Annotated in this window: 55 protein-coding genes, 1 tRNA gene and 1 pseudogene (2 of these 57 cut by a window edge); 11 read left to right on the top strand and 46 right to left on the bottom strand. The window is 71.5% G+C overall.

Annotated elements, in window-relative coordinates; genetic code table 11:
• The 22 genes and pseudogenes from ICW72_RS13715 to ICW72_RS13615 form a co-directional block, all read right to left on the bottom strand.
• A protein-coding gene (locus ICW72_RS13715; RefSeq protein WP_191083219.1) for an HAD family hydrolase crosses the window boundary here: on the bottom strand, positions 1-179 show its 5' end (the start). Its footprint begins 439 nt before the window's first position; only the first 179 of its 618 coding nucleotides appear in the window; it begins with the start codon at positions 177-179; the stop codon falls past the left edge of the window.
• Positions 176-1,513, bottom strand: a complete 1,338-nt coding sequence (locus ICW72_RS13710) for a hydrolase (RefSeq protein WP_191083218.1) — start codon at positions 1,511-1,513, stop codon at positions 176-178. The genes ICW72_RS13715 and ICW72_RS13710 overlap by 4 nt, the downstream gene beginning before the upstream one ends.
• 7 nt (positions 1,514-1,520) lie before the next feature.
• A complete protein-coding gene (locus ICW72_RS13705) occupies positions 1,521-2,060 on the bottom strand; it encodes a Bug family tripartite tricarboxylate transporter substrate binding protein (RefSeq protein WP_269749854.1) in 540 nt (179 codons plus the stop codon).
• Between the two features lie 89 nt (positions 2,061-2,149).
• A pseudogene (locus tag ICW72_RS21095) lies at positions 2,150-2,326 on the bottom strand (tripartite tricarboxylate transporter substrate-binding protein); the annotation flags it as partial.
• A 352-nt stretch (positions 2,327-2,678) separates the two neighbouring features.
• Positions 2,679-3,347, bottom strand: coding sequence for a potassium channel family protein (locus ICW72_RS13700; protein WP_191083217.1), 669 nt, complete (start codon positions 3,345-3,347; stop codon positions 2,679-2,681).
• Positions 3,340-4,671: a TrkH family potassium uptake protein gene (locus tag ICW72_RS13695; RefSeq protein WP_223880589.1), complete on the bottom strand. Its 1,332-nt coding sequence runs from the start codon at positions 4,669-4,671 to the stop codon at positions 3,340-3,342. Before ICW72_RS13695 ends, ICW72_RS13700 begins: the two co-directional genes overlap by 8 nt.
• Before the next feature lie 20 nt (positions 4,672-4,691).
• Positions 4,692-5,675, bottom strand: a complete 984-nt coding sequence (locus ICW72_RS13690; RefSeq protein WP_191083216.1) for a calcium/sodium antiporter — start codon at positions 5,673-5,675, stop codon at positions 4,692-4,694.
• A 9-nt stretch (positions 5,676-5,684) separates the two neighbouring features.
• Positions 5,685-6,995, bottom strand: coding sequence for a sigma-54-dependent transcriptional regulator (locus tag ICW72_RS13685; RefSeq protein ID WP_191083215.1), 1,311 nt, complete (start codon positions 6,993-6,995; stop codon positions 5,685-5,687).
• Positions 6,992-7,930: a sensor histidine kinase gene (locus ICW72_RS13680; RefSeq protein WP_191083214.1), complete on the bottom strand. Its 939-nt coding sequence runs from the start codon at positions 7,928-7,930 to the stop codon at positions 6,992-6,994. Before ICW72_RS13680 ends, ICW72_RS13685 begins: the two co-directional genes overlap by 4 nt.
• Positions 7,843-8,415 carry a hypothetical protein gene (locus ICW72_RS13675; RefSeq protein WP_191083213.1) on the bottom strand — a complete coding sequence of 191 codons (573 nt, stop codon included), beginning with the start codon at positions 8,413-8,415 and terminating at the stop codon, positions 7,843-7,845. Before ICW72_RS13675 ends, ICW72_RS13680 begins: the two co-directional genes overlap by 88 nt.
• Positions 8,416-8,469: 54 nt before the next feature.
• Positions 8,470-9,693: a monovalent cation/H(+) antiporter subunit G gene (mnhG, locus tag ICW72_RS13670; RefSeq protein WP_191083212.1), complete on the bottom strand. Its 1,224-nt coding sequence runs from the start codon at positions 9,691-9,693 to the stop codon at positions 8,470-8,472.
• Positions 9,686-9,976: a monovalent cation/H+ antiporter complex subunit F gene (locus tag ICW72_RS13665; protein ID WP_184382149.1), complete on the bottom strand. Its 291-nt coding sequence runs from the start codon at positions 9,974-9,976 to the stop codon at positions 9,686-9,688. The genes mnhG and ICW72_RS13665 overlap by 8 nt, the downstream gene beginning before the upstream one ends.
• On the bottom strand, positions 9,973-10,326 hold the full coding sequence (locus ICW72_RS13660; RefSeq protein WP_191083211.1) for a Na+/H+ antiporter subunit E: 354 nt from the start codon (positions 10,324-10,326) through the stop codon (positions 9,973-9,975). Before ICW72_RS13660 ends, ICW72_RS13665 begins: the two co-directional genes overlap by 4 nt.
• The gene (locus ICW72_RS13655; RefSeq protein ID WP_191083210.1) at positions 10,323-11,837 is read right to left on the bottom strand and encodes a Na+/H+ antiporter subunit D; all 1,515 of its coding nucleotides are present in this window, start codon (positions 11,835-11,837) and stop codon (positions 10,323-10,325) included. The genes ICW72_RS13660 and ICW72_RS13655 overlap by 4 nt, the downstream gene beginning before the upstream one ends.
• Positions 11,837-12,271 carry an NADH-quinone oxidoreductase subunit K gene (locus ICW72_RS13650; protein ID WP_191083209.1) on the bottom strand — a complete coding sequence of 145 codons (435 nt, stop codon included), beginning with the start codon at positions 12,269-12,271 and terminating at the stop codon, positions 11,837-11,839. The genes ICW72_RS13655 and ICW72_RS13650 overlap by 1 nt, the downstream gene beginning before the upstream one ends.
• Before the next feature lie 4 nt (positions 12,272-12,275).
• Positions 12,276-12,674 carry an MnhB domain-containing protein gene (locus ICW72_RS13645; RefSeq protein ID WP_223880588.1) on the bottom strand — a complete coding sequence of 133 codons (399 nt, stop codon included), beginning with the start codon at positions 12,672-12,674 and terminating at the stop codon, positions 12,276-12,278.
• Between the two features lie 3 nt (positions 12,675-12,677).
• A complete protein-coding gene (gene mbhE / locus ICW72_RS13640) occupies positions 12,678-14,954 on the bottom strand; it encodes a hydrogen gas-evolving membrane-bound hydrogenase subunit E (RefSeq protein WP_191083208.1) in 2,277 nt (758 codons plus the stop codon).
• Between the two features lie 139 nt (positions 14,955-15,093).
• On the bottom strand, positions 15,094-16,068 hold the full coding sequence (locus ICW72_RS13635) for a magnesium transporter CorA family protein (protein ID WP_191083207.1): 975 nt from the start codon (positions 16,066-16,068) through the stop codon (positions 15,094-15,096).
• Positions 16,069-16,122: 54 nt separating this feature from the next.
• Positions 16,123-16,812: an acireductone synthase gene (gene mtnC, locus ICW72_RS13630; protein WP_191083206.1), complete on the bottom strand. Its 690-nt coding sequence runs from the start codon at positions 16,810-16,812 to the stop codon at positions 16,123-16,125.
• Positions 16,812-17,351, bottom strand: a complete 540-nt coding sequence (locus tag ICW72_RS13625) for a 1,2-dihydroxy-3-keto-5-methylthiopentene dioxygenase (RefSeq protein WP_191083205.1) — start codon at positions 17,349-17,351, stop codon at positions 16,812-16,814. The genes mtnC and ICW72_RS13625 overlap by 1 nt, the downstream gene beginning before the upstream one ends.
• Positions 17,352-17,376: 25 nt before the next feature.
• A complete protein-coding gene (locus ICW72_RS13620; protein ID WP_191083204.1) occupies positions 17,377-17,991 on the bottom strand; it encodes a methylthioribulose 1-phosphate dehydratase in 615 nt (204 codons plus the stop codon).
• Positions 17,992-18,031: 40 nt separating this feature from the next.
• Entirely contained in the window at positions 18,032-18,307 is a 276-nt protein-coding gene (locus tag ICW72_RS13615) for a twin-arginine translocase TatA/TatE family subunit (protein WP_191083203.1), read from the bottom strand.
• A 327-nt stretch (positions 18,308-18,634) separates the two neighbouring features.
• On the opposite strand from ICW72_RS13615, the gene ICW72_RS13610 reads away from it, so the two are divergent.
• Positions 18,635-19,648 (top strand): TerC family protein, encoded by a 1,014-nt coding sequence (locus tag ICW72_RS13610; RefSeq protein ID WP_191083202.1) that lies wholly within the window; start codon positions 18,635-18,637, stop codon positions 19,646-19,648.
• Positions 19,649-19,652: 4 nt separating this feature from the next.
• On the opposite strand, the gene hrpB is transcribed toward ICW72_RS13610, so the two are convergent.
• Positions 19,653-22,070 (bottom strand): ATP-dependent helicase HrpB, encoded by a 2,418-nt coding sequence (hrpB, locus tag ICW72_RS13605; RefSeq protein WP_408639207.1) that lies wholly within the window; start codon positions 22,068-22,070, stop codon positions 19,653-19,655.
• Positions 22,067-23,080, bottom strand: coding sequence for a zinc-binding alcohol dehydrogenase family protein (locus ICW72_RS13600; protein WP_191083201.1), 1,014 nt, complete (start codon positions 23,078-23,080; stop codon positions 22,067-22,069). Before ICW72_RS13600 ends, hrpB begins: the two co-directional genes overlap by 4 nt.
• A 101-nt stretch (positions 23,081-23,181) precedes the next feature.
• Between ICW72_RS13600 and ICW72_RS13595 the strand changes: the two genes are divergently transcribed.
• The 3 genes from ICW72_RS13595 (at position 23,182) to ICW72_RS13585 (ending at position 26,265) form a co-directional block, all read left to right on the top strand.
• Positions 23,182-24,189, top strand: coding sequence for an MBL fold metallo-hydrolase (locus ICW72_RS13595; protein ID WP_191083200.1), 1,008 nt, complete (start codon positions 23,182-23,184; stop codon positions 24,187-24,189).
• Positions 24,190-24,264: 75 nt separating this feature from the next.
• A complete protein-coding gene (locus ICW72_RS13590) occupies positions 24,265-25,215 on the top strand; it encodes an acetamidase/formamidase family protein (protein WP_191083199.1) in 951 nt (316 codons plus the stop codon).
• A 90-nt stretch (positions 25,216-25,305) separates the two neighbouring features.
• On the top strand, positions 25,306-26,265 hold the full coding sequence (locus ICW72_RS13585) for a Bug family tripartite tricarboxylate transporter substrate binding protein (RefSeq protein ID WP_191083198.1): 960 nt from the start codon (positions 25,306-25,308) through the stop codon (positions 26,263-26,265).
• Positions 26,266-26,307: 42 nt separating this feature from the next.
• On the opposite strand, the gene ICW72_RS13580 is transcribed toward ICW72_RS13585, so the two are convergent.
• Positions 26,308-28,329: a PhoX family protein gene (locus ICW72_RS13580; protein ID WP_191083197.1), complete on the bottom strand. Its 2,022-nt coding sequence runs from the start codon at positions 28,327-28,329 to the stop codon at positions 26,308-26,310.
• Positions 28,330-28,495: 166 nt separating this feature from the next.
• Here ICW72_RS13580 and ICW72_RS13575 point away from each other — a divergent pair, with 166 nt between their 5' ends.
• Positions 28,496-29,434, top strand: a complete 939-nt coding sequence (locus ICW72_RS13575) for a glucokinase (protein ID WP_191083196.1) — start codon at positions 28,496-28,498, stop codon at positions 29,432-29,434.
• Here ICW72_RS13575 and ICW72_RS13570 read toward each other — a convergent pair.
• Genes ICW72_RS13570 through ICW72_RS13530 form a run of 9 tightly spaced genes read right to left on the bottom strand, consistent with a single transcriptional unit; the run spans position 29,425 to position 38,146 of the window.
• Entirely contained in the window at positions 29,425-30,198 is a 774-nt protein-coding gene (locus tag ICW72_RS13570) for an ABC transporter ATP-binding protein (protein ID WP_191083195.1), read from the bottom strand. The two genes, ICW72_RS13575 and ICW72_RS13570, sit on opposite strands and share 10 nt — an antisense overlap.
• 4 nt (positions 30,199-30,202) lie before the next feature.
• Positions 30,203-31,030, bottom strand: a complete 828-nt coding sequence (locus ICW72_RS13565) for an ABC transporter ATP-binding protein (RefSeq protein ID WP_191083194.1) — start codon at positions 31,028-31,030, stop codon at positions 30,203-30,205.
• Positions 31,027-31,926 carry an ABC transporter permease gene (locus ICW72_RS13560; protein WP_191083193.1) on the bottom strand — a complete coding sequence of 300 codons (900 nt, stop codon included), beginning with the start codon at positions 31,924-31,926 and terminating at the stop codon, positions 31,027-31,029. Before ICW72_RS13560 ends, ICW72_RS13565 begins: the two co-directional genes overlap by 4 nt.
• Positions 31,923-32,963: an ABC transporter permease gene (locus ICW72_RS13555; RefSeq protein ID WP_191083192.1), complete on the bottom strand. Its 1,041-nt coding sequence runs from the start codon at positions 32,961-32,963 to the stop codon at positions 31,923-31,925. The genes ICW72_RS13560 and ICW72_RS13555 overlap by 4 nt, the downstream gene beginning before the upstream one ends.
• Before the next feature lie 4 nt (positions 32,964-32,967).
• Positions 32,968-34,575: an ABC transporter substrate-binding protein gene (locus ICW72_RS13550; RefSeq protein WP_191083191.1), complete on the bottom strand. Its 1,608-nt coding sequence runs from the start codon at positions 34,573-34,575 to the stop codon at positions 32,968-32,970.
• Between the two features lie 59 nt (positions 34,576-34,634).
• Positions 34,635-35,093, bottom strand: a complete 459-nt coding sequence (locus ICW72_RS13545) for a PaaI family thioesterase (RefSeq protein WP_191083190.1) — start codon at positions 35,091-35,093, stop codon at positions 34,635-34,637.
• 32 nt (positions 35,094-35,125) lie between these two features.
• Positions 35,126-35,992, bottom strand: coding sequence for a flagellar motor stator protein MotA (gene motA / locus ICW72_RS13540; RefSeq protein WP_191083189.1), 867 nt, complete (start codon positions 35,990-35,992; stop codon positions 35,126-35,128).
• Positions 35,989-37,050 carry a flagellar motor protein MotB gene (locus tag ICW72_RS13535; RefSeq protein WP_223880587.1) on the bottom strand — a complete coding sequence of 354 codons (1,062 nt, stop codon included), beginning with the start codon at positions 37,048-37,050 and terminating at the stop codon, positions 35,989-35,991. Before ICW72_RS13535 ends, motA begins: the two co-directional genes overlap by 4 nt.
• A gap of 52 nt (positions 37,051-37,102) precedes the next feature.
• Complete coding sequence (locus tag ICW72_RS13530; protein ID WP_408639206.1) at positions 37,103-38,146, bottom strand: A/G-specific adenine glycosylase; 1,044 nt, start codon at positions 38,144-38,146, stop codon at positions 37,103-37,105.
• On the opposite strand from ICW72_RS13530, the gene ICW72_RS13525 reads away from it, so the two are divergent.
• Positions 38,145-38,627 (top strand): DUF721 domain-containing protein, encoded by a 483-nt coding sequence (locus tag ICW72_RS13525; protein WP_223880586.1) that lies wholly within the window; start codon positions 38,145-38,147, stop codon positions 38,625-38,627. The genes ICW72_RS13530 and ICW72_RS13525 overlap by 2 nt on opposite strands.
• 24 nt (positions 38,628-38,651) lie before the next feature.
• On the opposite strand, the gene ICW72_RS13520 is transcribed toward ICW72_RS13525, so the two are convergent.
• Positions 38,652-39,596, bottom strand: a complete 945-nt coding sequence (locus ICW72_RS13520; RefSeq protein ID WP_223880585.1) for a DMT family transporter — start codon at positions 39,594-39,596, stop codon at positions 38,652-38,654.
• A 23-nt stretch (positions 39,597-39,619) separates the two neighbouring features.
• Here ICW72_RS13520 and ICW72_RS13515 point away from each other — a divergent pair, with 23 nt between their 5' ends.
• From ICW72_RS13515 to ICW72_RS13505, 3 genes are all read left to right on the top strand, one after another.
• Positions 39,620-40,234 (top strand): Ada metal-binding domain-containing protein, encoded by a 615-nt coding sequence (locus ICW72_RS13515; protein WP_191083188.1) that lies wholly within the window; start codon positions 39,620-39,622, stop codon positions 40,232-40,234.
• Between the two features lie 90 nt (positions 40,235-40,324).
• Positions 40,325-40,936, top strand: a complete 612-nt coding sequence (locus ICW72_RS13510; RefSeq protein WP_191083187.1) for a DsbA family protein — start codon at positions 40,325-40,327, stop codon at positions 40,934-40,936.
• Complete coding sequence (locus ICW72_RS13505) at positions 40,933-45,003, top strand: chromosome segregation SMC family protein (protein ID WP_223880584.1); 4,071 nt, start codon at positions 40,933-40,935, stop codon at positions 45,001-45,003. The genes ICW72_RS13510 and ICW72_RS13505 overlap by 4 nt, the downstream gene beginning before the upstream one ends.
• Before the next feature lie 15 nt (positions 45,004-45,018).
• On the opposite strand, the gene ICW72_RS13500 is transcribed toward ICW72_RS13505, so the two are convergent.
• The 4 genes from ICW72_RS13500 to ICW72_RS13485 all read right to left on the bottom strand — a co-directional run bounded on the left by ICW72_RS13500 (position 45,019) and on the right by ICW72_RS13485 (position 47,640).
• Positions 45,019-45,093: transfer RNA gene (locus ICW72_RS13500), tRNA-Gly, on the bottom strand.
• A gap of 37 nt (positions 45,094-45,130) precedes the next feature.
• Positions 45,131-45,613: an RES family NAD+ phosphorylase gene (locus ICW72_RS13495; RefSeq protein ID WP_191083186.1), complete on the bottom strand. Its 483-nt coding sequence runs from the start codon at positions 45,611-45,613 to the stop codon at positions 45,131-45,133.
• Complete coding sequence (gene parS, locus ICW72_RS13490; protein WP_191083185.1) at positions 45,610-46,044, bottom strand: type II RES/Xre toxin-antitoxin system antitoxin; 435 nt, start codon at positions 46,042-46,044, stop codon at positions 45,610-45,612. Before parS ends, ICW72_RS13495 begins: the two co-directional genes overlap by 4 nt.
• A 63-nt stretch (positions 46,045-46,107) precedes the next feature.
• Positions 46,108-47,640: a cryptochrome/deoxyribodipyrimidine photo-lyase family protein gene (locus tag ICW72_RS13485; RefSeq protein WP_191083184.1), complete on the bottom strand. Its 1,533-nt coding sequence runs from the start codon at positions 47,638-47,640 to the stop codon at positions 46,108-46,110.
• A 66-nt stretch (positions 47,641-47,706) separates the two neighbouring features.
• Between ICW72_RS13485 and ICW72_RS13480 the strand changes: the two genes are divergently transcribed.
• Positions 47,707-48,492, top strand: a complete 786-nt coding sequence (locus ICW72_RS13480) for a creatininase family protein (RefSeq protein ID WP_191083183.1) — start codon at positions 47,707-47,709, stop codon at positions 48,490-48,492.
• 95 nt (positions 48,493-48,587) lie between these two features.
• Positions 48,588-49,250 (top strand): class I SAM-dependent methyltransferase, encoded by a 663-nt coding sequence (locus ICW72_RS13475; RefSeq protein WP_223880583.1) that lies wholly within the window; start codon positions 48,588-48,590, stop codon positions 49,248-49,250.
• Positions 49,251-49,264: 14 nt separating this feature from the next.
• Here the strand turns inward: ICW72_RS13475 and ICW72_RS13470 are convergent, their stop codons facing one another.
• From ICW72_RS13470 to ctaD, 7 genes are all read right to left on the bottom strand, one after another.
• Positions 49,265-50,743, bottom strand: a complete 1,479-nt coding sequence (locus ICW72_RS13470) for a carboxypeptidase M32 (protein ID WP_191083181.1) — start codon at positions 50,741-50,743, stop codon at positions 49,265-49,267.
• On the bottom strand, positions 50,740-51,465 hold the full coding sequence (locus tag ICW72_RS13465; protein ID WP_191083180.1) for an SURF1 family protein: 726 nt from the start codon (positions 51,463-51,465) through the stop codon (positions 50,740-50,742). The genes ICW72_RS13470 and ICW72_RS13465 overlap by 4 nt, the downstream gene beginning before the upstream one ends.
• Before the next feature lie 58 nt (positions 51,466-51,523).
• Positions 51,524-52,360, bottom strand: a complete 837-nt coding sequence (locus ICW72_RS13460) for a cytochrome c oxidase subunit 3 (protein WP_191083179.1) — start codon at positions 52,358-52,360, stop codon at positions 51,524-51,526.
• A 96-nt stretch (positions 52,361-52,456) separates the two neighbouring features.
• Positions 52,457-53,080: a cytochrome c oxidase assembly protein gene (locus ICW72_RS13455; protein WP_191083178.1), complete on the bottom strand. Its 624-nt coding sequence runs from the start codon at positions 53,078-53,080 to the stop codon at positions 52,457-52,459.
• Positions 53,080-53,229 (bottom strand): hypothetical protein, encoded by a 150-nt coding sequence (locus ICW72_RS13450; protein ID WP_191086357.1) that lies wholly within the window; start codon positions 53,227-53,229, stop codon positions 53,080-53,082. The genes ICW72_RS13455 and ICW72_RS13450 overlap by 1 nt, the downstream gene beginning before the upstream one ends.
• Positions 53,226-54,125, bottom strand: a complete 900-nt coding sequence (locus ICW72_RS13445; protein ID WP_191083177.1) for a heme o synthase — start codon at positions 54,123-54,125, stop codon at positions 53,226-53,228. The genes ICW72_RS13450 and ICW72_RS13445 overlap by 4 nt, the downstream gene beginning before the upstream one ends.
• Before the next feature lie 105 nt (positions 54,126-54,230).
• On the bottom strand, positions 54,231-54,848 hold the 3' portion of the coding sequence (ctaD, locus tag ICW72_RS13440) for a cytochrome c oxidase subunit I (RefSeq protein WP_191083176.1). The gene runs 972 nt beyond the window's last position; 618 of the gene's 1,590 nt are visible here — the last part of the coding sequence; its start codon lies off the right edge, out of view — the gene reads right to left on this strand; it ends in the stop codon at positions 54,231-54,233.

Genomic DNA, 54,848 nt, shown 5'->3' with positions numbered 1-54,848 from the left:
TCGAGGCCCGGCGCCAGCTCCCGCACCGTGCCGCCAATGCCCTTGCCGGCGCGGATGCCGGCCGCCAGCGCCGCGCGGAAGGCGTGTTCGGACAGGCCCACGAGTTCGGCCCAGCCGCGCCAGACCCGTGCCTCGTCCACCAGCACGCCGCCCACGTCGAAGACGACCCAGCGCGTCACCAGGTCATTTCCAGCAGGGCAACGCGGTTCTCACCCAGCGGCAGCACGCGGCCGGAGACACGCTCCTGGTTGAACAGGCCCTGGACGGGCGTGCCGGCGCGCTCGGCCGGCAGGCGGGCGGTGGTGACGGCCAGGCTCGCCACGCCCTCGCGCCGTTCGGCGGCCTCGCGCCCGTCCAGCAGCACCACGTCGCGCGGCCAGCCGTAATAGCCGCGCGGCCGCGTCATCCGCACCAGGCAGGCGGCGGCGCGGTCGGCCTCGTTCAGCGGCGCGGGCGGGCGCAGGTGCAGCACATCGGTGCTGCGCGGGAAAGGTGAGCGGAAGTAATGCGCGATGGGGTGGCCGGGCACCGCCAGCACGATTTCCAGCGTCCAGGCGCTGTCCACCGTGACGGGGCCCCAGATGCCATCCGCGCCGGTCTCGCGGCGGTGCAGCGCCTCGCCCATGCGGGCGCCGGTCGCGGGGTCGGTGCGGAACACCTCCACCACCGCGCCGGCCACGGGACGGTTGGTGGCGGCGCCGGCCACGAGGTTCGTCACCAGCCCGTTCAGCACCGGCCGGGCCTCGGCCGGAACGACCAGAGTCTCCGGCTCCCGCCCCGCGATGAAGCGGAACTGTTCGCGGAAGGCGCGCCAGTGATAGGCCACCTCGCGGTGATCGAGGCCGGGCAGCAGGATGTTGGTGGCGCCCCGCAGCGCCGGCCCGTCCTGGGTGATGCCGGTGGGCGTGCCGGCGCGGCCCACGAAGCGGCCATCGGGCTGGGCGAAGAGGTCATTGTCCGAGCGGATGGTCAGGAAGGCCGTGCCCTCCACCACATCCGTCGCCCCACCGTTCAGCCGCTGCAGGAAGGGGCTGCGGGCGTTGAACTCGCTGCCCGGGTTGAACTCCCAGTCGAAGACGCCGCGGTTGGGCGTGCCGCAGAGGATGGCGTGGCTGACCTGCGAATGCCCGCCCTGGTGCACCACGAAATCCCGGATAGGATAGCCGCCGCGCGAATTGCCGATCAGCGCGATCTTCTCCGCACCCGTGCGGGCGCGGAACTCCGCCACCATGGCGGCCAGGCGCTCGGTCTGCTCGGCGCTGGAGCTGCGATGCTCCTGCGGCACGGAATCGTTCGCGCGCGCCACGGGGTCGGGCATGTTCACGGCCCGCAGGCGGTCGCGCGGCCAGCCATTGGCCTCGAAGCGCCACAGCGTGGTCAGCCACAGCGCCGCGTGGTCGCCATTGCCATGGACCATGAGGATGGGGATGTGCCCCTCCTGCGCGCGGGCGGCACGGATGAGGAAGGGCGTGGCGAGGAAGGCGCCCAGAGTAGCGCGGCGGGTGATGTTCATGGGGTTCTCAGCTGTCGAGGCGAATGCCCAGTTCCCGGATCAACGGGCGCCACTGCGCGTTCTCGGCGGCGACGAAGGCGTTGAATTCGGCCGGCGTCCAGGGCTGGTACTGGATGCCCAGGTCCTGCATGCGTTGGACGATGGGTTCGGACTGGATGGCCGCGATCATGTCCCGCGCCAGGCGGTCAATGATGGGGGCGGGGGTGCCCGTGGGCACGCTCATGCCCTGCCAGCCGAAGGCCACGGCGTCATGGCCCAGTTCCCGCATCGTGGGCACCTCGGGCGCCTGGGGGCTGCGCGCCTCGCTCAGCACGGCGAGCGCCCGCACCCGCCCGTCGCGGATGAAGGGCAGGCCGGTGGCGGTGTCGATCATCACGCTGTCCACGCTGCCGCCCATCAGATCCTGCATGGCGGCCGGCCCGCCGCGATAGGGCACATGGGTGGCGTCCAGCCCCGTGCGGCGGCGGACCATCTCCATGGCCAAATGGTGCGGGGAGGCGACGGCGGGCGAGCCATAGGTGGGCGCCCGCGTGCGGGCGGCGGCCAGGAATTCCGCGAAGCTGGCCGGCCCCCCTCCCGCCGCACCACGATGTAGAGGGGAAAGCGCCCGATGAACCCCACCCCCGTCAAATCCGTGTCCGGATTGTAGGGCAGCCGGGCATAGAGCGCCGGGTTGTAGGTCAGGATGCCATTGTCCACGTGCAGCCAGGTGTAGCCATTGGGCGCGGCGCGGGCCGCCGTCTCGCTGGCCAGCACCGCACCCCCGCCCACGCGGTTCTCGATCAACACATTCTGCCCCAGCCGGGGGGCCATCTGCGCGCCGATCAGCCGGGCGAAGGCGTCCGACGGGCCGCCGGGCGGGTAGCCCACGATCCAGCGCAGCGGGCGTTCGGGAAAGCCGGCCTGGGCCGCGGCCGGCGCGGCGAGCGCGGCCAGGCCCAGCCCGAGGGCATTGCGGCGGTTGAGCATGGGGGCGTCTCCTGGAAGTGTCCCAGGATGTGGCGCGCCGCGCGCGGCTGCAAGCCGGGCAGGGTCATGGATGTGCGACGCCGGGTGAAGCTTGGTCTTGCGGCCCGTAGGGCCGAGGCCGCGAATGCGGCCCGCGGCCTGTGCCGCGAAGCCAAGCCGCGCGGATGCGCGGCGCCCGGCGATTGAGGGCCAGGAATCACGTGATGCGGGCGAAGGCCTCCACCTTGTCGGTCGGCCCGGAGACGATCAGCAGGTCCCCCGCCTGGATCAGCGTGTCGGGGGTGGCGTTGGTGAATTCCTCGCGCGGGCGCTTCACCCCCACCACGGTCACGCCATGCTTCCGGCGCAGCCCGCATTCGGTCAGCGTCTTGCCGATGGCCTCGGGCGGCGCGCGGGTCTTGCCGATGGCGAAGCCGTCATCCAGCTCGATGAAGTCCATCATCTTGCCGCCGACGACCAGGTGGGCCACCCGCTCGCCCATCTCCGCCTCGGGATAGACGACATGGTGCGCGCCCGTGCGCTCCAGGATGCGCCCATGCTTGGGGCCCAGCGCCTTGGCCCAGATGTCGGGCACACCCAGCTCGCTCAGCGCCAGCACGGTCAGCACGCTGGCCTCCAGATCCGTGCCGATGGCCACCACGGCGTGGCTGAACTCGGCGATGCCCAGCCGGCGCAGCGTCTCGCTGCTGGTGCAATCGGCCTGGACCACATGGGTCAGCCGGTCGGACCAGGACTGGACGAGTTCGGCATTCTCGTCCACGCCCAGCACGTCATGGCCGAGCTTGGCGAGTTCGGCCGCCACCGCGCCGCCGAAGCGGCCAAGGCCGATGACGACGATATCGCCATGCGGAATGATCCTAGCCAACGATCGGGCGCTCCTCGGGATAGCGGTAGGGGTTCAGGCCGCGTTGCAGGGCCAGGGCCGTGACGACGGTCACGGTGCCCACCCGGCCCGTGAACATCAACACCGCCAGCACGAATTGCGCGGCGGGCGGCAGGTCGGGCGTGATGCCGGTGGACAGGCCGACCGTGGCGGTGGCGGAGATCACCTCGAACATCACGTCGCGCAGGGGGAAATCCGTCAGGATTTGCAGGGCGAGCGAACCGCCGGCGCAAAGCGCCAGCGCCAGCATCACCACCGCCAGCGCCTGGCGCTGGACCTCCACGGGAATGCGGCGGCCGAAGACATTGGCATCCGGCTCGCCCCGCGCCACCGCCCAGACCACCAGCGCCAGCACCACCAGCGTGGTGACCCGCACGCCGCCGCCCGTGCCGGCGCTGCCGCCGCCCACGAACATCAGCGCGTAGCTGACGGTCAGCGTCTCGTCGCGCATCAGCCCCACATCCACGCTGTTCAGCCCGCCGGAGCGCAGCATGGCGGAATGGAAAGCGGCGTTTGCCAGCCGGTGCGGCCATTCGAGGGCCCCCAGGGTCGCGGCATTGTCCCACTCAAAGGCCAGCAGGGCGAGGACGCCGCCACCGAAGAGGATGGCCGTGCCGACCAACGTCAGCTTCGCGTGCAGCGACCAGCGCGCGGGCCGCCAGGGGTCGCGCAGCAAATCCGCCACCACGGGGAAGCCGATGGCGCCGATGAACACCGCGAGCCCCACCGGCGCCAGCACCAGCGGGTCCCGCGCGAAGCCCACCATGCTGTCGCTGAAGGTGGAGAAGCCCGCATTGTTGAAGGCCGAGACGGCGTGGAACAGCCCGTGCCACAGCGCCTCCTCCCAGCCCATCCCGTGGCCCAGCCGCAGCCGCAGCGCCAGCGCCAGCGTCGCCGCCGCCTGCACCACCACGGTGATGCCCAGCACCAGTTGCAGCACGCGCTTCACATCGCCCAGGCCCAGGCTGCGGGTCTCATGCTGCGCGATCAGCCGCGTGCCCAGGCGCAGCCGCCGCGCCACCAGCAGGCCCAGCAGCGTGGCGCCGCTCATGATGCCGAAGCCGCCCAGCTGGAACAGCGCCAGGATCACACCGCGGCCGAAGCCCGACCAGTAGGTGGCCGTGTCCACCGCCGCGAGGCCCGTGATGCACACGGCCGAGGTCGCGGTGAACAGCGCGGTGATGAAGGGCGCGCCCCCTGGCCCGGCGCGGGAGACGGGCAGCATCAGCAGGGCGGTGCCCAGCAGGATCGCCGCCAGGAAGCCCAGCGGGATGATGCGGGCGGGGTGGGCCAGCGTGCGCCCCAATGGCGTTCCTCCAGACTGGCTCAGGCGGGCCAGGCGCTCCAGACATAGGCCGCATAGCAGGCGAGCAGAACCCCGCCCTCGCGCCTGCCCACCCGCCAGCCGGTGCGGGCCACCACCAGCAGCAGCAGGGCGGCGGCGACCATCACCCAGGCGTCGAAGTTGGCGATGGCGGCCGGCACCTCGGTCGGCGCGATCAAGGCCGTGGCGCCCGCGATGCCCAGGATGTTGTAGATGTTGGACCCCAGCACATTGCCCAGCGCCACATCCGCCTGCCGCCGCAGCGCGGCCACGACCGAGGTGACCAGCTCGGGCAATGAGGTGCCGACGGCGATGATGGTCAGGCCGATCACCTCCTCCGAGACTTCCAGCGCGCGGGCGAGCGTCACGGCGGCGTCCACCAGCACGGCACCCCCGGCCACGATCAGCCCGAGCCCCGCCACCAGTTGCAGGATGGCGCCCGGCAGCCCGCCCAGCGCGCGTGACAGGGGCAGAGCGGGGGGTTGCGCCGCGGCGAAGGCCTCGGCCTTGTCATAGGCGGCGCCGTGGTCGGCGCCATCCGCCAACCGCTCCTGCCGGTAGGCGAAGACGATGTAGCCGACGAGCCCCAGCAGCAGCAGCAGCCCCACCGCGCGGTCCATCGTCCAGAACAGCCCCACCGCCAGCAGCGCCAGCGCGGCCAGGAAACCCAATCCCCCATCCCGTGCCAGGGCGCGTGAATTGACCGCGACGGGGCAGAGCAGCGCCGCCACGCCCAGGATCAGCAGCACATTCGCGATGTTCGAGCCCACGATGTTCCCCAGCGCGATGCCCGGCGACCCGGCCAGCGAGGCCTGCACACTGGTCACCAGCTCCGGCATGGAGGTGCCGAAGGCCACCACCGTCAGCCCCACCAGCAGCGGCGAGATGCCGAGGCGTGCGGCGATCTGCACCGCCCCGCGCACCAGCAATTCACCGCCGAGCACCAGCAGGACCAGGCCGCCGAGCAGCCAGAGCGCGAGTTCCATGGGAAGGTCTCAATCCTCTTGAGGGGAAAGGCCGAGCCGCTTCGCGCGTTCCCACAGCGTGGTGCGCGAAATGCCCAGCAGGCGCGCGGCGTCGGCCATGCGGCCCCCGCAGCGCGCCAGCATGCGTTGGATGTGCGCGCGCTCGGCCGCGTCGCGCGCCTCGGCCAGGGTCTGCGGCGCGGGCGGAGCCACGGCCCCGGGAAAGAGGTCGGCCGGCGTCAGCGCGGCGGCGGGGGCCAGCAGGGCCGCGCGCTCGATGCGGTTGCGGAGTTCCCGCACATTGCCGGGCCAGGGATGGGCTTCGAGGGCAGCCTCGGCCTCGGGCGTGAGGGAGAGGTCCACCCGCGCCGCCTGCCGGGCGCTTTCGGCCAGCAGGGCGTGCGCCAGCGGCAGGATGTCCTCCGCGCGTTCGCGCAGCGGCGGCACATGCAGCTCCACCACCGCCAGGCGGTAGTAGAGGTCGCCGCGGAAGCGCCCCTCGGCCACGCGGGCGGCGAGGTCCGCATTGGTGGCCGCCACCACGCGCGCCTCCAGCGGGATTTCCTTGGCGCCGCCGACCCGCAGGAAGCGCCGGTCCTCCAGCAGGCGCAGCAGCTTGGCCTGGAGGGCAGGTTCCAGCTCCGCCACCTCGTCCAGCAGCAGGGTGCCGGCGCCGGCGCGTTCGGCCGCGCCCAGGCGGCGTTCGGCGGCACCCGTGAAGGCGCCGCGCTCATGGCCGAAGACCTCGCTTTCCAGCAGGTCGCGCGGGATGGCGGCGCAGTTGAGCGCCACGAAGGGCGCCTCGGCGCGGGGGCCCATGGCGTGCAGGCGGCGCGCGGCCACCTCCTTGCCCGCCCCGCTCTCGCCCAGCAGCAGCACCGGGGCCAGGGCGGGCGCGAGCCGCGTGAGGTCGTTCTCCAGCGCCTGCATGACGGGCGATTGCCAGCCCACCGTCCCGGCGGGGGCGGGCGGTTCGGCCAGCGGGCTCAGCGCCGAGAGCCGCGCCAGCACCGCTTCGATCTCGAAGGGTTTCGTCAGGTAGTCGTCCGCCCCGGCGCGCACCAGGCGCACCGCCTGCTCCACCCCGCCATAGGCCGTCATGGCGATGACGGGGGTGGCGCCCAGGCTGGGCATCAGCCGCAGCAGCAGCGCCTCGCCCGAGCCATCGGGCAGGCGCATGTCGCACAGCACGCAGAGCGCCCGGGGGCCGCGCGCCAGCAGCGCCTCGCCCTCGGCCAGGGTGCGCGCCCAGCGCGGCGCGAAGCCCTCCAGCCGCAGGCGCTGCACCAGGGCGCCGCCCAGCACCTCGTCATCCTCGATGATGACCACGGGGACGCTCATGCGGGCGCGCCCTCCGGCGCGGGCGGGAGGAAGAGGGCGATGTGCGTGGCCTCGCCAGGGCGGGAATCCACCTCGATGCGGCCATCCAGACGCGCCAGCTGCGCCATCACCACCGACAGCCCGAGGCCCGGCCCGCTGCGCGCTCCCCCCTCGATCTGGCGCAGGGCGGGTTCGGGCAGGCCGCCGCCCTCATCGGCCACTTCCAGGCGCAGCGTGCCATCCGCCTCGCGTCTGACACCCAAGGAAACCACGCCGCCCGCTCCGGTCGCCGCCACCGCGTTCAGCAGCAGGTTCAGCAGCGCCTGACGCACCGGCAGCGCGTCGGCGGGGAAGGGTTCCGGCAGTTCGCCCGCCAGTTCCAGGCGCAGCCCGCGCCGCTCGGCCTCCGGTCGGACCAGGCGCACCACATCCTCCAGATCCTCGCGCGTCAGGGGGCGCGGGGCCAGGGTGCCGCGATGGACGTCGAGCGTGGTCTGCACCACCTGCTGGATCTGCCGAAGACCGCGCTCCACGAGGTCCAGCGCCTCCTCGCGCGCCGCCCGGCTCTCGCCGAAGCGGCGGGCGGAACCCAGCGCCGTCAGCATGCCGGCCAGGGGGTTCCGAACCTCATGCGCCACCGTGGCCGCGAGGTCGCCCAGTTCCGCCGCCTGGGCACGCTCCGCGAGGCGCGCGGCGAGGCGTTCGCGCTCCGCGAGGCGCGCGGCCATGAGGTCCACCGCCTCGATCAGCCGCGCGGCCTCGGTGCCGGCGGGCGGGCGCTGCGCGGCAGTGCTCGGGCGGAAATCGCCGGCGCCGGCGCGGTCCAGCGCCTCGGTGACGGCCAGCAGCGGCGCCAAGGCCCGGCGTGTCAGCAACGCGACCAGCATGCCGGCCAGGGCCGCGAGCATCCCCTCCAGCCCCAGCAGCAGCGGCCCGAGTTGCGCGCGCCGTTCCAACGACCGCGCGAAATCGAGCTGCGCGGCGACCTGGGCGGGGGGGCGCCCTCCACCAACAGGGTGCGCTGCGCCCAGGCGCTGCGGGCATCGGGCGAGACCTCCCATGCGGTGTTGCGGCCCTGGGTGAAGGGGGGCGGCAGGGCCGGGTCCTCGCGCGCGCCGACCACGATGGGCACGGCCCCCGGGGCGGGCACCACCACCAGTCGCTGCTCCCGCACGCCCTCCTGGAAACCCAGGGCGCGCAACAGCACGGCCTCTATGGCGCGCGGGTCGCCCGCGCGCAGGGGTTCGATCAGCGCCGCCGAGATGCCGTCGAGATAGACGGCCCCGAGCCGCGCCGCCTCCCGCGCGAATTCCCGCTCCAGGGAGCGTGTCGCCACCTGCGCCACGATCAGCGCCGCGGCGAAGGCCGCCAGCCCCGCCAGCAGCGGCAGGCTGAGCGCGATGGGCAGCGCGTTCCAGGCACGGGAGTAGCGAAGCGGCATGCGGCCCATATGGGGGCAGGCCATGGCACCTCGCCACCCCGATCGCCCGCGAAATCAGGCGAGAAGGACCGAGGCCTCCATCTCCCGCAGGCTGCGCCACGCCGTGCGTCCGGAGGAGGAGCGGGCGGGGATGATGGCCAGCGCGCCGCCCGTGAAGGCCGGCAGCGGTGCCGGACGATCAGGGTGCAGCAGCACGGGGCCGCGATGCACCGGGCGTTCGCGCGCCGCCGCCAGGGCCACCGCCTCCTCCAGCGCCGCCTCCGCGCCGTCGAGGTCGAGCCCCGTGATGGTCAATGGCAGGTGCGCGAGGAAGGAGAGGCCGAGGAAGCGCTTCAGCGCCTCGCTGGAGGCCAGGTCGCCCTCGTGCAGGAAGTGCAGCGCGCCGGGCATGGTGAAGTCGGGCGCGGCCAGCAGCAGCCCGGGCAGCGACACGCGCGCCGAACGCTGGGCGGCATAGCCCTCCTCCAGCGCCTGCGCGTGGTCGAACCAGGTGCCCCGCGGCAGCACCGTCAGGTCATGATGCGCGGCGGCATGGCCCAGCAGGGTGCCCGCATCGCCCTCCTCGTGGCGCATGCGGAAATGGTAGCCCTGGGTCTGGCAGAAGGTTTCCATCTGGGTGGCGAGCGAAGCCGCGGCCTCACGCGCCTTGGCGAAGCGGCCCTCCACCAGGCGGCGTCCGAAATGCGCGCCGCCCACGGGCATGGGACCGGTCTGGTTGAGGCTGGGCGTGCAGAGCAGGCTCAGCAGCGTCACCTCGGTGCGCGGGCCGGCGGTCACCTCCAGCGCGGCGCGCAGCGCGGCGGCGGCACCCGACCCATCGGCCAGGGCCAGCAGCATGCGGCGCGGGGCGGCGGCGGCATGCGGCGCGGGCCGGGCGCCCGTCTCGGGGCCGGCGGCACCCACCGGCATGGCGATGGCGCGCTGCGCCTCGGGGTCCGCATCAATGGCATGGCGCGGCAGCACGCCCTTGAGGTCGTCCATCACCGTGCCCGACCACATGGGCGCCCCGCCCACATAGGCCGCGCGCCCGAGCGCATGGGAGGAGATGGGCACCGTCACCAGCAGGAAGACCACGATGAGGGTGACGCGGAACCAGGCCTCGCCCGTGTCGAAGGCGAAGGCGACGCCGAGCAGCGTCAGCCCCGCGCCGACCACGCCGGCCTTGGTGGCCGCGTGCATCCGCAGGAAGGCATCGGGCAGGCGCGCCACGCCGATGGCCGCGATCAACGAGATGGTGGCGCCCGACAGCAGCAGCAGCGCCGCGACGATCTCAGACATCCTGGTCCTCCGGCGGTTCGGACGCGCGCTTGATGAAGGTGGCGACACCCACGGCGCCGATGAAGCCCACCAGGCCCAGGCCCAGCGCGATGTCGAGCAGCGCGAGGTAGCCACCGCCCAGCGCCACCAGCGCGGTGGCCGCGACGGCGAGCAGGCCCAGCAGGTCCATCGCCACCGCACGGTCGGCGATGCCCGGTCCGTGCAGCATGCGCCAGCCGGTCAGGCCCACGGCCACCGCGACCATGAGCGCGGAGAAGATCAGGGCGACGGTCAGGAAGCTCATCGCAGCACCCGCATCGCCGGGCGCTCCAGCCGTTCCGCGATGCTGGCGCGGACGGCTTCGGGGCTCTCGATGTCCATGACATGCACGTAGAGAATGCTGCGGTCCTCCGAGACATGCAGCGCGGTGGTGCCGGGTGTCAGCGTCACCATGTCGGCCAGCAACGTGATGCCGGCCGCGGAACGCAGCCGCAGCGGCACCGCAACCACGCCGGAGCGCGCGCGCACATTGGGCGCCAGCGTGGCGCTGATCACCGCCCAGGCGGAGAGCACCAGTTCGCGCAGGAACAGCACCAGCAGCCAGAGCCAGGCCAGGATGTTCCAGGGGCGTGGGGTCGGGGCTTTCTCGGTCATGGCCGGATCACTCCCATCACGGCGGTGATGTAGGCCTCCCGGCTGGCGAGCTGTTCGCCGGCAGCCAGCGCGAAGGCGGCGAAGGGCTCGGTCCAGAGCCCGATGGTGATGGTGATGAGGCCAAGCCCCGCGACCGGCGCCAGCAGCAGCCAGCGCGTGGCGCCGGTGATGGTCGGCAGCTCGGGCGTGCCCTCGGGCACTTCCTTCCAGAAGGCCTCCATCCAGATCTTGAGCATGGAGTAGAGGGTGAGGATGCCCGTCGCGAGCGCGATGCCCGCCAGCACATACCAGCCCGCGTCAAAGCCCGACTTCAACACGAACAGCTTGGCCCAGAAGCCCGAGAACGGCGGAATGCCGGCCAGCGACAGCGCGGGAATGGCGAACAGCAGGCCGAGCCACGGGTCGCGGCGCCACAGCCCGCCCAGCGTGGCCAGCGAGAAGGTGCCGCCCGCGCGGCGGATCACACCCGCCACCAGGAACAGGTTCGCCTTCACCACGATATGGTGCAGCATGTAGAGAACGGCACCCGCCAGCGCCAAGGGTGTCGCGATGGCGATGCCCACGATCATGTAGCCGATCTGGCTGATGATGTGGAACGACAGGATGCGCCGGATTTCCCAATGCGCGGCTGCCCCCAGCACACCCACCACCATGGTGCCGGCGGCGAGGAACCACATCAGCGGCGCCACCCAGGCATGGCCCTCGGGCAGCAGCAGCGTGACGATGCGGATCAGCGCGTAGACACCGACCTTCGTCAGCAGCGCGGCGAAGATGGCCGCCACGGGCGCGATGGCCGTGTGGTAGGAGGCGGGCAGCCAGAAGAACAGCGGGAACACCGCCGCCTTGGCGCCGAAGGCCGCCAGCATGAGGAAGGCCACCGCCGCGACCGCGCCCTGGTTCTCGATCTCCGGGATGCGGCGGGCCATGTCGGCCAGGTTCAGCGTGCCCGTCAGCCCGTACATCATGCCGACCGAAATCAGGAACACCGTCGTGGCCAGCAGGTTCAGCATGGCATATTTCACCGCGCCATCCAGCTGCTCGCGCCCGCCGCCCAGCACGATCAGGCCGAAGGAGGCGATGAGCATCACCTCGAACCAGACGTAGAGGTTGAACAGGTCGCCCGCCAGGAAGGCGCCGCCGACACCAAGGGCCAGCGCGGCCAGCAGCGGGTGCCACAGCGCCTCGTTCTCCAGCACGTCCGTGTCACCGCGCGCGTAGAGGGCGGTGGCGGCATACATCAGCGCCGTGATCGCGACCATGGAGGCGGCAAAGAGGTCCGCCACCAGCGTGATGCCGAAGGGCGCGGGCCATTGGCCCATCTGCGAGGCGATGACGCCCCGCCCGATCACCTCGGCCACCAGGGCCGCGGAGGCCAGCAGCAGGCCCACCGCGGTGATGGCGGTGATGCCGCGCTGGAGGTCGCGGCGGGATTGCAGCGCCGCCGTGGCCGCGCAGGCCAGCAGCGGCAGGAGGAGGGGCAGCGCGAGCAGCCAGTCGGCGCGGGTGGCCATCAGCGCGCTCCCGTGCGGGTGGGCAGCAGGTCGGCGGCCAGCGTCTCGGCCTCCGCGGCTTCACGCGCATCGGCGGCGGGCAGGCCGCGCGGCTCGGCGACGCGCAGCGCCTCGGTGTCCACCGTGCCCTTGCCGCGCCACACCGCCCAGCTCAGCACCATCACATAGGCCGTGAGGCCGAAGGAGATGACGATGGCCGTCAGCACCAGCGCCTGCGGCAGCGGGTTGGAGGCATCGGCCACCAGGGCATTGGCGCCGGGCGCCACGAGCGGCGGCGCCCAGCCCAGCACGCGGCCGCTGGCGATGATGGCGATGTTGGCCGCATTGCCCAGCAGCAGCAGGCCCAGGATGGAGCGCGCGAGGGAACGCGCCATCAGCAGGTAGATGGCGGCGGAGAGCAGCACGCCGAAGAGGAGCGCCAGGAGGAATTCCATGGGCTCAGGCCTCCATGAAGGGCAGCACGAAGGCGAGCGCGAAGCCCAGCACGACGAGGTAGACGCCCAGGTCGAACAGCACGGTGGTGCCGATGGGGGTGGTGCCCAGCCATTGCTGCGTGAGGAAGGGCTCCCCGAACAGCAGCAGCGCCGGCAGGCCGGCCAGGATGCCAAACAGCAGGCCAATGCCCGCCCAGGTCAGCGGCTGCAGCCGCAGCACCGCGCGCGTGGCCCCCGCCCCGCGCGCCAGCGCGTGGAAGACGAAGCCCAGCGCGCCGATCAGCCCGCCGATGAAGCCGCCGCCCGGCTCATTGTGGCCGCGCAGCAGCACGAAGAGGGAGAGGAGGACGCAGGCCCACAGCACGTAGCGCGCCGAGGCGTTCATGATGAAGCTGGTCTTCATGGCTCACTTCCCCCGCGCGCGGCGCAGCAGCACCGTGGCCGCCAGCGCCGCGATCAGCAGCACCGCGATCTCGCCCAGCGTGTCCAGCGCGCGGAAATCCACCAGGATGACGTTGACGACGTTGCGGCCCTTCGCCTCGGGCCAGGCGGCGGCGCCCATCCAGTCGGGCATCTGGGTGTCGAAGGGCACGGACAGCACGGCCAGCAGCGTGAGGAAGCCCACCACGCCCGCGCCGATGGCGATGGCGCCGTCGCGGCGGTGTTCCTCGCGCCGGCGCGCATCCAGCTCGCGGAAGGGCAGGCGCGCCAGGATGGCCACCAGCAGCACGATGGCGATGGTCTCGACGGTGAACTGCGTGAAGGCGAGGTCCGCCGCGCCCAGCGTCAGGAACAGGATGCCGACGCCGAAGCCCACCACCGCGGCCGCCATCACCTGCGCGAACAGCATCTGCAGCCGGCAGACGGCCACCGCGCCCGCGATGACGAGGCCCACCAGCACGGCCTGGTGCGGCAACGGCAACGGGTCGGCCGAGGGCAGGCCAAGGCCGCCGCCCGCCACCAGCAGCACCAGCGTGCCGCCGAACATCAGCACGACCGTCGCGCCGATGTAGAAGCGCAGGCTGCCGGTCTGCACACGGCGCGTCACCGCACCGGAGATCACGGAGACGCCGCGCAGGATGCGGCCATAGGCGGCGTCCGGCCCGTAGTCGTCGAGCCAGGTCTGCGCGGCGAGGCGCGGCTGCAACCGCGTCCAGGCGAGAAAGGCGATGACGCCCAGCCCCAGCACCACCAGCGAGAGGTAGTAGACGATCTCGGTCGCGTGCTTGTCGCCCAGCGCGATGCCGGTGGGCTCGCCCAGGATGGCGGCGGCCGCGGGCTCGACCAGGTTCACCGAGATCAGCGCGGGCGCCAGGCCGAAGACGAGGCCCAGGATGGCCAGCGTCAGCGGCGCGGCCAGCATGGTGAAGCCGGGGTCCTTGGCCTGGCGCTCCATTTCCATGGGCTTGCCGAAGAAGGGCCGCACCGCGACCACGCCGGCCACCACCACCATGGCCGCGTTGACCAGCAGCGCCACCAGGGGCAGCAGCCCGGGCACACCGAGCTGCACGGTGAACAGCAGGTCCTTGGCCATGTAGCCGATGAAGCCCGGCGCGCCGGCCATGGAGAGCGCGGCCAGAAGTGCCGCGATGGCGGTGAGCGGCATGTGGCGGCCGAGGCCGCGCAGCATCAGCGCGTCGCGTGTGCCGGCCTTCTTGTCGAGGATGCCGGCCACGAGGAACAGGCTCGCCTTGTAGAGCGCGTGCACCAGCAGGAACACCACGGCCGCGGTGGCCGCCAGCGGTTCCTCCAGCCCAATCAGCGTCACCAGCGTGCCCAGCGCCACCACGGTGGACCAGGCGAGCTTGCGCTTCAGGTCGCGCTCGCGCAGGGCCAGCACGGCGCCGGTCAGCATGGTCAGCGTGCCCGCGCCGGTCAGCAGCCCCTGCCACAGCGCCCATTCCTGGAAGGCCGGGTTCAGCCGCGCCAGCAGATAGACGCCGAGCTTCACCATCGTGGCGGAATGCAGATAGGCCGAGACGGGGGTAGGTGCCGCCATCGCATTGGGCAGCCACATGTGCAGCGGCCACTGCGCCGACTTCGCGAAGCAGCCCATCGCCACCAGCACGATGATCCAGGGCGTGAAGGCATGCGTGGCCAGCACGGCGCGGTTCGCCAGGATCTCGGAAATGGTGAAGGTGCCGGCCGCCGTGCCCAGCAGCAGGATGCCCGCCAACATCGCGAGCCCGCCCGAGACCGTCACCAGCAGGCCCTGCTGTGCGGCGCGCCGGGCGGCGGGCTTGTGGGCCTCGAAGCCGATCAGCATGAAGGAGGCGAGGCTGGTCAGCTCCCAGAAGATGAACAGCACGATCAGGTCATCGGCCAGCACCGCGCCCAGCATCGCCGCCATGAACAGCGTCAGCACCGCCATGAAGCGGTGCTGCTTCGGGTAGCTGGTCATGTAGCTGCCCGAGAACAGGAAGATGCCGGTGCCGATGCCGGTGATGAGCAGCGCCATCAGCTGCGACAGCCCGTCCAGGCGGAAGGCGAAGCCGATGCCGAAGGCCGGCATCCAGTCCAGGCGGAAGGTGGCGCCCAGCGGCAGCAGCAGGATGAGGCCGAAGAGCGTCGCCGGCAGCAGCGCCAGCGCGGGGGCGAGCGCGGGGCGCGCGCGCAGGCCGAGCGCTACCGCCGGAACGGCCAGCAACGCCAGGCAGGGGATGAGGGCGAGGATCCAGTTCACGGCGGCGAATGTTGCAACAGCCGTGCCAACCGCATGCCCCGGCGGAAAGCGCGGAAAGGCGCGGCACGGCCGCGCGTGGGCCGTCAGCGCCCGTTCGCAAAGCCGAACGCGGCGTCCGGAAAGCCGGACGCGGCGGCGGCTACAGCCAGCCCTTGCGCTTGAAGTAGAGCACGGGCCCCAGCGCGCTCAGGATCATGGCCAGCACCGCCAGGGGGTAGCCGATGGGCCATTCCAGCTCCGGCATGTGCTGGAAGTTCATGCCGTAGATGCTGGCGATGAGGGTGGGCGGCATCAGCGCCACGCTCACCACGGTAAAGGTCTTGATGATGTTCATCTGCTCGACGTTGATGATGCCCAGCACGGCGTCGAGCAGGAAGGTCGCCTTGTGGTTCATGGAATTGCCGTGCTCGACCAGGCTTCGCACGTCGCGCACCAGCGTCTTGATGAGGTGCTGGTTCTCCTTGCGCACCGCGGATTTCTCGGCGGTCAGGAAGGTCAGGATGCGCGTGAGGCCGAGCAGGGTGTCCGTGGTCCGCGCCGTCAGGTCGCCCACCAGGCCCAGCGTCAGCAGCACCGAGCGCAGGTCCTGGTCCTTCTGCGTCACCTTCTTGGCGCTGCGGGCGGCGCGGAAGGCGTCCTGGTTGGCGCGGTCGATGTCGAGACCGATCCGCTCCAGGATATCCGCCAGCCGGTCCACGATCTGGCCGAACAGGTGCAGCAGCACGGCGTCCGGGCTGCCCAGCAGTGCCTCCGGCGCCTTCTGGCAACGGGCGGTGAAGACGGAGAAGGCCTTGGGCGTGGCATGGCGCACCGTGACCAGCACGGAGGGGGCCAACACGAAGGAGATGGGCGTGGACTCATAGTCGCTGCCCTCCACGCCGTGCAGGAAGTTCGCGGTGAGGAACAGCACATCTCCCTCGCGGTACATGCGGGAGGAGCTTTCGATCTCCTGCATCTCCTCGCGCGAGGGGAGTTCGAAGCCCACCGCCTCCTCGACCAGGCGCTCCTCTTCGGGCGTGGGATCCAGCAGGTCGATCCAGACGGCCCCGCGCAGCGGCGCCGCCTCCTCCCCCCGCAGAAGTGCCCCTTGGCGAACGGCAAAGGTTGTCAGCATTCACCGGGTTCCTTGAGGGAGCGTGCAGGGCCGAAGCGGCCGGTAGAGAAGAATTCAGCGCCGGGCAACGCCCTTGGAGCGCTGGAGGCAAGGTGTCACGCCGATGAAATCCGCGGCCTCGGGGTGGCGGCCGGAAGGGCGCGTGCCATCCTCGGGGCGGACCAGCTGGCAGGTGGCAAGCCCCGCCTCCCGCGCCGCGTCCAGCTCCTCGGCCACGTCGGAGAGGAACAGGATGGCGCCCGGCGGCGCGCCCCAGGCGCCGGCGATGCGCGCATAGCTTGCGGCCTCGCGCTTGGCGCCCATGCGGGTGTCGAAGAAGCCCTCGAAGAGGCCTTCCAGGTCGCCGGCCTCGGAATGGCGGAACAGCAGGCGCTGCGCCTCCTCGCTGCCGGAGGAATAGACGGCCAGACGCAGCCCCGCCGCCTGCCATTCCCGCAGGGCCGGCGCCACATCGGGCCAGAGATGGCCTTTCAGCGCGCCCTCGTCATAGCCCTGGCGCCAGATCAGCCCCTGTAGCGCCTTGAGCGGGGTGACCTTGGCATCCTCCGCCATCCAGCCGCGAAGGGTGGCGAGCTTGTCCTCGCCCGGCACGTCGCGAAGGATGGCCGCCACCTCCGCGCGCGCGGCGTGGCGGGCGAGAAAACCCTCCAGCGCCTCGGCCGCATAGGGGAACAGGCGCTGGTGGACGAAGGCGATGGCGGTGGTGGTGCCCTCGATATCCGTCAGGATGTGGGTGGGCGGCATCAGCCCACCTGGACGGGAAAACGCTCCGCCATGTCCGTCCCGGTGTAGTGGGGCGTCCAGCCGCTGGTGTCGGTGAAGACGCGCAGCACGGTGAAGTCCGGCGCGTCGCCGCTGTCGAACCAGTGCTGGGTGTTGGCCGGCACGCTGATCAGGTCGCCCCGGGTGCAATGGGCGTCATAGACGCGGCCATTGATGTGCAGCACGAAATTGCCGGCGCCCTCGTGGAAGAAGCGGACCTCGTCCTCGGTGTGGATGTGCTCCTTCAGGAACTTGTCCCGGAGCGCGTCCTTCATCGGGTGGTCGGGCGTGAGCTGGATGACATCGGCGGTACCGGCGGCGGTCTCGGCCAGGAAGGCATCCAGGCGGGGCTTGTAGGCGGCCAGCACGGCGTCGGCCGAGGCCTTGGGCGGCAGGTCCGCCACCGGCCAGCGCTCGAAGCGCACGCCGACCTCGCGCAGGGCGGCGGCGATCTCGTCCGGGTTCTCGGTGCGCTGGAGCTCGGCCTTGGTGGCGGCGTCCCAGATGGTGAGGCGGCTCATGGCGGGTCACTCCCTTGCAGGGTGGTCAGGGCAGGCGCGCGGCTTCCAGCTCGCAGGCCAGCATGAATTCCAGGGCTTCCAGGCGCATCAGGGCGCCGGGCATGTCCTCGGCCCAGACATATACGCCATGGCCGCGCAGGATGTAGCCCGGCGGCACATCGGGCCTTGCATCCCAGACCTGCTCCACACGGGCCTGGAGGCGCGCGATGTCCTGGTCATTGTCCAGGATGGGCAGGCGGATGCTGGCCTCATGGGTGGGCAGGCCGGGGAAGGCCTTCAGCAGTTCGTAGCCCGCCAGTTCGAGGTGGTCGCCACCACGGCGTGACAGCACCGTGGCCGGCACCGAATGCCCATGCAGCGCGGCGCGCGCGGCGGGGAACCGGCGATAGATGCCGCAATGCAGCCCCGTCTCGGCCGAGGGGCGCAAATTGGACGCCTCGGGCCGCCCATGCAGGTCCACCGCCATCACCCCGTCCTTCGGGATGAAGCCTTTGTGAAAACCCGAACGGGTGATGGCGATGCGGCCATCCGCCAGGCGCAGGGAGATATTGCCGGCCGTGGCCGGCACCCAGCCGCGTTGGTCCAGGCGGCGTCCGGCGGCGCGGATCGCTTCCACCGCCTCGGCAGGAAGGGCGTTCATCGGGGCGAAGGGCGCGCCGGGCGAGCCGGCGCGCGTCGCATCAGGCGGCGGGGCGGCCGCCGGCGGGCTGCTGCGCCTCGGTGTGCGTCGCCGCGGCCGGCTGCGGGCCCGGGATGTTGCCGGTGGGCGCGGCCGGCGGCGCGCTGTCGGCCGTCATGGCGGCGTCCGCGGGCTTGTCGTCGTCCTTGATGTTCTTCTTGAACGACTTGATGCCGGTGGCGAGGTCGCCCATCAGGCCGCTGATCTTGCCGCTGCCGAACAGCAGCAGGACCACCAGAAGAACAACCACCCAATGCCAGATGCTGAAGGTACCCATCGTCGCGCCTCGATCCCTATCGGAACTCTGTGGGGCGGAACCTAGTCCGCGCGCGGCTTGAGCGCAAACACCGGTTCGCCGGTCCATCACGATGTGGGGAGGCCGCCCCCCGGAGGCAATGGCCATGGCCCATCCAGATGGACAGGGCGCAACATCGTGCTTGCAAAATGATCACGGGTGCGGCATGTCTCGCCGCGATCCGGGCCCCTCTGGCGGCCGGTGGTTGTCCAGGGCGCCCGCCCGGCCATCCGCCCTCCGCGATGTCGGATCATTCCACCAACATCGTCGCGGCCCCGCATGTCGGGGTCACGCCCGGGGTCCGAACCTATGGAATTCATCGCCCTCGAATGGCTGGGGAAGCCTGTGTGGATGTGGACGGGCTTCATCGCCATCGTCCTCGCCCTGCTCGCCTTCGACCTCGGCGTCCTCAACCGCGAGAACAAGGAGATGGGGATCCAGCAGAGCCTGCTGCTCTCCGTCTTCTACATCGGCTTCGCCATCCTCTATGGCGGCGGCATCTGGTGGGCCTATGAGGCCGGCGTCATTACCACCAGCGATGGCAGCCACGCCGGCATGGCCTATTTCACCGGCTTCTTCATCGAGAAGGCGCTGTCCATCGACAACGTCTTCGTCATCAGCCTGATCTTCGGCTACTTCGCCATCCCGCGGAAATACCAGTATCGCGCGCTCGTCTGGGGCATCATCGCCGTCATCGTGCTGCGCGGGCTGATGATCGCGGTGGGTGCGGCCCTGGTGCAGAACTATGGCTGGGTGCTGTATTTCTTTGGCGCCTTCCTGATCGCGACCGGTATCAAGATGCTGGTTGTGCCGGAATCCGACCCCGACGTGTCCAAGAACCCGGTGGTGCGCTTCCTGAACAAGCGCATGCGCGTGACGAAGGAGCTGCACGGCCAGAAGTTCTTCGTGCGCGAGGTGGACGAGAAAACCGGCAAGCTGGTGCGTGCCGCCACGCCGCTCTTTGTCGCGCTGGTGGTCATCAACATCGCCGACCTGATCTTCGCGGTGGACAGCGTGCCGGCCATCTTCGCCATCACGACCGACACCTTCATCGTCTACACGGCCAACATCATGGCCATCCTGGGCCTGCGCGCGCTCTACTTCGCGCTGGCCGCCATGGTGCACCGCTTCGAATACCTGAAATACGCGTTGGCGATGGTGCTCGTCTTCATCGGGCTCAAGATTTTCTGGAACAGCCTGGTGGGCAAGATGGACCCGGCCATCTCGCTCGGCGTCACCTTGGCGCTGATCCTGGGCGGCGTGCTGTTCTCGCTGTGGAAGACCCGTGGCGAGACGCGCGAGGAAAAGATCCAGCCCGGCTGAACCTTCACGCGCTGGCCGGGTTCTCCGGCCAGTCATGCTTCGGGTAGCGGCCGCGCATGTCCTTGCGGACATCGGCCCAGCCCGAGGCCCAGAACCCCGCCAGATCGGCCGTGATGGCCACGGGCCGCCCGGCGGGGGAAAGCAGCGCCACCTGCAGCTTCACCCGCCCGCCCGCCAGCTGCGGCATGTCGCGCAGGCCGAACAAATGCTGGGCGCGGGCTTCCAGGGTGGGCGTCTCGGCGGTGTAGTCCACGGCGGCGCTGCGGCCGTTCGGCAGCGAGAGACGCGCAGGCAAGGCGGCGTCCAGCTTTCGGCGCAAGTCACCGGGCAGCAGCGCCTGTGCCACATCCACCCCCTTCAACTCGCTCAGCTTTGACATGCCCGCGCAGTAGGGCGCCAGCCATTCCCGCGCGGTGGCGGCGAGCGCGGCGTCCGACACATCGGGCCAGGGGGCGCCTTCCAGCGCATGCATTCGCGCGATGCGGGCGCGCAACTGCCGGCCCGATTCGCCCCAGTCGAGATCGCGAAAGCCGCGTTCCGCCGCCGCGACGGCCAGGGCTTCGGCGATGACGGAGGGGTCCGCGCCGGGCAGGGGCGAGTCCTCCAGCACCAGCGGGCCGAACATCAGCCGCTTGCGCGCCAGCACGGCGCCCGCGCGCGCGTCGAAGGAAGCACCCTCCACCGTGCGGAAGCGGTCGGGGAAGCGCGCCTCCAGCACCGCGCGGCTGACGGGTGCCGCCATGCGGATGCGCGCCTCGGTGCCCTTGAGTTCCAGGTCGGCCACGGCCAGCAGGGGCTGCTTGGCCAGCGGGTCCGCGACCGACAGCCGCGCCCCCTGCCCCGAGGCCATCCGGAAGGCGCCATCCATGGTGCCGCGCTTGAGCGCGATGCGGTCCGGAAACCCCGCCGCCAGCAGCGCGCCGGCATCGCCCTCGGGCGGTGTGTTGCCGTGCACGCCCAGGCGGCGCCGGTGCAAGGCGGCGGTGCGGCGGATGTTGCGCAGCGCGATGCCATCCGCCTCCTCCCGCCCATGGCCGTGCAGGGCATCGAGGCGCAGGGTGATGTCGGCGGGCGGCTCGCGGCCCCTTAACGGGTCACGTTCCTCCAGCAGCGCGGCCAGGTCGGCGGCCAAGGCCGCCTCGCCCTCATCGGCCACGGCGCACATCATGCGCGCCAGGCGCGGATGCGTGCCCATGCGGGCCATGCGCTTGCCGGTGGTGGTGATGCGGCCCGCCTCGTCCAGCGCATCCAGGCTGGCCAGCAGGGCGCGGGCGGCAGCGACCTGGCCCTCGGGCGGGGGGTCGAGGAAGGGCAGATCGCGCGGGGCCACGCCCCAGGCCGCGCAATCCAGCACCAGGGAGGAAAGTTCCGCCTCCAGGATTTCCGGGCGGTCCTGCAAGGGCAGGCCGCGGTGCAGCGCCTCGCTCCAGAGGCGGATGGCCACCCCCGGCTCGGTGCGGCCCGCGCGGCCGGCGCGCTGCTCGGCCGCCGCGCGGCTGATCCGCGCGGTGACCAGGCGCGTCAGCCCCGTCGCGCCATCCAGGCGCGGGGTGCGGCGGAAGCCGCCATCCACCACGATCCGCACGCCCGGCACGGTCAGCGAGGTTTCCGCAATGGAGGTGGCCAGCACCACGCGCCGCCGCGGCCCCGGCGTCAGGGCGCGGTCCTGCTCGGCGGGCGGGAGTTCGCCGTGCAGCGGCAGCACATCGGCGTCCAGGCCCGACAGGCGTTCGGCGGTGCGGCGGATTTCGCCCCAGCCGGGCAGGAAGGCCAGCACATCACCCGGTTCACGCGCCATGGCGGCGCGGATGGATTGCGCCATGGCCTCGGGCAGGTCGCGGGGGTCGGTCAGGTCGCGGCGGTGGTGTTCCACCCGCACCGGGAAGGCGCGGCCGGCGCTCTCCACCAGCGGGCCGCCCAGCAGCCCGGCGAAGCCCTGGGCATCGAGGGTCGCGGACATGGCCAGCAGCCGCAATTCCGGCCGCAGCCCGCGCTGCACGTCCAGGCACAGGGCCAGGCCGAGGTCGGTGTCCAGGTGGCGTTCATGCGCCTCGTCGAAGATGACGGCGGCCACGCCCTCCAGCCCCGGGTCCGATTGCAGGCGGCGCACCAGCAACCCCTCCGTCACCACCTCGACCCGCGTGGCGGCCGAGGTCGCGCGGTCCAGCCGCGTGGTGATCCCCACGGTCTGGCCCAGGCTCTCGCCCAGCATCTCCGACATGCGGCGGGCGGCGGCGCGGGCGGCGACGCGGCGGGGCTCCAGCACCAGGATCTTCCCGCCCTGCGCCCATTCCTCCTCGCGCAGGACCAGCGGCACCAGCGTGGTCTTGCCCGCGCCCGGCGGCGCCACCAGCACCGCGCTCGACCCTTCGCGCAGCGCCTGGCGCAGCGCGGGCAGCGCCTCCTCGACGGGAAGCGTCACACCCAGCCTTCCGCGACCGCCTTGCCGATCATGGTGCCGCCCTCCACCAGCGCATGCCCGGCGCGGAGGTTTTCCGCGGTGATGGGGCCGAGGTGGCGCGTCATTGTCGTGCGCAGCGTGCCGGAATCCAGAAGGGCGGCGGCCTCGGTCAGCAGGCGGTGCTGGGCCTCCATGTCCGGCGTCTGGAAGAGGGTACGGGCGAACATGCCCTCCCAATGGAAGCCGGCCGACTTGGCGCGCAGCAGGCTCATATCCACGGCGCTGCCTTCATCAATGGCGCAGATCATCCCCTGCGGGGCCAGGATGGCGCAGAGCATGGCCCAGTTCGCGGCCGTGTTGGTCGTGGAGAAGATGCGCGACACGCGCAGCTTCAACGCCTTCACCTGCGCCGCCATGTCCTCGCGATGGTCAATCACGTGGTGCGCGCCGAGGTCCAGGCACCAGTCCCGCGTCTCGGGGCGCGAGGCGGTGGTGATGACCGTCATTCCCGTCAGCTTCCGCGCGAGCTGGATGGCGATGGACCCCACGCCCCCGGCCCCGCCCACGATCAGCACCGCCTCGCCCGTCGGCGTGGGGTCGCGCGCGATGCGGAGCCGGTCGAACAGCCCTTCCCAGGCGGTGATGGTGGTCAGCGGCATGGCGGCCGCCTCGGCGAAGGTAAGGCTTGTGGGCATGCGGCCCACCACGCGCTCATCCACCAGCTGCAGCTCGGCATTGCTGCCGGGGCGGTTGATGGCACCCGCCCAGAAGACTTGGTCACCTGGCTGGAACAGCACGGCGTCCGGCCCCACGGCGCGCACCACCCCGGCGCCGTCGAAGCCCAGGATGCGCGGCGAACCCTTGGGGTCGGACTTGGCACGCTGCTTCGTATCCACCGGGTTGATCGAGACGGCGCGCACCTCGATCAGCACATCGCGGCCGGCTGGTGCCGCGGGGTCCGGCAATTCCATGTCCTTCAGGGAGTTGGGATCGGTCACGGGCAGGCATTGAGTGTAGGCGATGGCCTTCATCGGGCGTTCCCCTGTAACGATTTGTATCCGAGAACATGAACGGGCTGACATGTTCGGACCTCCACCCTATTCCCCCGCGAGACGAAACGGGAGACGGCCCCATGGACCTGAAACTGCTTTCCTTCGCCCGCCGCGCCGCGTTGTTCGGCGCCGCCGGCCTGGCCACCGCCACCGCGACGCCCATGAACGCCCAGGCCCAGCCGGCCCGCAGCGTGCCGCCCCAGCAGGGCCCCATGCCGCCCCGCTTCCACCGCATGAAGGTGGGCGATGTGGAGGTGACGACGCTGCTGGACGGCGCCATGCAGGGCCAGCCCGACGGCATCCAGCGCTTCTTTCCCGACAGCACGCCGGAGCAGATCGCCCCCCTGCGCGAACGCGCCTTCCGCAGCGACAGCGGCGCGCTGCACCAGCCCGTGGGCGCCTATCTGCTCAACACCGGGCGCAACCTGGCGCTGGTGGATTGCGGCGGGCATTCCAGCTTCATCCCCACCACCGGCCAGACGCTCGACGCGCTGCGCGCCAGCGGCTACAGCCCGGAGCAGGTGGACACGGTGCTGCTGACGCACATCCACCCCGAGCACGCGCTCGGCCTCAGCTATGACGGCACCACGCGCAACTTCCCCAATGCCGAGATTGTGGTCACCCAGGTGGACCACCAGTTCTGGACCGACCCCGGCATGGAAAGCCGCGTGCCCCAGGGCCAGCGCTTCATCCAGGCCGCGCGGCGGGCCATCGGGCCCTATCCGAACCGCATCCGAACGGTGGAGATGCGCTCGGGGCTGGAGGTCATTCCCGGCGTCTTCATGGAGCCTGCCCCCGGCCACACCCCCGGCCATGTCAGCTTCCGCCTGACCTCGCAAAACCAGACCATGCTGATCTGGGGCGACATCGCCCACCAGATGGTGATCCAGCTCGCCCGGCCGCGCTGGCGCGTGGGCGTGGACGTGGACCCGGATGCGGGGGTGGAAAGCCGCGTCCGCACGCTCGACATGCTGGCGAGCGAGGGCATCCTGATGGGCGGCGTCCATGTGCCCTGGCCCGGCTTCGGCCGCATCATCCGGGATGGCGAGGGCTATCTCTACGTTCCCCGCCCCGCGCAGTTCACCTGAACCCCTGATGCGCGCGCGGATTGACCCCGCGCGCGCGTCTCGGCAACAGGATAGTGGAACCCTGGAGAGCCGCGCATGCCCGCCACTCATCGCCTGTCCGCCACGCCCGAGACCATCCGCTGGGGCACCTTCGACGCCAGCTACAAGCCGCTGATCGAGGTGGAGAGCGGGGACCTGGTCATCCTCGAATGCGTCTCCGGCGGGCCGGAGGTGATGCCGGACCCGGCCTCGGGGCTGAAGGTGCCGGCGCACCTGGCCGCCATCCATGCCAGCAACCCGCCGCGCCTCGGGCCGCACATCCTGACCGGCCCCGTCGCCGTGAAGGGCGCCATGCCGGGCGACGTGCTGCGCGTGGACATCGAGAAGATCGAGCTGGGCAATGACTGGGGCTTCTGCGGCTTCCGCCCCCTGGGTGGCACCCTGCCCGAGGACTTCCCCTACAAGCGCATGCTGCACATCCCCGTGGACCGCGAGAAGCGCACGGGCCATGTGCCGGTGGGCCCGGGCGTGACCCTGCCGCTCTCGCCCTTCTTCGGCGTGATGGGCGTGGCCCCCCCGGCCGAGTGGGGTGCCATCTCCACCAAGGAGCCGCGCGCCCATGGCGGCAACCTGGACAACAAGGAGATCGGCGAGGGTGCCACCCTTTTCCTGCCCGTCCATGCCCCCGGCGCCCTGTTCAGCGCGGGTGACGGCCATGGCGTGCAAGGTGATGGCGAGGTGTGCATCAATGCCCTGGAAATGTGCCTTACGGGGCATTTCCGCCTGACGGTCGAGAAGGGGATGGACCTCAAATACCCCCGCGCCGAAACCGCCACGCACTTCATCTCCATGGGGATGCACGAGGATCTGGACGAGGCGATGAAGCGCGCGCTGCGCGAGATGATCGGCTTCATCACCAGCCGCACCAACCTGAGCGCGGCCGATGCCTACCAGTTCTGCTCGCTGGCGGTGGATTTCCACGTGACGCAGACCGTGAACGGCGAGAAGGGCGTGCACGGCCTGCTGAAGAAGGGCCTGCTGTTCTGAGGCGCTGACGCCACCGGCTGGCACAGGAATTGCTGCATTGCAGCATGGCCCGTTCGCGCGGGTCAGGTTCCTGTTTCATCTGGAGGTTTCATGCGCCGTCGTTCCCTGCTGGCCCTGCCCGGCCTGCTTGCCACCCCCGCTTTGGCGCAGGGCGGGTGGCGCCCCGCCTCGCCCGTCCGCTACGTCGTTCCCTTCCCGCCCGGCTCCAGCTTCGACACGGTCGGGCGCGCGGTGGCGGAGGGCGCGGCCTCCCTGCTCGGCCAGAATGTCGTGGTGGAAAACCGCCCTGGCGCGGGCACGCTGGTCGCCGTGCAGGCGGTGAAGGCCATGCCCGCCGATGGGCAGACGGTGCTGATGGTCGCCAACAGCTTCACCGTGAACCAGACGCTGCACCAGCCGCGCCCCTATGACGCCGAGGCGGATTTTGAACCGCTGGCCCTGCTGGTCTACACGCCGCATGTCCTGGTCTGCCATCCGTCGGTGGCCTCGGATTTCGCGGGCTTCCTGGCGAAGGCGCGGGCGCCGGGCCGCGGCCTCAGCTTCGGCACCAATGGCCAGGGCACCAGCCAGCACATGGGGCTGGAGCACCTGAAGATCCTGGCCGGGCTGAACGCCGAGCACGTGCCCTATCGCGGCGTGGCCCCCATGCTGGTGGATCTGCTGGCGGGGCGGGTGGACTACTCCATCGGCAACCTGCCGGACGTGCTGCCCGGGCTGCGCGATGGCCGCCTGGTCGCGCTGGGCATCGTGAACGCCACGCGCCACGCCATGCTGCCCGAGGTGCCCACCTGCGCGGAGCTGGGTTTCCCGCAGCTTCTCTCCGACACGTGGTATGGCGTGGTCATGCCCAAGGGCGCGGCGCCGGCGGTGCGTGAGGCGCTGTCCAACGCCTTCCTCACCTCCATCCGCCGGCCGGAGACGCAGGCGCGGCTTGGCGCCATCGGCATTGACGTGCTGGCGCAGGGGCCGGACGCGCTGCGGGACCGCATCCGCAGCGACACCGCCACCTATGCTGAGATCGTCCGCACCGCGAACCTGACCGCGGGCTGAGACAGGGCCGGCGCCCGGGCGGGCGCCGGCTTTTCCACGGCGTCAGGTCCCGATCACGCCGCCATCGTTCTTGGTGATGACGATGGTCGCCGAGCGCGGCAGCCGCCCCTCGCCATCCGGCCAAGTGCTGTTCACCCGGCCCGCGGCGAAGTCCGCCGCCGGGGTGGTGGCGCCGGGGTGCTGCACGTTCACGAACATGGTGCGGCGGTCCGGCGTGGTGACGACGCCCGTGATCTCCTGGCCGACAGGCCCGGTGAGGAAGCGGCGGATTTCGCCCGTCACGGGGTTGGCGCAGAGCATGGCATTGTTGCCGAAGGGCTCGAGCGGGCCGCGCAGCTGCTCGTTCTCGCCGATATCGGTCTGGATCCAGAGGCGCCGGTCCGCGTCGAACCAGAGCCCGTCGGGGCAGGCGAAGATGTTGTCCGCGGTCAGCGCCGCCTCGCCGGTCACGCGGCTGTCGCCCTCCGGCCCCGCGATCACGAAGAGGTCCCAGGCGAAGCGGGTGGCGGCGTGGTCGTCGCCCTCCTCGCGCCAGCGGACGATCTGGCCGAAGGCGTTGCGCGGGCGCGGGTTGGCGGCGTCCACCTGCGCCTCGGTGCGGCGGCTGTTGTTGGTCAGGGTGAAGTAGACGCGGCCATCCACCGGGTCCACCGCGCCCCATTCCGGCCGGTCCATCTTGGTGGCGCCCACCGTGTCGGCGGCCAGGCGCGTGTTGACCAGCACCTCGCCCTGGTCGGCGAAGCCGTTGGCGGCGGTCAGCGGGTCCTGGCCATGCACCAGCGGCAGCCATTCGCCGGTGCCGTCCGCGTTGAACTTCGCGACGTAGAGCGTGCCTTCGTCCAGCAGCGCGCCATTGGCGGTGGCGCGGTGGAAGGGCGCGCGGCTCACGAATTTGTAGATATACTCGAAGGTGCTGTCGTCGCCCGAATAGGCCACCACCGGCCTTCCCTCGGCCACCGGGCCGAACACCACGCCCTCATGCGCGAAGCGGCCCAGCGCGGTGCGCTTCACCGGCGTGCTGGCGGGGTCGAAGGGGTTGATTTCCACCACCCAGCCGAAGCCATTGGGCTCGTTGCGGTAGTCGGCGGTGGCGTCGGTCCCCTGGATGGTGGCGTTGAAGCGCAGGAACTCATCCGCCCCGCCCCGCGCCTGGTCCCAGTTGTAGCGGGCCTGCTGGGTCGGCACGCCATAGCGCGCCTGTTCGCGCGGCCGCTGTTCCGGCTGGGTGCGGTTTACGAAATAGCCGGCCCAGTTCTCCTCGCAGGTGAGGTAGGTGTTCCAGGGCGTCACGCCATGCGCGCAATTGTTGAGGGTGCCGCGGGTGCGGGTGCCGTCCGGGCTGTATTTCGTGCGCAGCAGGGCGTGGCCGCGCGCCGGGCCCGCGATCTCCATGGGCGCGCCGCCGGTGACGCGGCGGTTGCGCGGGTCCGCCACGACATTCCAGGCCCCATAGGTGCCGCGAGCCACGCGCACGACGGAGACGCCATGGGCGTTGATCTCCTTCAGCACCTCGTCGGGGTTGCGGGCGCCATCCTCCAGCGGCATGCGCCCCGCGCCGAGGCTGAGTCCGGCGGCGCGGGCATGCATGAAGCGCGGCTCCACATATTCGTGGTTCAGCACGAGCAGCCCCTCGGTGCTGCTGCCCTGGTCCGGCGCCTGCCCCTCGATCGGGAAGAAATGCATGCCGTCGTGGTGGGCGCCGATGGCGCGGCCCTGTTCCTCGCCCGACATCTCGACCAGGGGCCGGCCGGCGCTGCCATCCAGCATGGTGCCCTGCGGGATCAACACCTGCGCGGAATAGCCGGGCGGAAGGGTGACGCGGTCATGCACCGCAACGGGCACGGGTTGGAAGCCGATGGCGGGTTGCGGGCCGGTCACCGAGGCCTTGGCGGAACCGACAGGCAGGAAGCCCGTCATGAAGGCGGCCATGCCGCCTGCCATCCAGCCGCGGCGCGACATGCGCTGGGCGGCGATGTCGGTGAAGAAGGGGTTGGCGGAAGGGTTGGACAGCGGCTCGTCTCCCGCTTCGAGGTCTACAAGGGCGTCGTGCTGGGAGTGGATCATCGGGATGCCTCGTCCTGGCCCGGCGGCGGCAACGCGCCCCCGCCTCACGCCGTTGATCCATGCTCACCGTGACGGTTGGGCTGCGGGATCAGTGACGAATGCGTGATGATGTAGTTGCGGAAGGGGATGGCTTGGGTCGCGGCGCGCCCTGGGGCACGGTGGCGGCATGACCCATACCCTCATCGCCGATCTGGGGGGCACCAATGCCCGATTCGCCCTGGCCGAGGGCGGCCGGCATGGCCGCATCATCGCCCTGCGCGTGAAGGAGCATGACGGCCCCGCCCCGGCCATCCGCCAGGCGCTGCAACGCCTGGGGCATGACGGCCCGCTGGCCCGGCTCGTCTGCGCGCTGGCCGCGCCCATCGAGGCCGGGCCCATCCGCCTGACCAACGCGCCCTGGGTGCTGGACCGCGACGCTCTGCGCGAGGAACTCGGCATCGGCCAGGTGGATTTCCTGAACGACCTGGAGGCCACTGCCTGGTCCCTGCCCGCCCTCGCCGCCGAGGATCTCCGCACCCTCCATGCGGGCGAGGCCGTGCCCGGCGCGCCGCTCTTGGTGGTGGCACCGGGCACGGGCCTCGGCATGGCGGGGATGGCCGCGGGCCAGGCCATCGCCACCGAGGCCGGGCACAGCGCCTTCGCCCCCGGCGACGCGCTGGAGGATGCGCTGCTGGCCCATCTGCGCCCCAGCCATGGGCCGGTGTCGAACGAGGATTTGCTCTCCGGCAGCGGCCTGCCACGCCTCTACGCCGCGCTCGCCGAGATGCGTGGCGGCAAGCGCAGCCCGAAGAACGCCGCCACCATCGCCGATGCCGCCCGCGGCGGGGACATATTGGCGCAGGAGGCGGTGGGCGTGTTCTGGCGCGCGCTGGGCGGCTTCTGCGGCGATGCGGCGCTGCTGCTGGGCGCGCGCGGCGGCGTGTATCTCGCCGGCGGCGCGGCCCAGAAGCTGTTCGACCTGCTGCCGGTGGAGGCCTTCCTGAACCGCTTCCAGGACAAGCCCAAGATGCAGGCCTATCTCTCCCGCATCCCCGTGCATGTCATCATCCATGACCAGCCCGCGCTGATGGGGCTGGCACGGTATGTGGCGCGCCCTCAGTCGTAGGTGATGATGTTGGCCGCCACCTCGCGGTCATAGCCCCGGCTGGCGAGCAGGAGCTGGCGCGTATAGGCCTCGCGCGGTTCCTGGCGGCGCAGCGTGGCCACTTCCATTTCCTCGACGATGGCGCCGCGGTTCATCACCGCCAGCCGGTCGCACATATGCGCGATGACGGCGAGGTTGTGGGAAACGAGCAGCATGGTCAGGTTGTGCGCCCGCCGCAGCCGCCGCAGCAGGTTCAGGATTTCGGCCTGCACGCTCACATCCAGCGCGGAGGTCGGCTCATCCAGCAGCAGCACCTTGGGCTCCAGCATCAGCGCGCGCGCGATGGCCACGCGCTGCCGCTGCCCGCCCGAAAGCTGGTTCGGGTAGCGGAAGCGGAAGGCGGGGCCGAGGCCCACATCGGCCAGCGCACGCTCGACACGCGGGCCCACATCGCCGATGCCCTGAATTTCCAGCGGCTCGCTCAGCGCGCGGTCCACCGTGTGGCGCGGGTGCAGCGACGCATAGGGGTCCTGGAACACCATCTGCACCAGGCGCGGCAGGCGGCGGTCGCGCTGGCCGACGGAGACGCCGGCCACCGAAGCCTCGCCCGTCCAATGCGGGTTCAAGCCCGCCAGCACGCGCAGCGCGGTGGACTTGCCGCTGCCGCTTTCGCCCACCAGGCCGAAGCTCTCGCCCTCGGCCACGGAGAAATTCACGTCGCGCACCGCCCGCACCGCCTGCGCGCCATGCCCGAAGGTGACGTTGAGGTTCCGCACATGGATCATGCGGTCAGTCCTTCAGCCAGGCGGGGTCGCGCTTGAGCGTGGGCAGCTCGGCGCGGTCGTCATCGATGCGGGGCAGGCTGTCCAGCAGGCCCTGGGTGTAGGGGTGGGTGGCCTGGCGCAGGTCGCGCGCATGGCGTTCCTCCATCACCCGGCCGCCATACATGACCAGCACGCGGTCGCAGAAAGAGGACACGAGGTCGAGGTCATGGCTGATGAAGATCAGCCCCATGCCGCGCTTCGCCACCAGGTCATCCAGGATGGCCAGCACCTGCATCTGCACCGTGACGTCGAGCGCCGAGGTGGGTTCGTCCGCGATCAGCAGGTCCGGCTCCGGCGCCAGCATCATCGCGATCATGATGCGCTGGCCCATGCCGCCCGAGACCTCGTGCGGGTAGAGGTTGAAGACGCGCTCCGGATCGCGGATGCGGACCGCTTCCAGCATCTCCATGGCGCGGCGACGGGCGCCGGGGCCCTTGTCGCGCACGGCCTCCGCGATCTGCTCGCCCACGCGCATCACGGGGTTCAGCGAGTATTTCGGGTCCTGCATGACCAGCGAGATGCGGCTGCCGCGGAGCGCGCGCATTTCGCCCGGGCTGGCCGTCAGCAAGTCCTTCCCGTCGAAGCTGAGGCGCTTGGCCTCCAGCCGCGCATGGGGCGGCAGCAGGCGCAGGATCGAACGGCCGGTGACCGACTTGCCGGAACCGCTTTCGCCCACGATGCCCAGCCGCTCCCGCCCCAGGCTGAACGACACGCCCCGCACCGCCCGGAAGGGGCCGGTCGGTGTGGGGAAGGTGACACGGAGGTCCTCGACCTCCAGCAGCGGCTTGCTCATGACTTGCGCGGGTCCAGCACGTCGCGCAGCCCGTCGCCCAGCAGGTTGAAGGCGAGGCTGACCACGATGATGGCGATGCCCGGGATGGTGGCGACCCACCACTGGTCCAGCACATAGCGCCGCCCGGCCGAGATCATGGCACCCCATTCCGCCATGGGCGGCTGCGCGCCGAGGCCGAGGAAGCCCAGGCCGGCGGCCGTCAGGATGATGCCCGCCATGTCCAGCGTGACCCGCACCACCAGCGAGGCGACGCAGAGCGGCATGATGTAGGCCCAGAGGATGCGCGCCGTCCGCGCCCCCTGCATCCGCGCCACCGCGATGTAGTCGCTGTTGCGGATGGTGATGGTCTCGGCGCGGGCGATGCGCGCATAGGGCGGCCAGGCCGTGAGCGCGATGGCGATGATGGCGTTCTCGATGCCCGGCCCGAGCGCGGCGACGAAGGCCAGCGCCAGGATCAGGCTGGGGAAGGCCAGGAACACGTCGGTGAGGCGCATCAGCACCGCATCCACCCAGCCGCCGAGATATCCGGCCGCCGTGCCCACCAGCAGGCCGATGGGGGCCGCGATGGCCGCCACCAGCACCACGATCATCAACGTGATCCGCGCGCCATAGACGAGGCGCGAATAGGTGTCCCGCCCGAACTCATCGGTGCCGAGCCAGTTGCCCGGCGTGCCCGGCGGCAGCAGGCGCCGCGACAGGTCCTGGGCATAGGGGTCATGCGTCGCGATCCAGGGCGCGAAGGCAGCGACCACGATCAGCAGCAGCACGATCAGCAGGCCCAGCACGGCCAGCTTGTTCCGCTTGAACTGCAGCCAGCCGCGATAGAGCTGCCCCAGCCGCGCCTGGTTGCGCGAGGCGGGGGTGTCGGTGAGGAGTTGTGCGCGCCAGGTGCTCATCGCGCCCTCGGGTCCATGAGTTTGTAGAGCGCGTCCGACAGCAGGTTCAGCCCCACGAAGACGGCGCCCACCACCAGCGTGCCGCCCAGCACCGCGTTCATGTCGGCGGCCAGCAGCGCGGTGGTGAGGTAGCGGCCGAGGCCCGGCCAGGCGAAGACCGTCTCGGTCAGCACCGCGCCTTCCAGCAGCCGCGCATAGGACAGCGCGATCACGGTGATGAGCTGGACGGAGATGTTCTTCAGCGCATGCACCCAGATGATCCGCGCCTCGGACAGTCCCTTGGCGCGGGCGGTGATGACATATTCCTGGCTGAGCTGGTCCAGCATGAAGGACCGCGTCATGCGCGCGATGTAGGCGATGGAGAAATAGCCCAGCACCGCGGCCGGCAGCACCACATGGCTGACGGCGTTCCAGAACACCTCCCACTCGCCCGCGATGGCGGCGTCGATCAGGATCACACCCGTCACCGGGTCCACGATGCCCTCGAAGAAGACGCCGAGCCGCCCGGGGCCGGAGACCCAGCCCAGGATGCCGTAGAAGACCAGCAGCCCCATGATGCCCAGCCAGAAGATGGGCACGGAATAACCCACCAGGCCGATCACGCGGACCAATTGGTCCGGCCAGCGGTCCTGATACACCGCACCCGCGATGCCCATGGGCACGCCCAGCACCACGCCGATGATGGTGGCGATGGTGGCCAGCTCCAGCGTGGCCGGGAACACGCGGGCGATGTCGTCCAGCACCGGCCGGTTCGTCACCAGCGAGGTGCCGAAATCCCCCACCGCCATCTTCTGGACGTAGAGCCAGAATTGCATCCACAGCGGCTGGTCGAGGCCCAGCTCCGCGCGCACCGCCTCATAGACGTCGCGCGGCGCCTGGTCGCCCACCACGGCCAGCACCGGGTCGATCGGCACCACCCGGCCGATGAAGAAGGTGACGGCCAGCAGGCCCAGCAGCGTCAGCGCCACCTGGAGGACGAATTCGCCTCCCCGGCGGGCGCCTCGCAGCGCGCCGGCCCCGCCCATTGTGGCGCTCATGGAATCAGCCCTTGTTCGCGAGCCAATAGATGGCCGACAGCCCTGGCGAGCTGGCCATGTAGCCGCGCAGGTTGGAACGATGCGCCACCTGCACCTGCTGCTGCGCGAAGATCGCGAAGGGGGAGGTGTTCATGAACTCCTCCTGGATCTGGCGGTAGATGGCGGCGCGGGCATTCTGGTCGCGCTCGGTCATCGCGGATTCGGTGCGGCGGGTCAGCTCGGGAATGTCCCAGCCATTGCGCCAGGTGAGCTTGCCCGGGTTGTCCGTGCCCGGCGGGTTGCTGCTGAAGCTGTCCGCATTGTAGTGCGGGTCCGGATAGCCCAGGCCCCAGATGCCGATGAAGAGCTGGTGGTTCCGCGCGCGGAACTTGGCCAGCACCTGGGCGCCGGTGGCCGGCAGCACCTCCAGCCGCACGCCGCCGCGGGCCATGCTGGCCTGGAGCGTCTGCGCCACGTCCAGCGAGGGGAAGCTGTTGGCTGTATCAATGGTCAGCGCGATGCCGTTGGCGTGGCCGGCCTCGGCCAGCAGGCGGCGGGCGCGGTCGGGGTCATAGGTGTAGGGCCGCGTGTCCACCGCGCCCAGGATGGCGCGGGGGATGAAGCTCTGGTGCGGGAAGACCTGGCCCGGCAGCAGGTTGTTGGCAATGCCGTCATAATCCACGAGATACTTCAGCGCCTCGACGACCTTCGGGTTCTGCAGCAGCGGGAAGGTCAGGTTGGCGCTGAAATACTGGATGGTGCCGCGCGGAAACTCCGCGAGGGTGATGTTGGGCCGGCCGCGCAGCGCGGTGATGTCGGTCGGCGTCAGGTTGCGCGCCACGTCCACATCGCCGCGCTCCAGCAGCAGGCGCTGCGTCGCGGCCTCGGGCACATGGCGGACGATGACGCGCTGCAGGTTGGCGCGGCCACGCCACCACTGGTCGTTGCGCTCCAGCATATAGCTCTCATTGGGCTGGTAGCGCACGAGACGGTAGGCGCCGGACGCCGCGGAGTTGCGGTTCAGCCAGCTGTTGCCCATGTCGTCGCCGGCATTCTGCTGCACCAGCCGGCTGTCCAGCACAGAGGCGATGTTGGCCGTGAACAGGTTCTGGATCAGCGTGGGCGCATAGGCCTGGTTGAAGGTGACCTGCACCTCGAAATCGCCGGTCTGGCGGACGTTCTGCTCCACATTGTCGCGCGTCAGGCCCACGCTGCGGAACATGAAGGCGGGCGTGCGGTTGATCATCAGCGGGCGGCGCAGCGAATAGACCACGTCGGCCGCCGTCAGCGCGTTGCCCGAATGGAAGCGCACGCCCTGGCGGATGCGGAAGGTGTAGGTCTTGCCGTCCTCGCTGACGGTGAAGCTCTCGGCGATGCCGGGCTGCAGCTCGGCCGTGTCCTTGGTCGGGTCCAGGACGAAGAGCTGGTCATAGACGTTCTTCAGCAGGTCGCTGCCCGTCACCTCGAAGGAGTGGTGCGGGTCCAGCGCCACCAGATCGTCAATCTGGGCCGCGATCACCAGCGCGGTGCGCGGCGTCTGGGCCTGCGCCTCCCGCGTGCCGGGCATGGCGGCGGCGGCCAGGGCGGCGCCACCGGCGGTGAGAAGGGCGCGCTTGGGAAGGCTCGGCATCATGGGCTCGCGTCCGTCATGGAGGGATGTCCATGACAATCCGCATAACTTGGCCCCCAGCGTCAAGCGTCGCCGTCGGCCCCCTTTGCCGGCACGCCTTCCAGGGCGTGGCTGCCGGAACGGTAGCGGTGGGTGGAAGCGCCGAAGGCCACCAGCGTGCCCCCCTCGTCCCGCACCTCGCCGCGGGCGAAGAAGACGTTGCGCCCGGCCGTGACCAGCCGCCCCTCCGCGATCAGGGGCACGCCCAGCCGCCCCTGCCCGGTGAAGCGGGTGTCGAGGTCGAGCGTCACGGCATGGCGCTTGCGCCCCGGGGCGGGGCAGAACAGGCCTGCGAAGGCATTGGCCTGGTCCAGCAGGGCCAGCATCACCCCGCCATGCACGATGCCGGAGCGGTTGCCGTGCATGGGGCCGGGGATGCAGCGCAGCCGTGCCAGCCCCTCCTCCCAGAGAATGATCTCGATGCCGAGCAGGTCATGGAAGGGCGAATGCGCCTGGGCGCGGAAATGTTCGGGCAGGTCCATGGCCGGAAGGGGAGGGGCGGCCTGCCCTTCCGTCAAGTGATGGTCAGTTCCTGGAGGGCGGCGTCCAGCTCCGCGAAGCTCGGCATGTGTTGGGTGGGAGCGACCTTGCGGCCCGTCTCCACCGAGATCTGCGGGGCATTGCCGTGCAGGTGGGCGACGATGACGGCGCGGATCACCTCGTAATAGTAGGACTCCTCTTCGACCACGCCCTTCAGCCGCGAGGCCATGGGGCCGGTCAGGCCATAGGCCAGCAGCACGCCCAGGAAGGTGCCGACCAGCGCGCCACCGATCATCTTGCCCAGCACCGCGGGCGGCTGGTCAATGGAGGCCATGGTCTTGATGACGCCCAGCACGGCCGCGACGATCCCCAGCGCCGGGAAGGCATCGGCCACGCTCTGGAGCGCGTGGGAGGAGTGCAGCTCCTCCTCTTTGATCTTCTTGAGCTCCCGCGACATGGTGTCCTCGATCTGGTGCGGGTCATCGGCATTCATGCCCACCATGCGGAGGTAGTCGCAGATCAGGTCGGTGGCATGGTGGTCGGCCAGGATGCGCGGAAACTTGGCGAAAGCGGCGCTTTCGCTGGGCTTCTCGATATGCGGCTCCAGCGCCATCGCGCCCTTGGTCTGGGCCAGCCGCACGAAGAAGTAGAGAAGCGAAAGCAGGTCCGTGTAGTCCTGCTTCTTGAATTTGCCGCCCTTGATGATCTTCCCGATGCCGCCCAGCGTGTGCTTCACGTCGTGCATCGAGTTGGCCATCAGAAACGAACCGACGGCGGCGCCGCCGATCATCATCATCTCGAAGGGCAGCGCCTTGATGATGATGTCGAACTTCCCGCCAGCGATCAGATATCCGCCGAACACCATGATGAGCAGGAAGATGAAGCCACCGATCGTGGTCATCGCGGCATCTCCGCCTGGCGCAGGAGGGTGATGGACACGCGGCGGTTGCCCGCCGCACGGGGGTCCTCGGGGAGCAGGGGCTCGCGGTCGGCCATGCCGATCACGCCGCGCAGCCGCGTCTCGGCCACGCCGCCCTCCGTCAGCAGGCGGCGCGTGGCGTTGGCGCGGTCCGCCGAAAGGTCCCAGTTGGTGCGGGTGCCGCCGCGGAAGGGCGTGCTGTCGGTGTGGCCCGTCACGGTCAGCGGGTTGGGCAGGCCCGCCACCGCTTCCGCCACGGCCCGGATGGCGCGGCGCGTACGCTCATTGGGCACGGCGCCGCCGGTGCCGAACATGGGCGTGCCGTCGCTCTCCAGCATCTGGATTCGCAGCCCCTCGGGCACGATCTCGACCAGCATCTGCCGCGCCAGCTCCGCCAGCGCCGGGTCGGCGGTGAAGGCGGCGCGCAGGGCGTCGGCGGCCTCCTCCAGCGTCACCTGCTCGGCCTCCACGGCGGCGATCTGGCGTTCGCGCGCGGCGGCGGCGGCCTCGCCCATCGCGCGGTCGCTGCCGGGCGTGCCCAGTTCGGTGATGGGGCCGGCGCCGGGTTCGGCCGTGCCCTCGATCCGCCCGGCCTCGCCCTCCGCCACGCGGCGTGGGGGCGCGCTGTTCTCCTCGCCGGGCGGGGCGTTGGGGTTGGACTGGTCGGCGATGGGAGGGATGACCTCCTCCTGGTCCTCATCGGCGTCGGACTGGGTGGGGCGGGGCCCGCGCTCGATGCGGACGGAGCCCGTATCGGCGGTCATCTGGCCCACGCTGTGCGGCGTCATGCCGCCGAAGGGTTGGCCGATGCCCGATTGCCCGGTGGCCAGGGCATTGGAGGGGTTGAAGAAATCCGCGAGGCCGCGGCGCTGTTCCTCGGTGGTCGCGTTCAGCAGCCACATCAGCAGAAAGAAGGCCATCATGGCGGTCACGAAATCGGCGTAGGCGACCTTCCAGGCGCCGCCATGGTGTCCATGGCCGCCTTCCTCGATCTTCTTGATGACGATCGTGCCGCCCTTGTCCTTGCCGCGCTTGGCCAAGATGATCCCCGTCCGCGGCCTTCTGCCGCGCGGGCATCCTGCCGCCGGGCGGTTAAGGGGCCGTGAATCCCGGGCCCAACAGCGCCAGCAGCTTTTTCATGGCGCTGGGCAGGTGGCGGGGGGCCTCCTCCAGCGGCAGGCTCTCGGCGCCTTCCGGCAGGCGGGACGCGCGGGCGGCCCAGAGCGTCATGGTCAGGTCGCGGTGGGTGAAGCCATGGCGCGCCTCGCCCGGCAGGGGGCGCCAGTTCACCCCGGCCAGGGGGACGTGCGGCGAGGCTTCCTCGGCGGTCCAGGGGGTGGCGCGCCAGGGCGTGCCGGGCAGGGCCAGCATGCCGCCCAGAAGCCCGCTTTCCGGCCGGCGTTGCAGCAGCAGGCGGCCTTCCCCGTCCAGCAGCGCGAAGTGCACGCCATGCAGTTCCGTCCGCGCGGCTTTCGGCGCCTTGCGCGGCAGGCTGGATGCGAGACCCAGCGCGAAGCCCCGGCAGGCCTCGCGCCAAGGGCAGAGCGCGCAGGCGGGATTGCGGGGGGTGCAGATGGTGGCGCCCAGGTCGAACAGGGCCTGGGCGAAATCGCCCGGCCGGGCGCGCATGGCCGGCTGGGCGGTGAAAAGCTGGCCCAGCCGCGCCAGCTCCGCCCGCGCGCCCGGCAGCGGCGCCTCCACCGCATGCAGCCGGGCCACCACGCGCTCCACATTGCCATCCATCGGCACCACGGGCGCGCCCAGCGCGATCGCGCCGATGGCGGCCGCCGTGTAGGGGCCGATGCCGGGCAGGGCGCGCCAGCCCTCCACCGTATCGGGCGTCCCGCCCGCCATGATGGCGCGCGCCGCCGCGTGCAGGTTGCGGGCGCGGGCGTAATAGCCCAGGCCCGCCCATTCCTCCGCCAGCTCCGCCCATTCCGCCCGGGCCAGCGCCGCCACATCGGGGAAGCGCGCCAGGAAGCGGGCATAGCGTGGCCCCACCGCGGCCACCGTGGTCTGTTGCAGCATGACCTCGCTGATCCAAATGCGGTAAGGGTCGGCCGTGCCGCGCCAGGGCAGGCGGCGGGCACCACGGTCATACCAATCCAGCAGGTCCTGGGCGGAGGCTTTCATCATGACGAAGAAGGAGGGGGCGCCGGCGCCGCTGTCCAGCCCGGCCCCCGCCTGGCGCGGCCCGCATGAGCTGGGGGCGCTGATCCCGCGCCTGGCGCGCCCGGCCTTCCGCCGCCGCAGCGCGGCCGCCGCGCAGATCATCGCCGACTGGCCGGCCATCATGGGGCCCGAGCTGGCCGCGATGGCCGAGCCGCTGAAGCTGTCCGCGGGCACGCTGACGTTGGCCTGCACCGGGCCGGCGGCCATGGAGCTCAGCCTGTTGGGGCCGGTGGTGATGGACCGGGTGAACGCCCATCTGGGCCGGGTGGCGGTCAGCCGCCTGTCCTTCCGCCAGCGCGCCCCGCGCGCCCTGCCCGTCCGCAAACCCGTGCCCCCGCCGGCCGAACTGCCCCACGACACCGCCGCGCGGCTCGACGCCCTGCCGGAGGGCGAGTTGCGCGCGGCGCTGGAGCGCATGGCGCAGGGTGTCTTTGCCAAAGGGTGACGAGCGGGCGCCGCCGAGCCCAGGTCAGGTGGGCGGTCCCGTCCACCTTGCCCGCAGCAGCCGCCAAGGCCGGCCGTCAATGGCGGCAAGGCCAAGGCCAATCAGCGCCATGCCCGCGAGATGCGGCCCCTCCAGCCGCTCGCCCAGGAACAGGGAGCCGAGAAGAATCGCGCTGACCGGAATAAGGAAGGTCACCAGGGAAATGCTGGTCGCCCCCGCCACCGCCAGCACGCGGAAGAAGAGGACGTAGGCAAGCGCCGTGCTGGCAAGGGCGAGGGCCAGCAGCGCCGTCCAGGTGGCTCCGCCCGGGGCCGGCAGCGTCCAGGGCGCGTCCACAAGCAGGACGACCGGCAGGGCCAGCAGCGTGCTGGCTGAGAGCTGACCGCAAGCCGCGACGAGCGGATCCAGGCCCAGGGTGCGGAAGCGGCGTCCCCACACGCCGGCGAAGGCGTAGGAGAGCGCGGCCCCAAGCACCGCCAGCTCACCCCACGCCGCCCCATCCCGGCCGAGTGATCCCACCGCACCGGGACCGATCATCACGGCAACGCCGGCAATGCCGAGCAGCACACCCGCGAGCCGCCCCCCGCTCGCCTTCTCGTCACGCGTGAGGAGGTGGGCGACGACGATGGTGAACAGCGGGGTGGTGGCGTTGAGGATGGAGGCGACGCCACTGGCGATGCGCGTCTGCCCCCAGAAGATGAGCGCGAAGGGGATGAGGTTGTTCAGCACCCCCATGACGGCAAAGGCGAGCAGCGCCTCCCGCGTGAGGGGCATGCGCCGCCCCGACAGAAGCACCACGACATGCAGCGCGAGCGCGGCCAGGGCGACACGGCCCAGGACGAGGGTAAGCGGCGGCAGCTCGGCGACCGCGATCTTGGCGAAGAAGAACGACCCGCCCCAGAGGATGGAGAGGCCGAGAAGCAAGCCCCACTCCGCGGGGCCCATCGGTTTTGCGTTCACATCGCGCATGCGGTGTGGGATAGCGTCACGCCGTGCCCACCCGCTCGCCGGAAACGGACTCCGTCCTCCCCCTCGACGACGCCGAATGCGAGCGCGCCTGGCTGGCGCGCGACCCGGCCTATGATGGGCGGTTCTTCATCCTGGTGCGGACGACCGGCGTCTACTGCCGGCCCGTCTGCCCGGTGCGCCTGCCTCTGCGAAAGAATGTGCGTTTCGCGGCCTCCGCGGCGGCGGCCGAGGCCGCAGGCTACCGCCCCTGCCTCCGCTGCCGTCCCGAGACGGCGCCCTTCTGCGCGGCCTGGAACGGCTCGGCCACGACGGTCGCACGCGCCCTGCGGCTGATCGAGCAGGGGGCGCTGGATGGCGAGGGCGCCACGGTGGGGGCGCTCGCCACCCGCCTCGGCGTGGGCGGGCGGCACCTCGCCCGATTGTTCGCCCGCCATGTCGGCGCTTCGCCCACGCAGGCCGCCCGCACGGCCCGGCTCCGCCGCGCGCAGCGATTGCTCGACACCACGGCGCTGCCCATGACGGACATCGCGGCGCAAGCGGGGTTCGGCAGCCTGCGGCGCTTCAACGCCGCCTTCGCGGCCGCCTACCGCCGGCCGCCCAGTGCCGTCCGGCTGCGGGGGCCGGTCGTCGAGGGTTAATGTAGCATTCTGTCTCACCCCGCGCCGACGCTTTGTGCCCCGGCGCGGCGGCGGGTAAACTCCGCCCAAAGCATCAGGAGACCTGGTTCCATGCGGATTTCGCGTCGTCATCTGGGCGTGCTGGGCGGCGGCGTCCTCGCCACGCCCGCCTTCGCCCAAACCCCCGCCCCCACCGACCCGCGCCTCGCCGAGCGCAGCACGGGCCAGGCCAACGCCCCCGTGGTGGTGCAGGAATTCTTCTCCCTCACCTGCGGGCATTGCGCGAATTTCCACAACGACGTCTGGCCCCAGGCGCGCCGCCAGCTGGTCGAGACGGGGCAGGTCCGCATGGTCTGGCGTGACTTCCCGCTGGACGGCATCGCCCTGCTGGCCTCGGCCGTGGCCCGCGCCATGCCGGCCGAGCGGTATGAGGCCTTCCTGACGGCCCTTTTCCAGACCCAGTCCCGCTGGGCCTTCGCCCAGGGCCGCCAGGCGGAGGAGCTGGCGCGCGTCGCCGCCCTGGCCGGCATGGACCGCGAGGCCTTCAACGCCGTCGCCGCGGACCAGGACTTCCATCGCGGCATCCTGTCCCAGCGCCTGGCGGCGGAGCAGCAATACCAGATCCGCGCCACGCCCAGCTTCACCTTCAACGGGCGGCTGCACACGGGCGGGCTGTCCTTCGCGGAGTTCGAACGGCAGGTCCGCAGCGCCCCGCGCACGTGAGCGAGACCACGCCTGAAGCGGCCGAGCCGGAAGCGGTGGAGGAGGGGCGGCGCCGCCTCTCCGCCACCCTCACCGGCATCTCCATCGCCGGGTTCAAGAGCTTCGCCGAGCCCGTGCAGGTCCCCGTCCTGCCCGGGCTGACGGGCATCGTGGGCCCCAATGGCTGCGGCAAGTCCAACGTGGTCGAGGCGCTGCGCTGGGCCATGGGCGAGAGCAATGCGCGGTCCTTGCGCGGCGGCGAGATGGACGACGTCATCTTCGCCGGCACCGCGACCCGCCCCGCCCGCAACCTCGCGGAAGTGGTGCTGCGGCTGGAGGATGCGCTGGGTGTCGCCCCGCCGCCCATGGACCGCGCGGCCGAGCTGGAGGTGATCCGCCGCATCGAGCGTGGCTCGGGCAGTTCCTACCGCATCAATGGGCGTGAGGTGCGGGCGCGGGACGTGAACACGATGTTCGCGGACCTCGCCTCCGGCCCGCGTGCCTCCGGCATGGTCAGCCAGGGGCGGGTGGCGCTGCTGATCGGCGCCAAGCCGGAGGAACGGCGCTCGGTGCTGGAGGAGGCCGCGGGCATCGCCGGCCTGCGCGCCCGCCGGCACGAGGCGGAATTGAAGCTGCGGCAGGCGGAGAACAACCTCGCCCGCAGCGAGGATCTGTTGGGCAGCCTGACCACCCAGCAGGAATCCCTGAAGAAACAGGCGCGGCAGGCGGCGCGCTACCGCAACTTGTCCGGGCTGGTGCGCGATGCGGAGGGGGATTGGTTCGCCCTTCTTGTCGCCCGCGCCGAGGCCGCAATCCAGCAGGCCAGCGCCGCGCTGGAGGAGCGCGGCGATGCCCTGCGCCGGGCCGAGGCCGAGGCCGCCCAGGCGACCCGCGCCGCCGAGACGCTTTCCGCCGCCGTCGAGGCGCCCCGCGCCGAGGAAGGCCTGACCCGCACGCTGCTGGAACGCCGACGCGTGGAGGCCGAAAACCTCGCCGCCGAATCCGCCCGTGCGGCCGAGGCGCTGCGCGAGGCGGAGGCGAACCTCGCCCAGCTTCGCGCCGACGTGGCCGATGCGGAAAAGCTGGAAGAGGACGCCCGGGCCGCAGAGACGCGCGCCGGGCGCGAGGCCGCGGGGCTGGCCGGCGCCGAGGGGCAGTTGCCCGCCCGCATCGCGGAGGCGGAAGCGGGTGCGGACGCCTTCGCCGCCGAGGTCGCCACCACCGAGGCCCGCCTGCAGGAGGCGACGGAGGCGGCGGCGCAACTGGCTGCGCGGGCCAACCAGCTCGCCTCCGAACTGAACTTCGCGGAGCAGCGGGCGCGGCGCCTGCAGGAGCAGCGCGCCCAACTGGAGGCCCAGCGGAAGGCCGCCGAGGCGCAATCCGTCCCTGAACCCGTCCGCGCCGCCGCCGCCGAGGCGCTGTCCGCCGCCGAAACCGCCTTGGCCGAGGCCCGCGCCGCGCTGGACGCCGCCGAACGCGCCCGCCGCCACGCCGCCGAACAGGCCGCCGAAGCGAGCCGCGCCGCCCGCGCCGCCGAGATCGAGCGCGCCGCCGCCGAACGCGCCCGCGCCGCCGCCGCCAGCCGCGCCCAATCCGCCCGCGGGCGAGACGAGGCGGCCAGGGGGGAGCAGGCGCGCCTCGCCGCCGCCCGCCCCGATGCGGCCGAGGCCGCCCAGGCGCGCGAGGCCGCCGATGCCGCCGCCGCGAAGCTGCGCGACGCCGAGGCCACCCTGGCCCAAGCCCTGCCCGCCCGCGAGGCCGCCACCCGCCGCGCCACCGAGGCGCGCGCCGCCGAAACCGCCGCGCTGGCCGCCGAATCCCGCCTGAAGGCCGAGTTGCAGGGGCTGGAGGCCGCCACGGGCGATGCCGCCGAGGCCAACCCCATCGCCCGGACCCTGCGCGTGCCGGCCGGGCTGGAAGCCGCGCTGGGCGCCGCGCTGGGCGAAGGCCTGGAGGGTGGGCGCGGCAGCGGGCGCAGCCGCTTCTGGCGCGCGCTGCCGCCGCTGGCCGAGGCGCCGCCGCTGCCGGCCGGGATCACCTCCCTCGCCTCGCTGGTCGAGGCACCGCCGGAACTGGCCCGTGCGCTGTCGCAGATCGGGCTGGCGGAGGATGGCGCGCCACACCAGACGGCGCTGCGCCCGGGCCAGGCCCTGGTCTCGCGCGGCGGGGCGTTGTGGCGCTGGGATGGGTATGTGCTGGCGCCGGGTGGGGCCCAGGCCGGGGCCGCGCGGCTCCAGGCGCTGGCCCGGCTGCGCCAGGCCGAGGCGAAGCTGGCCGATGCCGCGCCCCTGGCCCGCGCCGCCGAAACGGCCCGCGCCGAGGCTGTCGCCGCCGACCGCGCCGCGCAATCCGCCGAGGAAACCGCCCGCCGCGCCCGAAATGTCGCCGAGGCCCAGGCGCGCGAGGCCGAGACCCGCGCCGCCCGCCTGGCCGCCAACCTCGACGCCGCCGAACGCCGCCTCGCGGAAACCGCCGCCCAGGCCGGCCGGGCCAAGGCCGAGCGCGACGAAGCCGAAGCCGCCCTGCGCGAGGCCGAAGCCGCGCTGGCCGCCCTGCCCGCCCCGCGCGGCGCCGCGGAGGAAGCCGCCGCCGCCACCCGCGCCGAGGCCGCCGAACAGGCCGCCCGCCGCGCCCGCGCGGCTGCCGAAGGCGAATTGGCCAGCCGCCGCACCGAATTGCAGCGCCTGACCGAACGCCAGGCCGCCGCCGCCGCGCAGCTCGCCGCGCTGGCCCCACAGGAGGAACGGCTGGGCGCGGAACTGGCCGAGGCGGAGGCCGCGCTCGCCACCGCCCGCGCCGCCCGCGCCGTCCTGCCGGATCTGGCTGAGGCGCGCGCGGCGGTGGAGACGGCGCGGCTGGCGCTGTCGGAGGTGCGCGGCCGTGAGGCGGAGGCGCGGGGCCGCGCGGCCGGGCTGCGGGCCGAACGCGAAGGCTTGGCCGCGAGGCGCGAAGCCGCGCTGGCCGAACGCGCCGCCTGGGCGCAGCGCCTGTCCGAGGCCACCACCCGCCGCGAGGCCCTGACCGCCCGCGTGGCCGAGGCCTCCGCGCGGCGCGAGGCGCTGGCCCGCCGCCCCGAAGAGGCGGCGCGGCTGACGGAGGAGGCCGCCATGCGCCTCACCGCCGCCGAATCCGCCCATGCGGCGGCGGTGGCGGCGCTGGAGACGGCCTCCACCCGCGCCCGCACAGCGGAGGAGACGCGGCGCGCGGCCGATGCCGCGCTGGCTTCCGCGCGCGAGGCCGCACTGCGGGCCGAGGCGGCGCGCGAGGCCGCTTTGCGCGCCGGTGCCGCGCTGGCCGAGCGCATCACCGAACGGCTGGGCGAGGAGCCCGCCTTGCCCGAGCCTCCCGAGGACCTCTCCGACGCTGCCGAGGACCGCGCCCGCCGCAAGGCCGAGCGCCTGGCGCGCGAACGGGAGGAGATGGGGCCGGTGAACCTCCGCGCCGAGGTGGAGTTGGAGGAGCTGGAGACCCGCATCGCCACCCTGCTGCGCGAGCGGGAGGAGATCGGCGCCGCCATCGCGAAGCTGCGCGGATCGATCGGCCATCTGAACCGCGAGGCGCGGGAGCGGCTGCGCGCCACCTTCGACCAGGTGGACCGGGAGTTCCGCGCGCTGTTCACGCGGCTGTTCGGCGGCGGGCGGGCGCATCTGGCGCTGGTGGGCAGCGAGGACCCGCTGGAAGGCGGCCTCGAGATCTATGCGGAGCCGCCGGGTAAGAAGCTGTCCGCGCTGTCGCTGCTGTCGGGCGGGGAGCAGGCGCTGACGGCGCTTTCCTTGATCTTCGCCGTGTTCCGCTGCCACCCCGCGCCCGTCTGCGTGCTGGACGAGGTGGATGCGCCGCTGGACGACGCGAATGTGGAGCGGCTGTGCGATTTGCTGGACGTGATGTCCCGCCCGCCCGAGGTGGATGGCGACGCGGCGGATGGCGAGACGCGGGTGGCGGGGGGGACGCGCTTCCTCATCATCACCCACCACGCGCTGACCATGGCGCGGATGCACCGGCTGTTCGGCGTGACGATGCAGGAGCGCGGGGTGTCGCGGCTGTTGAGCGTGGATTTGGGCGAGGCGGTGGCGATGGCGGAGGGGTGAAGCCGGCCAGTAGGTTGGAGCGGGCGATGGGAATCGAACCCACGACATTCAGCTTGGGAAGCTGACGTTCTACCTCTGAACTACGCCCGCGCCTGGGGCACATGGATACCGGAGCAACCGCGCCCACTCAAGCCCTTCGCAGACGCGGGTCATACAGCCACTTCCGCACCTTCCGCGCGCGCACCCCCGCCGCCCCGGCATGGCGCGGGTTCAGCAGCAGGTTCCACTCCTCCGGCACGACCACCGAGGGCACCAGCAGCAGCGCGCTCGCCCCGCCGGCCAGCCATTCCCCGCCCAGGCGCTCACTGGTGGCGCTGGCGGGCTCCGCATCCCAGCCCACGGGCAGGCTTTCCGGCGTCTCGCGCCGCGCGGCCTTCCACAGCGCGTCGGGAATGGTCAGTTCCACCAGATAGCGGTTCAGCGGCAGCCCGCCCGCGTTCAGGTGCACCACCGTCTCCAGGCAGGCCAGCGCCCGGCTCATGGACGCATAGACCACCGCCTGCCCCGGCGGGTTCCACCGGCCACCCGTGGCCTCGGCCCCGGCGCCCGAAAGGTCATCCGCCGCCCAGCCCCGCGTGTCGCTGGCGATGCGCCAGGCGGTGACACTCACGCGTAGGCGCCGCTGATGGCCTTCGCGAGGGTGTCGGAAACCAGGCGCTGCCCCTCCATGGTGTTGAGGAAATCCAGCGGGCGGGCATGGCCGAGCGCGGGCAGCGGCTCCTGCAGCCAGCGCGCCAGCCAGGCGCGGGCGTCGAAGCCCTCGGGCGCGCCGGCTTCCAGCACCATGGATTCCACCTGGCCCACCAGCCGGGCCAGGCCCAGCACGCGCTCGCTCTCGGCGGGGGAGAGGGTGCCGCGCTCCTTCACCTTGCGGTTGAAGGTGGCGATGGCGAGGTCCAGCGCCTTGAGGGTGGCGTTGCGGCCCAGCTCCGGCAGGTCGAGCCATTCCTTGGCCGTGGTCGCCGGCACGCCCGCGCGGATGCGGCCGATGCGCGCCGTGACGGGCGCGTCATAGATCGCGGCGTAGCTGGCGTGGGACATGGCGCAACTCCTTTGAGCAATGTTTATGCTCAAATGGGCAGAAGGGTCCAGAAAAACCAGCCCTCACACATCCAGGCGCAATTGCCGCGCGGCCTTGGCGGTGCGGGCTGCGAATTTGGCGCGTTCGCTGGCGGGGTCGTCCTGGCCGAAGCGGCGCGCGCGGCTGCCATGCTTCGCGTAGACGCGGCGGGCGGCGGCGTCGAAGCCCGCGGTGGCGCGCAGGGACGTCAGCCGCTCGCGCGCCGCGCGCATGGCGGCGGTGACGTCCACCACCGGCGGGGGGTAGCCCTGCGGCGGCGCGTCCAGCTTCCAGGGCATGTGGCGCAGGGCGGGCGGCAGATGCGCCACCTCCGGCACCCAGCGGGCGATGAATTCCGCCTCCGGGTCCTGGTCCAGCCCCTGCTTCACGGGGTTGTAGATGCGTGGCGTGTTGATGCCCGTGGCGCCGGACTGCATCTGCACCTGGGGCCAATGGATGCCCGGCTCGTAATCCGTGAAGAGGCGGGCCAGCCGCGCGCCGCTCGCCGCCCAGTCCAGGTTCAGATGGTAGCTGGCGACGGCCTGGACCATCGCGCGCATCCGGAAATTTAGCCAGCCGGTGGCGATCAGGCTGCGCATGCAGGCATCGAGGAAGGGCAGGCCGGTGCGGCCCTCGGCCCAGGCCAGCAGGAGGGGGTCGTCCGGGGCGGTGGGGCGGCGGGCGGCCTCGGCGGCGGGGTGGGCGGCACGGCGTTCGAGTTCGGGCTCGCTCTCCAGCTTCTGGATGAAATGGCAATGCCAGTGCAGCCGCGACGCCAGGGATTGCGCGGCGCCCAACGGGATGGGGCGTTCGCGCGGGTCCATGGCGGCCAGTTCCGCCTGGGCGGTGGCGAGGCGCTGCATCGCCTCCCGCATCGAGACGCTGCCCATGGCCAGATGCGGCGACAGGCGCGAACAGGCGCGCGGGGCCGTGCGGGGGGAGGACATGCCGCGCCGGTAATCCGCTCCGCGCCCGGCGAGGAAGCTTTCCAACAGGGACCAGGCGGCGGCGCGCCCGGCGGGCTGTGGGCGGAGCAGCCCGTCCTCGGGGTTCCAGGCGCGGGGCTGGTCGGGGATGGCGCCCTCCGCCACCTCCGGCACCGGAACCAGCCCTTGCGGCACGGGAATCAGCGGCGCCGCATGGTGCGCGGCGGCGCGGGCGGCCCAGCGGTCACGGTCCTGCAGGCGGCGGAAGACGGCGAATTGCCGGTGCTCGGTCCAGGGAATGCCATGGGCGCGGCAGAAGCGGCCCACGGCGCGGTCGCGCGCATAGGTCCAGAGGTTGCCCGTCTCCTCATGGCTGTGCAGGGCGCGGATGCCGTGGCGGGCATGGAGGTCGGCCAGCACCTCCACCACATCGCCCACCCGAACCACCAGCGGCACGCCGATTCCGGCCAGCGCGGCGCGCAGGTCATGCAGAGCCTCGCGCGTAAAGCGCCATTGCCGGGGGGAGGCATCCTCGCCGCGCCAATAGGCCGGCTCCACCACATACAGCGGCAACACCGGCCCGCGCGCGGCGGCCAGCGCCGCGTGGTCCGCCACGCGCAGATCCCGCTTGAACCAGACCACTTCGATCATGACGCTGGCTCGATCATCACGCCCGGACATGTCAGCTTGCGGCCGGATCGCAAGAGGAGGCACGCCATGGAAGTCCGCTGGGAGAAGCTCACCGGCCCCGAACTGAAGGCCCGCGCGGCGGAGGGTGCGCTGCCCATCCTGCCCATCGGCAGCCTGGAGCAGCACGGGCCGCATCTGCCCGTCTGGACGGACAGCTTCATCGCGCACCAGGTCGCGGTCGCGGCGGCCGAGAGTGCGACGGATGTGCCCGCGTTGGTGCTGCCGCCGCTCTGGACCGGGCTTTCCGAACACCATCTGCCCTTCGGCGGGACCATCACGCTCGATTATCCCACCTTCCACGCCGTGCTGCGCTGCGTGGTCCGCAGCCTGAAGGCCCAGGGCTTCCAGCGGCTGCTGATCCTGAACGGCCATGGCGGCAATATCGAACCGCTGGGCGTCTCGGTGCGGGAACTGGCGCATGAATTCGGCATGCCCGTGGTCACCACCACCTGGCCCCAGGCGGCGCCGGCCGAGATCGCCGCCATCCTCACCACCCAGCCGCGCATCATGCACGCCTGTGAGGGCGAGACGGCGCTGTGGATGGCGCTGGACCCCGCCCAGGTGCGGATGGACCGGCTGGAGGAAGCGGCCGGCGCCAACAATGAGGGCGTGCAGGCCCCGCCCGGCTTCTCGCGCTTCTATTCCTTCGCCGAACGCGCCCCGCGCACCGGTGTGCGCGGCGACCCGCGCGCCGCCACGGCCGAGAAGGGGAAGGCCATGATGGAGGCCCTGGCGGCCCGGATCGCCGCCGCCATGCGCGACCCCGTGCTCTGGACGATGCCTGAGCCCGTCTGGAAACCTTCCCAAGAATGAAACGTGGCCGTCATCTCTGCCTTGCGCTGTGGCACGGGGCGGGTTAACCCCCCATTCCACCAGAAGGCGCCCGCGCCACGATGTCCAGCTTGGGAATGTCCGAAGGCGATCGCGCCCACCCCCGCGCCGCGCTTGATGCCGCTTCCGTCCGCGATGCCTATCGCCGATGGGCCGGCATCTATGACGTGGTGTTCGGTGGCGTCTCCGCGCCTGGCCGCCGACGCGCCGTCGCCGCCGTCAACCGCCTGTCCCAGACGGCGGGGCGGCGGGTGCTGGAAGTCGGCGTGGGCACGGGCCTCGCCCTGCCGCACTACAAGCCGGAGCTGGAGGTGGTCGGCATCGACCTCTCGCGCGACATGCTGCTGAAGGCGCAGAAGCGCGTGGCGGAGGAGAAGCTCTCCGCCGTCCATGGGTTGATGGAGATGGACGCGGAGTCCATGGCCTTCGCCGATGACAGCTTCGACATCGCGGTGGCCATGTACACGGCCTCGGTGGTGCCGGACGCGAAGAAGCTGTTCGCCGAGATGTCGCGCGTGGTGCGGCCCGGCGGGCAGCTGCTCTTCGTGAACCACTTCGCCGCCGATGACGGGTTCCGCTGGTGGCTGGAGCGCACCACCTCCCCGCTGGCGCGCATCCTGGGCTGGCACCCGGACTTCAAGCTCTCCGACATCTTCACGCCGGAGACGCAGATCGAACGGATGGAGGCCTGCCCCCCCATCGCGCTCTTCACCCTGGTGGAAGTCCGCAACGAGGGCTGACCGCCCCCCGCCCGCTACAGGTAGCGGGACGTCAGGTGTTCGGTGAAATCGGCGGGGTCGAGCGGCTTGCCCGTGGCGGCCCGCAGCAGGTCCTGGAAGCCCAGGCGCGCGCCATGGGCATGCACATTGGCCCGCAGGAAGCGCAGCAGGGGTGACAGGTCGCCCTGCTCCAACGCCACATCCAGCCCCGGCTCGGCCTTGCGCGCCGCCTTCATGAGCTGCGCGGCCGCCATGGCGCCCAGGGTGTAGCTCGGGAAATAGCCGAAGGCGCCGTCATGCCAATGGATGTCCTGCAGGCAGCCGCGCGAATCGTCGGGCGGGGTGATGCCCAGCAGGGATTGCAGCCCCTCGGCCCAGGCGCCGGGCAGGTCCGCCACGGCCAGGTCGCCGCCGATCATGGCGCGTTCCAGCCGGAAGCGCAGGATGACATGGGCCGGGTAGGTCATCTCATCCGCATCCACGCGGATGAAGCCGCGGGAGACGCGCCGCCACAGCTTCGCCAGGTTGCCCGCCGCATAGGGCGCGGCATCGCCGCCGAAGACCTTGTGCAACTCCCGCCCCAGGAAGGCCAGGAAGGCGTCGGAGCGGCAGGCCTGCATCTCCACGATCAGGCTTTGCGATTCATGGGCCGCCATGCCGGCGCTCTCGCCCACGGGCTGGCGGGCATGGGCGGCGGGCAGGCCGCGTTCGTAGAGGGCATGGCCCGTCTCGTGCAGCACGCCCAGCAGCGCCTTGGCGGGGTCCTTCTCGCTGTAGAAGGTGGTGATGCGGACATCGGTGGGCGTGCCGCCGCAGAAGGGGTGGAGGCTTTCGTCGAGGCGCGAATGCTCGGCCTCCAGCCCCACACGCAGGGAGAGGCGCCGGCAGAGTTCGCGCTGGGCCGCGACGGGAAAGGGGCCCGGCAGCGGGATGGGCGCGCCGCGCCGGGCCTGGATCTCTTCCGCGCGCGGCAGGGCCTCGCGCAGCCAGGCCTCGTAGGCGGTGAAGACGGGCTCCACCTCGGCGGCCGTCACGCCGGGCTGGTAGCCCTCCATCAGCGCGTCATAGGGGCTGAGGCCGGTGGCGGCGGCGTAGGCCTGGGCGGTTTCGCGCTGGAGGCGCAGCACCTCCTCCAGGAAGGGGCGGACCAGGGCGAAGTCGGAGGTCGCCTTGGCGTCGCGCCAGACCTTCTCGCAGGCGGCATTGGCGCGGGTGGTGGCCTCGACCAGGGCGGTGGGCAGGGCGGTGGCGCGGCGATGGGCGCGGCGCATCAAAGCGAGGTTGGCGCTGTCCCATTCGCCCTCAGCCTCGGCGGCGGCAAGGTCCTCGGCCACTTCGGGCGCCGTCATCATCTCGTGGCCAAGGCCGGCCAGGGCGGCCAGCTGCTCGCCCCGCGCCGCGCCGCCGCCACGCGGCATCATGGTGCTGGCATCCCAATGGAGGATGGACTGCGCCTCGCCCAGGGCGGCGAGACGGGCGGCGCGGGCGGTCAGGCGCTGATAGGCGGCGTTCATGGGGACCTCATGCGACGGAAGGCCCAGAGGGCGAAAATGGCGACCCAGGCCGCGGCCAGCCCGAACCAGGTCAGCGCATAACCCAGATGGGGGTTGTTGGGGGCGGGGAAGCCCGTGGCGGCGTCGGGCAGGGGCCCGCGCGAGGGCGGCGGCGCGGCGCCGAAACCCGAGGGCCCGCGCGGGGCGCCCGGGCGAATGACGGTCAGGGCGTAGGGCGGCGCCTCCGGCACGCCCAGCGCGGCGGCGATGGCGGGAGCGTCGAAGGTGAGGAAGCGACGGCCCGCCACGTCATCGGCGGCGGCGAAGGGGCTGCGGCGCTCGCTGGGGCGCGCGAAGCCGGTGACGGTGACCTCGCCCTCGGGGCGCTCGATGGCGCCGCCCTCCATGGGCACCCAGCCACGTTCCACCAGCAGCGGCGGCGCGCCCTCGCGGTCCAGCACCGCGATCAGGCTGCCGCCCAGCACGGGGCCGCGGACCTCCAGGCCCAGCAGCGCCTCGGCGCCCGGGCGGAAGCGGCCGGTGGCGGTGATATGGGCGAAGGGCTCCGGCGCCAGGGGGGCCGAGATGGGTGCCGCGGCCTGGGCGGCGGCGAGTTCCGCCAGCAGCCCGTTCTTCCAGGCCAGGCGCTGCACCTGCCAGCTCCCCAGCCCCAGCAGCAGGGCCAGCACCGGCAGGGCGAGGAAGGAGGGCAGGATCAACCTCTGCCAGCGACGCCCGCTCATGAACGGAAAACGGCGCGCCGGTGAGGGCGCGCCGTCCGGATTGTGCGCGAAGCGCGGATCAATGCGGGGCGATCTCGCCCGCGCCCCACCAGTAGATGGAGACGAAGAGGAACAGCCACACCACGTCCACGAAGTGCCAGTACCAGGCGGCCGCCTCGAAGCCGAAATGCTTCTCCGGCGTGAAGTGGCCGGCGATGGCGCGGAACAGGCAGACCGCCAGGAAGATGGTGCCCACGATCACGTGGAAGCCATGGAACCCGGTGGCGAGGTAGAAGGTGGAGGGGTAGACGCCGCCATCACGGAAGGGGAAGGGGGCCACCGCGTATTCCCAGGCCTGCAGCCCGGTGAAGATCATGCCCAGCAGCACCGTCAGCGCGAGGCCGACGATCAGCCCCTTGCGGTCATTGTGCAGCAGCGCGTGGTGCGCCCAGGTCACCGTGCAGCCCGAGAGCAGCAGGATCATGGTGTTGAGGAAGGGCAGGTGGAACGGGTCGAAGGTCCGGATGCCCTGGGGCGGCCAGATGGCCTGCGTGGCGCCCGAGACGTGCTCCGGATAGAGCGCGAAGTGGAAATAGGCCCAGAAGAAGGCCACGAAGAACATCACCTCGGAGGCGATGAACAGGATCATGCCGTAGCGCATGCCCAGCCGCACCACAGCGGTGTGCATGCCCGGCGTCATGCTTTCCTTGATGACGTCGCGCCACCAGCCGAACATGCAGACCAGCGTGCCGGCCGCACCCAGCACCAGGGGCCAGATCATGCCGTAATGGGCCTGGAGGATGATGCCGGTGACGAGCAGGCCGGCCGCGAAGGCCGCCAGCAGCGGCCACGGCGAGGGGTCCACCAGGTGGTAGGGGTGCTTGTAAGGGCTGCCGCCCTGGCCGGTGCTTGCCATCGCTCAATCCTGACCCGTTCGGCGGGTTTGTTCCCGCGCTGGATGGTCCGCATCAATCCCGGAAAAGCCGCGGAAGATCAAGTCCGCGGCCGGGCTTCAGCGGGTGGTGGTGGTGCGCGGCCCGACATGCGGGCCGGCATTCGCCAGGGCCCCGGCGCGCTCGGCGTCATGCAGGCTGCGGAAGAAGGTGTAGTTGACCGTGATGGTGCGGATGTCGCGCGTCGCGGGGTCCTCGGCGATGCGCGGATCCACCCAGAAGGTCAGCGGCATGTCCGCCCGCTGGCCGGGCTCGAGGGTCTGTTCCTCGAAGCAGAAGCAGGCGGTCTTGTGGAAGTAGCGGCCCACGATCTCCGGCGTGACATTGTAGGTCGAGATGCCGGTGACGGGCCGATCCGCGGTGTTGCGGGCGGTGTAGAAGGCCAGCCCCTCCTCGCCCACGCGCAGCGTCATGGCGCGCGTCTCGGCGTTGAACTGCCAGGGCAGGTTGGGCTGTGTGTTGGCGTTGAAGCGCACCGTGATGGTGGCCTCGCCCGGGGCGGCGGGGGCCGCCTGGCCGATCATGGGCGTGCCGCCGAAGCCCGTGACCCGGCAGAACAGGTCATACAGCGGCACGGCGGCGAAGGAGACGCCCACCATGAAGGCCACGAAGCCGAAGGAGGCCAGGGCCAGGCGCTTGTTCTTCCGCGCGAGGGTGGCGGGGTCGGGGCGTTCGATTCGCATCAGCGCAGCAGCCTTGCGGTCGAGATGAAGAAGAACAGCACCACCAGCCCCATCAGGGCCGCCAGGATGGCCCAGTTCCGCGCGCGGCGGCGGCGGTCGAACACCGCGCGCTCCTCCTTGGTCATGGGGCGGTCGAGCGGGGCGGTCATGCCACCAGCCACAGCCGGTCCACCACCAGGGCGCCGAGCAACAGGAACAGGTAGGAGATGCTGTATTTGAAGCAGCGCTTGGCCGGCATGTCCTGCGTCTGCGAGACACCCTGGGCATCCTGCGCGTCGCGCCAGACGGCCCAGGCGTGGCGCAGGAAATTGGCGCCCAGCAGCGCCGCCACCAGGCCATAGGCCCAGGAGTTGAAGCCCATCAGCCAGGGCACCAGCGTCAGCGGCACCAGCAGCACGGTGTAGATCACGACCTGCTTGCGCGTCTCCCGCGCACCGGAGACCACCGGCAGCATGGGCACGCCCGCGCGCTGATAATCCTGGTGCGCCCAGAGGGACAGCGCCCAGAAATGCGGCGGCGTCCACATGAAGATGATGGCGAAGAGCACCAGTGGCAGCGCCTCGACGCTGCCCGTCACCGCCACCCAGCCGATGAGCGGCGGGAAGGCGCCCGCCGCGCCGCCGATGACGATGTTCTGCGGCGTGCGGCGCTTCAGCCACATGGTGTAGATGACGACATAGAAGAGGATGGAGCCCGCCAGCACCGCGGCCGCCAGCCAATTGGTGGCCAGCCCCATCAGCGCCACCGAACCCACCGCCAGCAGCACGCCATAGGCCAGCGCGCCATCGGCGCTGATGCGGCCCGAGGGGATGGGCCGCTTCTGCGTGCGCCGCATCACCGCGTCAATGTCGCGGTCATACCACATGTTGATGGCACCCGCCGCGCCGGCGGCGATGGTGATGCAGAGGATGGCCGTCAGCGCCAGCACCAGCGGCATTTCGCCCACGCCCGGCGCCACCAGCAGCCCCGCCACGCCCGAATAGACCACCAGCGAGAGCACGCGCGGCTTGAGCAGCGTGATCCAGTCCCGCACCTCGGACCCCATGAGGCCGTCGGCGGCGGGCGCTGATATGGCGAGGGGGGCTTTCGCCCCCCCGTTCGGCTCATGGTCGCATCGCTCATGGCGGGGTCCCGGTTTCAGTTCCCCCGCTCAGCGGATGCGGGGCAGTTCGTCAAACGTGTGGAAGGGCGGCGGGCTGCTGACCTGCCATTCCAGGGTGGTGGCACCCTCGCCCCAGTAGTTGGGCGCCGCCTGCTCGCCACGGCGCAGCGTGACCCACATGACGTAGAAGAAGAACAGGAAGCTCGCGATCGCGATGTAGGAGCCCACCGAGGCGACCATGTTCCACCCCGTCATGGCATCCGGATAATCCGGGTAGCGCCGCGGCATGCCCTGGTTGCCCAGGAAGTGCATGGGGAAGAAGGTCAGGTTCACGCCCACGAAGGTCAGCCAGAAGTGGATCTTGCCCAGGCGCTCGGGGTACTGGCGGCCGCTCATCTTGCCAATCCAGTAGTAGATGCCGGCATAGATGCCGAACACCGCACCCAGGCTCAGCACGTAGTGGAAGTGCGCCACCACGTAATAGGTGTTGTGCAGGATCTGCGTGATGCCGGCATTGGCGAGCACCACGCCCGTCACGCCACCCACGGTGAACAGGAAGATGAAGCCCACCGAGAAGAGCATCGGCGTGTCCATCTTGATGGAGCCGCCCCACATGGTGGCGATCCAGGAGAAGATCTTGATGCCCGTCGGCACGGCGATGACCAT

The organism is Roseococcus microcysteis (assembly GCF_014764365.1).
Lineage (GTDB): Bacteria > Pseudomonadota > Alphaproteobacteria > Acetobacterales > Acetobacteraceae > Roseococcus > Roseococcus microcysteis.
The sequence above is the reverse complement of the archived record's forward strand: the minus strand, read 5'-3'. Positions and strand labels throughout refer to the sequence as shown.

Excerpts from the sequence above, each read along its gene's own strand:
- ICW72_RS13710 (WP_191083218.1), bottom strand. The coding sequence starts at position 1,513 with ATGAACATCACCCGCCGCGCTACTCTGGGCGCCTTCCTCGCCACGCCC.
- ICW72_RS13690 (WP_191083216.1), bottom strand. The coding sequence starts at position 5,675 with ATGGAACTCGCGCTCTGGCTGCTCGGCGGCCTGGTCCTGCTGGTGCTC.
- ICW72_RS13685 (WP_191083215.1), bottom strand. The coding sequence starts at position 6,995 with ATGAGCGTCCCCGTGGTCATCATCGAGGATGACGAGGTGCTGGGCGGC.
- ICW72_RS13675 (WP_191083213.1), bottom strand. The coding sequence starts at position 8,415 with ATGCCGCTTCGCTACTCCCGTGCCTGGAACGCGCTGCCCATCGCGCTC.
- mnhG (WP_191083212.1), bottom strand. The coding sequence starts at position 9,693 with ATGTCTGAGATCGTCGCGGCGCTGCTGCTGCTGTCGGGCGCCACCATC.
- ICW72_RS13665 (WP_184382149.1), bottom strand. The coding sequence starts at position 9,976 with ATGAGCTTCCTGACCGTCGCCCTGATCTTCTCCGCGCTCATGGTCGCG.
- ICW72_RS13660 (WP_191083211.1), bottom strand. The coding sequence starts at position 10,326 with ATGACCGAGAAAGCCCCGACCCCACGCCCCTGGAACATCCTGGCCTGG.
- ICW72_RS13655 (WP_191083210.1), bottom strand. The coding sequence starts at position 11,837 with ATGGCCACCCGCGCCGACTGGCTGCTCGCGCTGCCCCTCCTCCTGCCG.
- ICW72_RS13650 (WP_191083209.1), bottom strand. The coding sequence starts at position 12,271 with ATGGAATTCCTCCTGGCGCTCCTCTTCGGCGTGCTGCTCTCCGCCGCC.
- ICW72_RS13645 (WP_223880588.1), bottom strand. The coding sequence starts at position 12,674 with ATGAAGACCAGCTTCATCATGAACGCCTCGGCGCGCTACGTGCTGTGG.
- ICW72_RS13635 (WP_191083207.1), bottom strand. The coding sequence starts at position 16,068 with ATGCTGACAACCTTTGCCGTTCGCCAAGGGGCACTTCTGCGGGGGGAG.
- mtnC (WP_191083206.1), bottom strand. The coding sequence starts at position 16,812 with ATGCCGCCCACCCACATCCTGACGGATATCGAGGGCACCACCACCGCC.
- ICW72_RS13625 (WP_191083205.1), bottom strand. The coding sequence starts at position 17,351 with ATGAGCCGCCTCACCATCTGGGACGCCGCCACCAAGGCCGAGCTCCAG.
- ICW72_RS13620 (WP_191083204.1), bottom strand. The coding sequence starts at position 17,991 with ATGAACGCCCTTCCTGCCGAGGCGGTGGAAGCGATCCGCGCCGCCGGA.
- ICW72_RS13615 (WP_191083203.1), bottom strand. The coding sequence starts at position 18,307 with ATGGGTACCTTCAGCATCTGGCATTGGGTGGTTGTTCTTCTGGTGGTC.
- ICW72_RS13610 (WP_191083202.1), top strand. The coding sequence starts at position 18,635 with ATGGAATTCATCGCCCTCGAATGGCTGGGGAAGCCTGTGTGGATGTGG.
- ICW72_RS13600 (WP_191083201.1), bottom strand. The coding sequence starts at position 23,080 with ATGAAGGCCATCGCCTACACTCAATGCCTGCCCGTGACCGATCCCAAC.
- ICW72_RS13595 (WP_191083200.1), top strand. The coding sequence starts at position 23,182 with ATGGACCTGAAACTGCTTTCCTTCGCCCGCCGCGCCGCGTTGTTCGGC.
- ICW72_RS13590 (WP_191083199.1), top strand. The coding sequence starts at position 24,265 with ATGCCCGCCACTCATCGCCTGTCCGCCACGCCCGAGACCATCCGCTGG.
- ICW72_RS13585 (WP_191083198.1), top strand. The coding sequence starts at position 25,306 with ATGCGCCGTCGTTCCCTGCTGGCCCTGCCCGGCCTGCTTGCCACCCCC.
- ICW72_RS13580 (WP_191083197.1), bottom strand. The coding sequence starts at position 28,329 with ATGATCCACTCCCAGCACGACGCCCTTGTAGACCTCGAAGCGGGAGAC.
- ICW72_RS13575 (WP_191083196.1), top strand. The coding sequence starts at position 28,496 with ATGACCCATACCCTCATCGCCGATCTGGGGGGCACCAATGCCCGATTC.
- ICW72_RS13570 (WP_191083195.1), bottom strand. The coding sequence starts at position 30,198 with ATGATCCATGTGCGGAACCTCAACGTCACCTTCGGGCATGGCGCGCAG.
- ICW72_RS13565 (WP_191083194.1), bottom strand. The coding sequence starts at position 31,030 with ATGAGCAAGCCGCTGCTGGAGGTCGAGGACCTCCGTGTCACCTTCCCC.
- ICW72_RS13560 (WP_191083193.1), bottom strand. The coding sequence starts at position 31,926 with ATGAGCACCTGGCGCGCACAACTCCTCACCGACACCCCCGCCTCGCGC.
- ICW72_RS13555 (WP_191083192.1), bottom strand. The coding sequence starts at position 32,963 with ATGAGCGCCACAATGGGCGGGGCCGGCGCGCTGCGAGGCGCCCGCCGG.
- ICW72_RS13550 (WP_191083191.1), bottom strand. The coding sequence starts at position 34,575 with ATGATGCCGAGCCTTCCCAAGCGCGCCCTTCTCACCGCCGGTGGCGCC.
- ICW72_RS13545 (WP_191083190.1), bottom strand. The coding sequence starts at position 35,093 with ATGGACCTGCCCGAACATTTCCGCGCCCAGGCGCATTCGCCCTTCCAT.
- motA (WP_191083189.1), bottom strand. The coding sequence starts at position 35,992 with ATGACCACGATCGGTGGCTTCATCTTCCTGCTCATCATGGTGTTCGGC.
- ICW72_RS13525 (WP_223880586.1), top strand. The coding sequence starts at position 38,145 with ATGACGAAGAAGGAGGGGGCGCCGGCGCCGCTGTCCAGCCCGGCCCCC.
- ICW72_RS13530 (WP_408639206.1), bottom strand. The coding sequence starts at position 38,146 with ATGATGAAAGCCTCCGCCCAGGACCTGCTGGATTGGTATGACCGTGGT.
- ICW72_RS13520 (WP_223880585.1), bottom strand. The coding sequence starts at position 39,596 with ATGCGCGATGTGAACGCAAAACCGATGGGCCCCGCGGAGTGGGGCTTG.
- ICW72_RS13510 (WP_191083187.1), top strand. The coding sequence starts at position 40,325 with ATGCGGATTTCGCGTCGTCATCTGGGCGTGCTGGGCGGCGGCGTCCTC.
- parS (WP_191083185.1), bottom strand. The coding sequence starts at position 46,044 with ATGTCCCACGCCAGCTACGCCGCGATCTATGACGCGCCCGTCACGGCG.
- ICW72_RS13485 (WP_191083184.1), bottom strand. The coding sequence starts at position 47,640 with ATGATCGAAGTGGTCTGGTTCAAGCGGGATCTGCGCGTGGCGGACCAC.
- ICW72_RS13480 (WP_191083183.1), top strand. The coding sequence starts at position 47,707 with ATGGAAGTCCGCTGGGAGAAGCTCACCGGCCCCGAACTGAAGGCCCGC.
- ICW72_RS13475 (WP_223880583.1), top strand. The coding sequence starts at position 48,588 with ATGTCCGAAGGCGATCGCGCCCACCCCCGCGCCGCGCTTGATGCCGCT.
- ICW72_RS13470 (WP_191083181.1), bottom strand. The coding sequence starts at position 50,743 with ATGAACGCCGCCTATCAGCGCCTGACCGCCCGCGCCGCCCGTCTCGCC.
- ICW72_RS13465 (WP_191083180.1), bottom strand. The coding sequence starts at position 51,465 with ATGAGCGGGCGTCGCTGGCAGAGGTTGATCCTGCCCTCCTTCCTCGCC.
- ICW72_RS13460 (WP_191083179.1), bottom strand. The coding sequence starts at position 52,360 with ATGGCAAGCACCGGCCAGGGCGGCAGCCCTTACAAGCACCCCTACCAC.
- ICW72_RS13455 (WP_191083178.1), bottom strand. The coding sequence starts at position 53,080 with ATGCGAATCGAACGCCCCGACCCCGCCACCCTCGCGCGGAAGAACAAG.
- ICW72_RS13450 (WP_191086357.1), bottom strand. The coding sequence starts at position 53,229 with ATGACCGCCCCGCTCGACCGCCCCATGACCAAGGAGGAGCGCGCGGTG.
- ICW72_RS13445 (WP_191083177.1), bottom strand. The coding sequence starts at position 54,125 with ATGGGGTCCGAGGTGCGGGACTGGATCACGCTGCTCAAGCCGCGCGTG.